Here is a 56,086-nt window from a genome sequence, read left to right as displayed (position 1 = left end):
CGGCCGTCGTTTTGGCTGGGAATGGGATTCTGATGAAAAGCTGACCCCGGTAAGCGCCTCGGTGGTGAATGAAGAGCGGGTAGCTGTGGTCAACGAATCCGGGGAGCGAGACTGGTGGATGCACGACACACCGATGCCTCCCTCCATCAAGGAGTACCCGACGATCATGGAAGCTCTGGCTGCTGAGCCGCAAGGTGCCTTGGTCGTCACTCATCGCCTGCTGACGCCTGAGGAACAGCCGATCCTCCAGAACGGCGTGGTTTATCGCCCCAAGGTTATCGTGCTCGGAATGGGCTGCAACAGAGGAACATCAGCCGAAGAGATCGAAGCCGTGATCAAGGAAACCTTGGGCGAGCTGCAATTCTCGATCAAAAGTGTGAAGGCACTGGCGACGATTGCTCTGAAAAAGGATGAGGCCGGACTGATCGCTGTCTGCGAAAAATACGGCTGGCCGTTCGTCTGGTATTCCCCAGAGGAGCTGAATCAGGTGGAAATCAGTGACCCTTCTGACACGGTCTTCAAATTTACCGGAGCTTATGGCGTCAGTGAACCGGCTGCCAAACTGTATGCCGGGATCGACAAGCTGGTCCTGACCAAGAAAAAATCGGGCAATACCACAATTTCGGTAGGGCTTATGCCGTATCACGAGGAGGGGCGCTCATGAGTGCAGGTCGCCGTCTGGTCATCGCAGGTACGGGAAGCGGGGCGGGCAAGACAACCGTAACCATCGGTCTGATGGCTGCTCTGAAGCAAAAGGGCTACGCTGTCCAAGGCTTCAAATGCGGCCCCGACTACATCGATCCGACCTATCATACTGCTGTGACGGGCAGACCTTCGCGCAATCTGGATAGCTACATGCTCACCCATGACGTAGTAAAGGAGATTTTTGTCCGTGGAAGTAAGGACGCGGATATCTCCATCATCGAGGGTGTCATGGGCATGTATGACGGCAAGGAAGCAACCAGCGACAAAGGGAGTACGGCAGAGATCAGCATCCTTACTGAATCGCCGGTGCTGCTCGTGGTCAATTGCCAAAGTATGGCGCGCAGTGCGGCTGCCATCGTCAAAGGCTTTCAGCTGCTCAATCCTGCTGTGCGGATCGTCGGTGTCATTGCCAACAAGGTAGGCAGCGAGGGGCATCACAAGATCGTCAAGGCAGCGATCGAGCAGGAGTGCGGGATTCCGGTAGTGGGTTACCTCAAGCGAGAGGGCGATGTAGAAATACCAGAGCGCCATCTGGGCTTGATTCCTTCCGTAGAACGCGGTGAGCTGGATGCTTTGTTCGGTCGGTTGGCAGAGATGATCACGCAAACCGTGGATCTGGATCTGATCTGGGAGCTGGCAAAGGCAGGATCGCTTGACGCCACGCCAACCCTGTTTGCCCGCAAGTCAGCATCAGAACGCGTCACCATTGCGGTTGCCAAAGACCAGGCGTTTCACTTTTACTATCCAGAAAATCTGGAGCTGTTGGAAGCATACGGTGCCAGGCTTCTGTTTTTCTCCCCACTGGCTGGAGAGGGCGTGCCGGAAGAAGCGGAAGGCTTGTACATCGGCGGCGGCTTCCCCGAGGAATTTGCCGCAGAGCTTTCGCAAAATAAAGAAGTGCAGGAATCGTTTCGACAGGCCATTCATGCAGGCGCAGGCATCCCGACTCTAGCAGAATGCGGCGGCTATATGTATTTGACCGAAGCGATTGTGGCGACAGATGGGACGAGCTATCCGATGGTTGGGATCATTCCAGGCAAGGTGACGATGCAAAGGAAGCTGGCAGCGCTCGGCTATCGGGAGGTGCGGGGCACAGCTACCAACTATCTGATCGGAGCCGCGGAACAGGCAAAAGGGCATGAGTTCCATTACTCCACCTATGCCACCGATTCAGATGTGGAGCTGGCACACGCTTATGAAACCAAGGGCTTGCGCGGAACAAAGCAGGAGGGCTTCGCACAGGGAAATCTGGTCGCTGGCTATACGCATTTGCATTTCGGCTCCGATCCGGATCTCGTAGAGCGCTGGATCACGCGCTGCCTGGAGGTGGCCGGACGTGACTAGAGCGCTTCCGCTGATGATTCAGGGAACGAGTTCGGATGCGGGGAAGAGTGCCATCGCGACAGCATTTTGCCGGATTTTTGCTCAGGATGGCTACAAGACAGCCCCGTTCAAGTCGCAAAACATGGCGCTCAATTCCTACGTGACTCTCGATGGCAAAGAGATTGGCCGAGCGCAGGGGGTTCAGGCAGAGGCGGCAGGGATCATCGCGACGACAGACATGAATCCGATCCTGATCAAGCCGACGCGGGATGCCGAGTCGCAGATCGTGGTAAACGGCGAGCCGTACGGCAATATGAAGGCGATGGCCTACCGGACGGATTTTTATGACGAAGGCTTGCGGATCATTCAGGAATCCTTCGATAGACTGGCAACATCCTGCGAGCGGATCGTCATTGAAGGAGCTGGCAGTCCTGCCGAGGTGAATCTGAATGATCGTGAGCTGGTTAACATGCGGGTCGCGCGCCTCGCGAATGCACCAGTCATCCTGGTCGCAGATATCGAGAGAGGTGGGGTCTTTGCCAGTCTCGTCGGTACCCTGCAGCTGCTGGAGCCGCAGGATCGGAAGCGGGTCATCGGGGTGATCATCAACCGTTTCCGCGGCGATCTCAGCCTGCTTCAGCCGGGGCTGGAATGGTTCGAGTCGTATACAGGGGTTCCGGTACTAGGGGTGGTGCCGTTCATTCCTGATCTGTGGATCGATGCGGAGGATTCGCTGATTCTGCATCGCTATCAGGGACAGCGGGAGACTCCTCGGGATTTGGATATCGCGGTCATTCGCTATCCACGCATCTCCAATTTTACGGACGTGGACCCGTTCTTTGTCGAGCCGGATTGCCGCGTGCGCTTTGTGTCGCGGGAGGAAGAGCTGGGCGAGCCGGATTTGATTGTTCTTCCAGGTAGTAAAAACACAATAGAAGACATGCAATTTATACGTGAGACAGGGCTTGCAGCTTGTATCGAGCGCGTTCATCGCGAGCGGGGCTGTACCCTCATCGGAATCTGTGGCGGCTATCAAATGCTCGGTGAGTGGATCCACGACCCCGCAGGCGTGGAGTCGCCGCTGCAATCGATGAAAGGCTTGGGCCTGATCCCGATGGTGACGACGATGGAACAGCGAAAGACAACCGCCCTATCTAAAGGCATAGCCCGCTTTGCAGGTCAAGAGATCGAGCTGGAAGGCTATGAAATCCATATGGGTCAATCCGTCTTTGATCAAAACGACGCAGCTTTTATCCAGTTGCGAAACGGCATGGACGGCTACTGCCAGGAGGAGCAAAAGCGGATCGGAACCTATTTTCACGGGCTGTTTCACAATGATGGTTTCCGAACTTTGCTGTTGAACAAGCTTCGAGCGGACAAAGGACTGGCTCCGCTTGACGAACGCCCGTCTTTTGTAGCGCTGCGCGAACAGGGATACGACTTGCTTGCCGACACGGTCAGACGCCATGTCCGGCTCGATGTGATCGAGGAAAGAATGAAGGAATTCGAGCAAAACGAGGTGCGTAAACGATGATAAAACTACAAGAGCTCTTACATACAATCGAAGCTCGCAACCACGAAGCAGCGGAACAGACAAGACTGCACGTAGATCAACTGACGAAGCCACTCGGCAGTCTGGGACGCTTGGAGGAGCTGGCTGTAGAACTGGCGGCGATCACAGGTGAAAGCTCTCCAGTCGTTACGCCCCCAGGTGTGATCGTGTTTGCCGCTGATCACGGCATAGCCGTCGAGGGTGTATCTGCTTATCCGCAGGAAGTAACGGTGCAGATGGTAGCGAACATGGCGAATGGGGGAGCGGGAATCAACGTATTTGCACGCCAGATCGGCGCTTTGCAGCGTATTGTGGATGTCGGAGTGGCGACGGAAGTGGATGCTCCTGGCGTCATCAATCGCCGCATCAAGGCCGGTACGGGCAATATGCTGCGCGAGCCTGCGATGACCCATGACGAAGCAGAGTGCTCGATCCAGATCGGTATCGATTCCGCGTGGGAAATCTTCGATGCAGGTGCCAAGGTGCTGATCGTCGGTGAGGTCGGGATTGCCAACACGACCGCAAGCAGTGCGATTCTGGCTGCACTGACCGGAGCTGATCCGGATGAGATCGTCGGGCGCGGTACAGGTCTGGACGATGCTGGCTGGGAGCGGAAAAAGGAAGCTGTCCGACAAGCGATTTCCATGCATCGACCTGAAGCAGCACAGCCGATTGACGTATTGGGCAAGGTAGGCGGCTTGGAGATCGGGGCGATGGCAGGTGCCATCATCGGCGCAGCCGCAAGACGCGTTCCTGTCTTGCTGGATGGCTTCATCGCTACTGTAGCAGCACTATTGGCGGTACGCCTCTGCCCGAAAGTGGCTGATTTTCTGATCGCAGGCCATCGTTCACAGGAGCCTGGACATGCTTACGTTCTGAAAGCGCTTGGCAAGGAGCCACTGCTGGATTTGCAGCTGCGACTGGGTGAAGGAACTGGCGCTGCAGTCGCCTATCCTGTTTTGGAGGCAGCGAGCCGGATGGTGAACGAGATGGCCACCTTCGCGTCGGCTGGCGTGAGCGATAAATGAGCCAAAAAGGAAAGGTATACCTGGTTGGTGCAGGGCCCGGCGACCCGAAGCTCATCACGGTCAAAGGGATGGAATGCCTGCAGAAGGCAGATGTCGTCGTCTATGACCGTCTGGCGAATCCGGCACTGCTGGAATATGCGCCGCCGCAGGCGGAACGGATCTACTGCGGAAAGCTTCCCGACCATCATACGATGAAGCAGGAAGCCATCAATCAACTATTGGCGGAAAAGGCGCTGGAAGGTCATACGGTCGTACGGCTCAAAGGCGGCGATCCCAGTGTATTCGGTCGAGTCGGAGAGGAAGCGGAGCACCTGGTCGACTGCGGGATCGAATATGAGATCGTTCCTGGCGTGACAGCAGGCATCGCTGCTCCTGCCTATGCCGGAATTCCTGTCACACATCGGGATTACGGCTCTTCCTTTGCGGTGGTGACCGGACATCTGCGCGAGGAGAAGCCGGAGCTGGCGGTGGAGAAGTGGCGCGCACTGGCGCAAGGAATCGATACGGTGGCTTTTTACATGGGCATCGGCAATCTGCCGATGATTCGCGCGCAGCTGATCGCGCACGGGAAAGATCGCCATACCCCTGTAGCGGTAATCGCGTGGGGAACACTCCCTGATCAAGCGACAGTAACGGGAACGCTTGCGGACATCGAACAGCGCTTGGCCGAGAATCCGCACATTACCAATCCGGCGATCATTCTGGTTGGCGATGTGGTACGCTTGCGTGAAAAGATCAAATGGTTTGAATCCACACAGGTAAAAGCGTAAATCGTTATGAATCAGAGCGTATCCAGTACATGCAAGGAGCGAGGAGGGCATCAGGGATGAGCTATTATCCCATGTTCGTCAATCTAGCGGGCAAAGCTTGCCTCGTCGTGGGCGCAGGCAAGGTGGCGGAACGGAAAATCGCCAGCTTGCTTGCCGCAGGGGCCAGGGTCACGGTAGTCGGCCAGACGGCAACAGCGGACATTCAAAAGTGGTGTCAGGAGGAAAAAGTGACCCTCTATCTGCGCGCGTTTCGCCCGGAGGATGTACTGGAAATGACGATCATCATCGCGGCTGCCAGTGATCCTGCGGTCAATTTGGCCGTGTATCACGCGTGTCAGCCGCATCAGTGGGTCAATATTGTCGATCGTCCTGATCTGTGCAGCTTCTTCGTTCCGGCAATGGTAGAGCGCGGTGATCTGCAAGTCGCCATCTCAACGGGCGGGGCCAATCCCGGTCTGGCGAAAAAAATGCGCCGCCAGGTAGAGGAGTGGATCGGACCGGAATACGAGTCTTACACGCATTTTCTCAAGGAGATGAGACAGCGGGTCCTGTCCCTTGGGTTGCCGCATGCAGACAAGCAGGTCATTCTGCGTGAATTGCTGAATGACCGTTTTTTTTCCTGGACGCAGATGGGAGAAATCGAACGAAGGGATCGGGAGGCGTCAGAGCTGGTGCAGCGGTACATTCGTGAACAACCTCTCTGATCAGAAGCTCGGTCATCCAAGATTTCGGATGAGAATCCAGACAGACAGGATCAGGCAGATGCTTGCGGGAATGGCCATGACAATGGGCTGATCAGCGCGAAACAGATGGGCGTGTATGGCGCCGAGCATCAAGAAGACAAACAAGAACGCCGATCCTGCAGCCAGATGACGATTCCATAATCCTGCGATCATGGCGATGGCTCCGATCATTTCCAAGGCACCTGTCACAGACATGAACCACAGTGGATAGTCGTATCGCTGTTGCTTGTTCGGGAAGTGCTCCGATCCTCCAGCCAATTCAACAAATCTGCGAGAAAGGCCGAATTTCCTTCCTCGTCAAAAGGGCGATGACGCATGTGTTCATAAGCAATTTGCTGTTTGTCCCTGGAGCCGATTCTAGCAAAGAACTCGCGAAGCTGCTCTGGCGGTGTCACCCTGTCTGCTGTGCCGTACTGTAATAAAAAAGGTACCTGGATGGAAGACGAGTGCTTTTGGAGCGAGCTCAGGGCTGTGATCATTCCACGCCCCAAGCCAGGAGTGACGATTTGATGACGCAGTGAATCGCCATGATTCCAGCTGTTTCGATCAGACCCCCGTGCACTGCGTGAATGAACAGGCTTTTCCACCGTATAATCCGGCTTTATGCAGCTCATCAAGAGGATGAGCCATTTTTCCATTGGTTTGAAGGTGTAGGAAAGTGCGGGTGCGATGGCAGCAAGGCCTGCAATACCTGTGTCCTCATGCAGGCAGTAGTCGAGGCAAATCAATCCGCCAAGGCTGTGCGCCACCAGAAAGAGGGGCAGATCAGCATGCAGCTCTTGAACAATCTGGTGAAAAGCATGCAGATCCCTGCGATAATCCTCCCACCTGCTGACATAGCCCCGCGTCCCTGGACTTTTGCCATGACCACGCAGATCAAAGGAGTAAGTCGCATAATGGTGTTCGCACAAGTATTTGCTGATCGCTTGCATGCCCCCACTGTGATCCCCCAATCCGTGCAAGATGATGACCGCGGCTTTCGGGGATGTCACAGGCACCAGACTGCGATAAAAAAGCTCCGCACCATGTGTCCCAGCAAAGGTTCCTTCTGAGCTAAGCAAAGTTACGCCTCCTTGCCAGGCAGCTTGCTTTTCTCCAGGATGGCATGAACGCCACGCACACCATTGACGAGCTGCGTAATCCGCAAGTCGACGAGCAGACTGGACAAGGTCAGGGCTTCCTTGCGTTCGAATCCGTATAGCTCCTGCATCCAGTCCAGCATGCCTTCCAGGGCGATCATGGCAGCTTCGTGGACATCTTCATGAAAGCCAAAGGCAATCCAGGAGGTAGGGGTCTCTGCTCGCGGAAAAGCAAGCTTTAGATCCAACACGTGAAAGGTCAGGTCCACCAGCTCCATCGGGCATTCCAGGGCAGGACTGGCTACTTCGCCGTCACCTTGTGCTGCGTGACCATCCCCACAGGAAAAAAGACCGCCCTCGACCGGTATGGGCAGATAAAGGGTGCTCCCTGGAACTAAATCCTTGCAGTCTATGTTTCCTCCACAAAAGCGTGGTGGATGTGTGGAGTGGTAGCCTTCTTCGTCTGGCGGCATGCCGAGCAGACCCAGGAATGGATTCAAGGGGATTTTATGCCCAAGATGGCTGGTTCCAGTAAGAGTCGCGCGATCCAGTGTCCAGACGAGCTCAAACTCTGGCCCTTCGTGAAGTCCCAACCGCTTATTGATTACACTTTCAAAACCGCCTGCGCTGCTCCAGCCCCAAGTACCGATCTGCAAGTCATTGATCTGAATGGCTAAGGTTTTTCCGGGACGAGCTCCTTCGATGAAGATCGGGCCGATCATGGCGTGACCTCGATCGAGGGGCAGCTCTCTTTCGCAAAATTTTTCTCTCGGCATGCCTGGTTGAAAAGGACCTGCGTTCCAACCGGCATCGAGCGTTTCATACTGAACGGTATCCCCAGATTGAATCGTGAGGATCGGTGCGTATTCCTTGGAGAACGAGCCGTGCAGGGTAGACCGTTCCGGACGTAGCGAGTAACGAGCCATAAATTAACCTCCTAGCAGGATGATCATTTGGTTTAAAAAATCTCTCCAACATAAACAGGAGAGGAAGCAGGTAAAGACATACTCGAGATCAGGGTGCGAAGCTCTTGCGGAAACAACGGTTCAGCAGCGAGATTATCGAGTGGAAGCCACTCGATACCTACCTGTTCCTCGTCCAAATTCAACTGAGCGGCAGGATCGGGAACCGAGCTTCCAGTTAAGCTGCATGTAAAAATCATCTCTACGCGGTGAACATCTTTTTTCAAGAAACATTCCCGCAGATATCGCAATTCGTGAGGGATCACCCGCAAGCCCGTCTCTTCCCAGCATTCTCGCACGACGGTATCGAGAAGCTTTTCACCAGGTTCCTGCCCACCTCCAGGCAGGAGGTAATAGACGCCTTCCTCGTGATTGTAACACTTGATGACGAGTAGCTTCCCTTGATGAATCACCAGGGCTTTGGCGGAATTTCTAATATTCAGATCACTCACCTCGTCGAGAAAAAATCCTGATTCTTTCGCCCGAAAAAGAGGAAGAAGCAAGAGAAAGTATAGCATAAGATGACGGGCGAAACCATCTGATAGAGTCCGTCATGGAATAAACGCAGCGGCAATCTGGGACGTAGGGTGCGTTCCAAACTACCGCTGCGTTTATTGAGGTCAAAATCCCCGCGATTCCCGTCATTCAGGAATTATTGAGAGTGGGTTTCCTGTTCTGGCAAAGGAGCTTTTACTTTGGGCTTTCGCTCTAGTGGAATGACGGCGTTCATCCATTGGAAGATACGCTTCGATTCCTTGGTCAGCAGTGGTCCCAAAATAGCCAGGATCAGGACGTACAGAGCTGAGAAGGGCTGGAGGATATCCATAAGTCCACCGGATTTCCCCAGGTTCGCCATGATAATCGAGAATTCACCGCGAGAGACGATCGTCAAACCGATATTCGTAGAAGCTTTTGCAGACAAGCCCGCTTGACGTCCAGCCAACAAGCCGGCAGCCACGTTACCGATCAGTGTGATGATGACAGCACCCAAAGACAGCCAAATGGCACCGCCGAGGGACATCGGGTCAATCGTCAAACCGAAACTGAAAAAGAACATCGCTCCAAAGAAATCGCGGAACGGCAAGATCATGTGTTCAATCCGCTTCATATGCTCTGTTTCAGCCAGGATCAGCCCTACGAGGAGAGCACCGATCGCTTCAGCTACGTGAATGGTTTCGGAAAAACCAGCAATGATGAACAATCCGGCAAAGACCGTGATCATAAACACTTCATTTGATTTGATATTGAGCGCGCGGTTCAGGAAAGGAACCGCTTTGCGGCCGATGACGATGAGCAAGAGCATGTAGCCAAGCGCTACCAGAGCGGATGTGAGGACATCTCCAAGCGATGTGGCACCGCTGAGAACAAGCCCGGATACGATCGAAATGTACACGGCCAGAAATATATCTTCGAACATGATGATGCCGAGAATCATCTCTGTTTCGCGATTTGCAGTACGTTTGAGATCGACCAGTACCTTGGCCACGATGGCGCTGGAGGAAATTGTGGTGATACCAGCGATGATGAGTGTTTCTTTCAAGGGAAAGCCTGCAACCCATCCAAACATCAGGCCCAGGGTAAAGTTGATGGCGATGTAAATCGTCCCGCCGACGGCAATGGATTTCCCAGCTTTAATCAAGCGTCCGACGGAAAATTCCAATCCGAGATAAAAGAGGAGAAACAAGACGCCAACCCTGCCTAAAAATTCAATAAGGGGGGCACTTTCAATAAAGCGGAGGTCAAACAGTCCAAAGTGGGGTGCGTGGGGGCCAACAGCCATACCAATCAAAATGTAGAAGGGGACAATCGAGAATTTTAGTTTTAGTGAAATGAAGCCGGCAACTGCGATGAGGGCAAGAGCCAAACCGACTTCAAAGACGATGTGCTCCAATTTCATTCACCTCCTGTACTTAGCTTGGCTTTGAGCATCTTCACCTGCTTTCGTTCTCCCGCGACTACAAGTGTCGCGCCTGAAGTCAAGACCTGATCAGGACCGGGATTGATCGTTTGCTTTTGATCCTTTTCAATGATCGCAATAATACTGGTCCCTGTTTGTTGGCGAATGCTCAATTCACCGATCGTCTTGCCGATACATACGAAGCCGGAGTCGATTTTGAACCATTCGATCACCAGTTTGTCCAAGGCCACTTCTACGGTTTCCAATGCAGATGGTTTGTACGTCATACCACCAACGATGGCCGAGATTTGACGAGCCTCGTCATCATCCAACGTTACCATGGAGATCGTCTCTTCCACGTCGTCATGATTAAAGTGATAGAGTTCTCTTCGTCCGTCATCGTGAATGACAACGACAAGTTTGTCGCCACTCTTTGTTTCGATTTGGTATTTTTTACCAATTCCAGGCAAGTCTGATTCCTTGATTGAGAACATGCAACAGCCTCCTTCATAGTGGTTTTCCTTGTACAAACATCAGTGTTTGCACATATTATTATACATGAATTTGTATCGAAAATACGCATAATTTCAAATGAAACTGTAAAAAGAGGGCATTTTTGTACGCTAGGCATCCAAAAGCTAATTCGCCTGTTCTTCATCTTCTCCAATCTTACCTGTAAGCGTATTTTTAATTAATTTCGCATTGTAAGGTTTGGCAGGATGTATTAGAATAATATGGTCAAACTGGTTGTTTTCGTCTTTTTGGTCTTGCGATACAAAATAGAAGATTGTGGATTTGACATCATCTCGACATGTTCTCTATGTAATCTAATAGATGTACATAGAAACACGTATAGGAAAACACATCCGGAGAATGGAGGAGTTTTTATGTTTAAGAAACACTACCTGGCTACGGCAGCTGCTGGTTTGCTTTTGGCAACGGCTGTGATTCCATCTGGCGCGAGCGCAGAAGTAGCAACCAAAAACCTGCAAGCAAAATACAACAACATCAAAGTTTTGTATAACGGCTATCAAGTTTCCACTCCTGTCGAGCCTTTCATTGTGAATGGAACCACGTACATTCCACTGCGCATGATGGCAGGAGTATTCAACAAAGACATCACTTGGGATGGCACCAACTACACCATCAACGTTCTGGACAAACCAGATACAGGTGCCCAAGCGCAGCTTGCTGTTAAAGACGCTGAAATCACTCGTCTGAAAAACCAGATCGCAGCCTTGAATGAAGAGATTCAAGATCTGGAAGATGAGCTGGATGACGACGACGATGACGATTTCGATGATGAATTAGCTGACCTTGAGGAAGAGCTAAACGACGACTGGGGCGATTTTGAAGAGCTTGAGTGGGAAATTACCCTCGACGGTGACGATGAAGACGACATCGAAGTAGAGATTGAGATCGACCTGTCCGATTGGGCTGATGAGTTCGACGATCTGTCTGAGAGCAGAAAAGAAAAATTGGTTCAAAATATCATCGATGACATCTGGGATGTATTCGAAGCAGATATCACCGGTTATATCATCGATAGCGATGAAGATGAAGAACTGTACGAATTCGAAGCAGATTACGATGATGACCTCTATTTCGAGGAGTATTAATAAAGTTTTATAATCGCGACACAAAGCCTTGCATGCTCCCTATCTGGGAAAAGCAAGGCTTTTTTCCTATTTCCAAAATGAAGGAATCCCAATATAAAGAGAAAAGAGGTAGACTGGAAGAAGCGAAAGAAGAAACCATCTCTTTGAATCAGGAGCGGCATTCATGAAACAGATATTACTGGTGGAAGATGAAATCGTCATTTCCCGTGTCTTAAAAGCCTATTTGCAAAAAGAGGAATATCAGGTATGGCAAGCAGATGACGGTGTCGATGCGATTCGTATTTTTGATGAGCAAAAGCCGGATCTTGTTCTGCTGGACGTCATGCTGCCCGAAATGAGTGGCTGGGATGTCCTGCAGTATATCCGGGAGAAAAGCTCCTGTCCGGTGATCATGCTGACGGCACTGGGACAGACCGATCAAAAGCTGAAGGGATTCAACCAGGGAGCAGATGACTATATCACCAAGCCGTTTGTGGCAGAGGAAGTTGTAGCCCGGGTCAACGCGGTTATGCGTCGTTCCGTGATTCTGGACAAGGATCAGGAAACCCGACTGTTTGGTAATCTCAAGATCAATTTCAAATCACATAGCGTCACTTTGCATGGCATCGATCTGCAATTCCATCCAAAGGACTTGTCCTTGCTGCTTTTCCTGGCCCAGAATCCCAACCGTACATATTCGCGCGAGCAGCTGATCGAGCATTTGTGGGGGATGGACTACGAGGGAAGCGACCGGGCAGTAGATCTGGCGATTAAAAGAATTCGGAAAACCTTGCAGAATTGGCCCGCCTCCGAAGGGGAGATCAAAACGCTAAGAGGGGTGGGTTATCAGTTCAGTGTATTTACAAAGCAATAAACCCATCTCTCTGCTTAGGTACTGGACGACCCGCTATCTGTTGACACTGTGCGTGGGGCTGCTGATCATCGGAATTGTATCGTCCATCTGGATCAAGGACGCAGCAACCGAAAAGCAGCTGGATGTAACCCGCTTGTTCGCGGAAGAGGTAGCGGATCGCGTCGTGGACGATGAAGGAAAGCTCTATGTGGGGGAGACCCTGCATCAAATATTGGAGAGCAGGCGCCGTTTTATGGGAGTAGACCGCAACCTGCTGCTGTTCATCAAGGACGAGCATGACCAGATCATCTATAAAAAGTCGGGATTGCCCTCGTCCTTTGAAGAAGATCTGGATCGTGTGCTGGAGATTGCAGAAAAGGCGGATAAGGTCAAGTCCCGTCACGGAGACACGCTGTTTGTCGTCAAAAAAGACCTGGACAATGACCTGCAAAAGCTGGGGACCATTATTTTGCTGTTCCCGGAAACAGACATCCGCGTAAACAAGGAGCAGCTGCAATATTTGGTCATCATGCTGGGAAGTCTCGGTGTCCTCGGCTGGGCTGTCATCTACTTTCACTCGAAAAAGCTGTCCAAACCGATCGAGGACGTGGTGGAAGCAGCCAAGCAAATCGTAGAAGGCAATTATGATGTGACAATTACGAAAAACATCAAGGAACGAGAGATTCACGAGCTGGTTCACACCTTCAAAGAGATGGCGGATCGACTGCGGCAGCTGGAACGCACGCGCACGGAGCTTTTGGCAGGCGTCACCCATGAGCTGAAAACACCTGTCACCTCAATCAGTGGCTTGATTCAGGCGATCAATGACAAGGTCGTCTCAGGTGACGAGGAAAGAGAATTTCTGGAGATTTGTCTCAATGAAACCAAACGGCTGGAAAAAATGGTAGAAGATTTGCTCGATTTTAACTCGTTTGCGGTTGGCGAGATCACTGTTCAGCCAGAAGCGCAGAATTTGAACAAGCTGATTCACGAGATTGCCTCCCAGTGGCAGATCGGACAGGATGTCGAGACGATCACTCTAACCACGCGCATGCCGGATCAGGAATGGACGATTCTGGTAGACCCTGGACGCGTGCAGCAAATCTTGATCAATCTGCTGAACAATGCCAGACAAGCAGTTACAGACGATGGCGTTATTGAATTGCATCTCTATGAAAAAGAGTCGGAGCTTCGCATCGATGTTACGGATAACGGCAAGGGGATACGGGAAGAAGAGCAGTCGCTGGTGTTTGAACGCTTTTTCAGAGGGAGCAACAAAAAGGAAAAGGTCAGGGGCCTCGGACTGGGGCTGTCTTTTTCCAGGATGATGGCACGAGCATTGGGAGGCGATCTCATCCTGACCAAAAGCGATGCCAATGGCTCTACGTTTACGTTGATCCTGCCAAAAATATCGGGATGAAAGAAAAGCTTCACCGAGCCTGGTGAAGCTTTTCGATTTCTTGCATCAATTCCGGGCATTTCCCTTGAAGGAGTGAGCGGATGAATCTGGAATGTATACGAGTAGTGGTAATCGAAGACGACTCAGTCATTTACGGGGGCGTTGGAAGACCGACTAATCGATACGTCCTGGTTCAGAAGAAGTAGATCCAATTCAATCTTAAATTGGATCAATTCCGTTCTGAATAGACCGCTACGGTTTGAATAGATGCAATTTTTAGATAGTATAATTCGAGGTTGAATAGAAGAGGAGAGGAAGAGGCACTCTTTTAGACTGGCATGCTTATTGCTGATTAAGGTCAATAAGGAGAGAGTGATCTCACATGAAAAAGCGGATTGCTTCATATGGGAGTATCCTGCTCGTAGCAGGAAGCTTGTTATCTGCCTGTAGCGGAGGGGGGAGTGCTCCTGCTACCCAGCCTGCTCCGTCAACTGCCGAAGCACCGGCTTCGGAAGCGACAAAGCAAGGGCCACAGGTCATGCGATTGAACATGGAGGAGCCAGCCACGCTTGATCCGATTTTTGCAGAGGATACCGTCTCAGGATCTGTCATCCGCCAGATTTACGACAGCCTGACTCGCCTCGACGAGAATGGCAATCCGGTCAACTCGCTTGCATCCGGCATGAAGCTGTCAGCGGACAAGCTGACCTATACCTTCACTTTGCGCGACGCTTTGTGGTCCAATGGCGATCCGGTCACCGCGCATGATTTCGAGTACACCTGGAAGAGTGCACTCGATCCGAAAACAGGCTCTCCAGCCTCCTACAACTACTATAGCATCAAGAACGGGCAAGCCTTTACGGCTGGACAAGCCAAGATCGAGGACGTAGGCGTGAAGGCGATGGATGACAAGACGCTGCAGGTCACGTTGGAAAATCCTACTCCCTTCTTCCCGACATTGGTCTCATTCCTGCCAGCGGTGAATAAAAAGGTAGCGGAGTCCAATCCCAAATGGGCGAACGATCCGAAGACCATCGTCACCAATGGCCCTTTCAAGCTGGAGGAGTGGCGGCATAAAAACAAGATTGTGCTGGTAAAGAACGAGACGTACTGGGAAGCTGATGTCGTCAAGCTGGACAAGATCGAGTTCTCGATGATCTCGGATGCCAATACGGAGCTGTCCATGTTTGACAACGATGATCTGGACTGGGCTGGGAATCCGATCAGCGGTCTTCCCATCGATGCGATTGCTCCGCTCATGCAGGATGGCAAGCTGCAAACGCAGCCCAAGGCTACGTCGTACTACATTCGCTTCAATGCCGAGCGGGAGCCGTTTACCAACGTCAAGGTACGCAAGGCATTCGCCTACGCGATCAATCGAAAGGAAATCGCCGACAACATCGGGCAGGCTGGACAGACGCCTTTGATGGGAATCACGCCTATTACGGCCAGCTTGAAGCCGGATGGATTCTTTGCTGACAATCAGCCGGAGGAAGCGCAAAAGCTGCTGGAAGAAGGCATGAGGGAGCTGGGCATTACGAAGCTGCCGGAAATTACGTACCTGTACAACACCTCTGACCGCAACAAAGCGATCGCGGAAACGCTGCAAGCCACCTGGAAAAACGTTCTCGGTGTTGATGTAAAGCTTTTGAACAAGGAAACCAAGGTCTATCTGGATGATCAGGAGCAAGGCAAGTTTGAGATTACCCGTTCCAGTTGGACGGCGGACTACAATGATCCTATCAACTTCTTGCAGAAATTCATCGAGAAGTACAGCTCGTCCAATATTACACGCTGGCACAACCCTGCTTATTCCGAGCTGATCCAGAAATCGTACGTGGAGACGGACGAAGAAAAACGGAAGCAAATTCTATTGGAAGCCGAGACCTTGCTGATGGAGGAAATGCCTTTGACCGGGATCTTCAGTGATGTGAATGCCTGGGTACAAAGCGACAAGGTCAAAGGAGTAAGGATTGATCCGCTCAGCAAGATCGACTTAAAATGGGCTTATCTCGAATAAAAAAGAGGAGAAATGAGAGATGAACAAAGGAAGAGCATGGCAAGCAGGGGATACCATTGGCATTGTAGCGCCCTCTAGCCCGGGAGACCTGGAGCTGCTGCCAAAAGCGATTGCGAAAGTCGAGGAACTGGGCTTCAAGGTGAAGGTTGGGGAAACGTGCAGACAAACCTACGGAGGCTATCTGGCAGGAACACCACAGCTTCGTGCGGCTGAGCTGAACGCCATGTTCGCGGACGATCAGGTGGACGGCATCCTTTGTTTGCGGGGCGGTTACGGTGCCCCGCAAATCCTGCCCCTGCTGGATTACGACTGCATCGCACAAAATCCCAAGCTGTTCGTCGGGTATAGCGACATCACGGCACTACATACGGTTTTTGGTCAAGACGCCAACCTGGCAACACTGCACGGTCCGATGGCTTCGTCTTGTCTGGCTCGCGGATTGGATGACTGGTCCATGTCCTATTTGTTGCGTGCGCTGACAGAACCTGAACCGTTGGGCGAAATGATCAACCCGCCGGAGGAAGAGGTCATCTGCATGGTGGATGGCCAGGCGAGCGGTCCTATTGTGGGAGGAAATCTGGCTCTTGTCGCTGCTTTGATGGGAACCCCATATGAGCTGGATACCAGAGGCAAGCTGCTGTTCCTGGAGGATATTGACGAGGAACCGTATCGTATCGACCGGATGCTGACACAGCTGGCATTGGGTGGACTATTTGATGATTGCGCCGGGGTGATTCTCGGTACCTGGACCAACTGTGAACCAAAAAAACGGGAGGGCTTATCGGTTTGGGACGTGTTCCAGAACATCGTCGTGCCTTATCAAAAGCCGATGATTTGGAACATTCAGATCGGTCATGGAGCGATCAACATGGCTTTGCCTTTCGGCGTCCATGCGACATTGGATGCGACGAGTGGCGTATTAACTATTGAGGAGAGTGTGACAGTATGAGCAGCGTGAAAAAAGAACAGGTTTGGCAGCAGGCACAGGAGATATTGCCTTGGTTGACAGAGGTTCGTCGTGATTTTCACCAGTATCCGGAAATTGGACTCGAAGAATTCCGCACCCAGGAGCAAATCATGCGCTATCTGGATGAAATGGGGATTCCTTACACTAAATCAGCGGGAACTGGGATTGTAGGTCTGATCGAAGGCGCACGCCCTGGTGCGACTGTTGCTCTGCGCGGTGACATGGATGCGTTGCCGATATTGGAAGCGGAGGACCGCGAATATCGCTCGAAAATTCCTGGGAAAATGCATGCCTGCGGTCACGATGCCCATATGACCTGCCTGCTTGGAGCAGCGCGGATCCTCAATGCCTACAAGAACGAGCTGGCGGGCAATGTAAAGCTGTTCTTCCAGCCAGCCGAGGAGACAGTAGGCGGCGCATTGCCGATGATTCAGGAAGGCGTGCTGGAAAATCCCAAGGTGGATGCGGTATTTGGCCTGCATGTCTCCAGCGATATTCCAGCTGGACAAATCGGAGTCAAATACGGTCAAATGAACGCTTCCTCCGATGACTTGAGCATTATCGTGCGCGGTGAAAACGGACACGGCGCTTATCCGCACATGGGACGAGATGCCATTGTCATTGCTGCTCATGTCATTACGGCATTGCAGACGATTGTCAGCCGCAACGTAGATCCGCGCCGATCGGCAGTTATTACGATCGGCATCATCTCCGGGGGGACAGCCAACAACATCCTGGCTCAGGAGGTCAAATTGACCGGAACGATCCGTACGCTGGAAAGAAGTGTACGCGAGCAGGTCAAGGAGAGAATTCGCGAGGTGGCCGAATGGACGGCTCGCAGTCTGGGTGGAGAGGCTGAAGTGGAGTATGAGGAAGGCTACACCTCGCTCATCAACAATGATGAGCTGGTCGATCTGGTGAAACGCAACGGGGAAGAGATGCTGGGAGAACAAAAAGTGCGTGTCAATGAGCTGCCCAACATGGGGGTAGAAGACTTCGCGTATTTCGCAGAGCATGTTCCAGGTGCCTTTTTCCATTTAGGCGTGCGCAATGAAGAGATGGGGTGCGTCTATCCTGTTCACCATCCGCGATTTGATTTGGATGAGAGCAGCTTGGCAGTGGGTGCTGCCATGCAGGCATTGAATACACTGGTTTATTTGCAGGAGAAGGAGCAGCGCTAGCAGGCGTATAGGATACGGCTTGAGGCGGGAACACTACAGACGCCAATAAGATTTTCCATGAAAGGAAGAGAGCCGTATCATGAGCATCACGATGAGCCGTCCTGTCACTGAAGTGCTGAACAAGCAGGTTGCCAACTGGTCTGTGCTCTTTATAAAGCTGCATCATTTTCACTGGTATGTGACTGGACCCAACTTTTTTACGCTGCATAGCAAATTTGAAGAGCTGTACAACGAGGCTGCATCCTATGTAGATGAGCTGGCAGAACGATTGCTTGCGAAAAACGGCAAGCCTGTCTCCACGATGAAAGCCTGTATGCAGCAAGCTTCCATCCAGGAGGCTTCCGGTGGAGAAACCGCAGAACAAATGGTGCAGGCGGTTGTAAACGACTTTAATACCCTGATCAACGAGTTGAAGGAAGGAATTGCAGCAGCCGAGGCAGCGGATGACGATGCGACTGCTGACATGTTCGTGGGCATGAGCAACAGCCTCGAAAAGCATGTTTGGATGCTGCAAGCCTATTTGGGGAAATAAGCAAAAGGAAAGAGCTGGAACCAGACCACTGGCTTCAGCTCTTTTTATTCCTAGTCCGCTATAGCCTGATAAACGGATGTCCAAAAATCGCGAAAGTGCAGAGGAGGATCAGGAGAATCCATGAGCCGCTGCGTCATCAGGATGCCGATCAGCCCTTCCTTGGGATCGGCATAGGCAGAGGTGCCGATACCTCCATCCCATCCGAAGCGTCCCGTGACCATATACAGATCATCGCGTCGGGTGTTGACGGCGACTCCGAAGCCCCATCCGCTGTTGTCATAGAAAAAGGGGTAAGCGGCTGCTTTTTGTTCGGGGGTCAAATGATCCGTTGTCATCAGTTCGATGGATGGTCGTGACAGGATGCGTCTGTTTTTGAAAACTCCTTTGTTCAGCATCATCTGGTAAAAGCTCAGATAGTCGTCAGCAGTCGAGACCAGTCCGCCTCCGCCTGATGGAAAGACGGGAGGGCGCGCCCAACGACCGTCACGAGATTTGTCGTGAATCACGAACTCTCCCGTTTTTTTCTGGAACAAGTAGCTTGGCGGGAGTCTGTCCCATTTTGCTTCGGGTACATAAAATCCGGTATCGAGCATGCCCAACGGCTCGAAAATCCGGTCGTAAAAGAAATCCTCCAGCGACTGCCCACATGTGCGGGCAATCAGGATGCCCAAGACGTCGTAGCCTGTATGATACATCCACATTTCGCCTGGCTGATGGATCAGTGGTAATTGACCGAGTTTTTCCAACCACAGGTCAGGAGAGATGGTAGGTGGATCAGCTGACGGGGCGAGTCCTGCTTCTGCAATCGCGCTTTGGATGGGGTACTGACCCGGTGGAGCCATGACAGCTCCGATCCCCAGTCGAAAGGTAAGCAGATCGCGCAACGTAATGGAGCGGTTGGCTGGTACGGTGTCATCGAGCGGACTGTCGATTTGTCTCAGAACACGGCGGTTGGCCAGCTCAGGCAAAAGGGAATCTACCGGATCATCCAGTCGGAGCTTGCATTCCTCAACCAGGATCATCGCTGCCACCGCCGTAATCGGCTTGGTCATGGAAGCAATCCGAAAAATGGTATCACGCTGTATTGGGTTGCCTCCCCCGTTGGCTTTCTTCCCTACAGCATCGACATGGACCTCACCGTGTTTGCTGACCAGCGTAACCAGCCCAGGGAGCTCCCCACGCTCGACGTAGCCGCGCATGATCGTGTGCATGTGGTCCAAACGACTTTTTGAAAGATTGCTCATCGTGCACCTCTCCTCTCATCCACTTTTGATTATTTATTGTAGACCAGACGATGCTGTGCCGTTTCTTCTGGATTGCTCGATTGTATCGCAATAGATTTACTTCCACTTGCTCATGACAAAGGCTGTTAAAAATGAGATTTGGATAGAGATGACGCATGCAATAGCAAAGAGCGCGCCATCACTGCCCCTGCCGACTCCGAGAGCACCCATGATGAAAAAGAGCAGAATCGAGATTAGGATGGAGAGCAAAAATATCCCTGTAATTGGCCTTTTTTTAGCATGCATAACCTCACCTCATAGATAAGTAGTAGCTAGCAGGTACCAATAAAAGTTGGTACTTTTCGTTTTTCGAAGAACCCCCTTTAATAGGTGTAGAACAATTGGGGGTATTTCTCGTGAGCAGAAATTGGATCGTATTCCTATTGCACCTGGTTCCCTTTACATATACAGGAATGGCTTGGGATGCCTATGATCATCGTCTGTACGGCTATTTTATTGCCTTTATTCTGTTTTGCCTGCTTGCTTACCTTCAAAAGTCCATCCTGCTTCTGTTCATGGGCAATCTTCTCTCGACGGGCTTCAGTTATGTACTGGCAGCGAGGTATTTGCTTGAATATCAGCATTTCTTCAAGCCATGTGGCGTCATCGGGACGTTGATCGTAGAATCCGTGATCTGGTTCTTTCTCCAATTGCTTATTTTTTGTTTGGCACGCTTTCGGCAGGAATAACGAACAAAAGGCTGTCCCTATTGTCTGATTGACAGGGGGGACAGCCTTTTTGGATCCGCAGGAATTTAAGGCAGGATGGCAAAAGAACGCACAGGGAATCCGGATGCTTTTTCCGGTTTCGGGACAATATTGACAATGACAGCTCCCTTTGCGGGGACCTTGTCCAGATTGGTCAGCAGCTCGATTTGATACGTATCTTGTTCAAGCACGTAATACTCGCCAAGCAGAGCGCCGTTTTTCTGGTAGTCAATGCTTGCATCTGTATCAAAGGTTTCGTGGCCAACTGCTTTAATCTTTCTTTCTTCAAATAAAAATTTCAGCGCTGCGAGAGACCATCCAGGTGCATGGTTATGGCCATCTGCATCTTTGTTGTTAAAGGCGTCCCAATCCGGCCAACGCTTGCTCCAGTCCGTGCGCAGGGCAACGAACGACCCTTCTTCAATCTGTCCATGCTCTGCTTCAAACTGCACAATATCCTCAACACTCAGGGAATAATCGTTATTTTCGGAAGCTTCTTTGGATTTATCGATGACAACGAGCGGCAAGACAAGCTCCTTCAGCTCGATTTGATCCAGAAATCTCGTGTTTCGCACAAAATGAATCGGTGCGTCAATGTGAGTTCCGTACTGACCAGGGAAAGTAAATCTTTGTGCAAAAAAACCGTCGTCATGTGTAAATAAAGTAGTAAAATCAGCTGGTTCGAAAGCTGAAAAATGAGGAGACTCTGGACCAAATGTATGCGTCAGGTCCACCCATTCTTTCTCTTTCAGCCATTTTAATGCTTGAATCAAATCGTTTGCCATCCGCTCACCTCATTCATCCGTTTTTAATCTTATTAATTACGGAATACTTTAAACTGTTCAATTCCGAGTGTCAATATAGAGTTAGTAAGGTTATTGGTTTATATTGGATTTTCCTATTCTTCGTGTAGCCGTTCATCATTCAAAAAAACCCTGTGTTATTCCCAAGAGAGTGCGAACTGGTGTAAACTAGCTGTGTAATAAATGAAGTAAGCACTTTCATGATGGAAAGGATGTACATGATGGCATCACCATACGTAACCTTTAATCGCGAGCAGTGGAAGCAGTTGCGAGCTTCTACGCGGTTGACCATATCGGATGAAGAGCTTGCCTGTTTGCAGGGTGTCAATGAAAATATCTCGATCGACGAAGTATCGGATGTGTATTTGCCACTCTCGAGGCTGTTGAATTTGCATGTAGGAGCAACACAAGAGCTGCACCAGGCTTCGCATACGTTTTTGGGGATTGAGGATGCCAAGGTTCCTTTCATCATTGGAATTGCGGGCAGTGTCGCCGTAGGGAAAAGCACGACAGCCAGGATTTTGCAAACGCTCTTGTCTCGCTGGCCCAATCACCCCAAGGTAGAGCTGGTTACGACTGACGGGTTTCTGTATCCCAACCGTGTGCTGGAAGAGCGGGGGATCATGAAGCGCAAAGGATTTCCGGAAAGCTACGATCTGCGTCGCTTCATCCGGTTTTTGACAGAGATCAAATCAGGGGTGACCGAAGTATCGGCACCTGTGTACTCCCACCTGGTGTATGACATTGTTCCCGATCAGTGGCAAACGGTTCGCCAGCCAGACATTTTGATCGTAGAAGGACTGAACGTCCTGCAGCCGCCAAAAGACGAGAGCATCTCCGAGCTGATTGTATCGGATTTCTTCGATTTCTCGATCTATGTGGATGCCAAGGAGCAGGATATTTTGCAATGGTACGTAGATCGTTTCAAAGTTTTGCGGCAGACTGCCTTCTCCAACCCTGCTTCGTATTTCCGGCGTTACGCCAGTCTGTCCGACGACGAAGCTGTTGAAGTCGCGACAGGAATCTGGTCGGAGATCAATGGACTGAATTTGCGTGAAAATATATTGCCGACCCGCGTGAGGGCACGTCTGATTTTGGAAAAGGGACAAAATCATATGGTGCAGCGCGTGAAGCTGCGCAGACTATAGAGGCAAGTGCTTGACAAAGAGTATCCGGTTTTGCCCGGGACCCGCGTAATCGGTTGCCAGAGACGAGCTAAAGCCCATTTGTGTATGGAACCTCACAGAGCCTTCGTTAACGGGTGAGGTAATGCAGCGAACGGTAGCACACCCTTTTTCGCGGACATTCTGGAAGAATCGATTATACAGTTCCCGTGCAAACCCATGCTTCCGATAATCGGGATGAACCCCGATGAAATGAATGTAGGCTTCATTGGCGTGTGTTTGAGACTGAAAGCCGATCAAAAAGGCAACCAGCATCTCGTCTTTCTCTATGACGAAGCTCGTTGTGTTGACGGCAGCCTTGTTCCAGCGTAACGGCATTGCGGTACAGTCAGAAAAAGACCTGTAAATCAGATGCAAACTGCCCCCCTGTTTTTGTGCAAAATTGCCCCTAGCCAAAAGGTCTGCACATGCTAGGATGAGAAGAAACGAGAGGGGGCTTTTTCATGTATATTCCACCCTATTTTGCCGTTACGGATCAGGATGAGTTGGTCACTTTCATGCAGCGCCATCCGTTTGCCCTGTTGATCACGACAGAGGATGGGATTCCCACTGTGACGCATCTCCCTCTTGAAGTGGAAGTAAGGGGAGAAGAGCTGTATCTGACCGGTCATCTCGCTCGAAGCAATCCGCAGGGAGAAGCGCTGGAAAAGGAGCCGGATTCGGTGCTTGCAGTCTTTCAGGGACCTCACGCTTACATCTCATCCTCCTGGTACGCGAAGCCGAGTGTGCCGACCTGGAATTATATGGCCGTACATGCTTATGGAAAGGCAAAGCTCATCTCTTCGCCTGAGGAGATCGAATACAGGATGCGCGATCTGCTTGCCAAATACGAGCAGTCCCAGGAGCAGCCTGTCACCTGGGTGACTGTGCCTGCACAGATGATGAGTGGCCTTCTTGCAGGAATCCTCTGTTTTGAAATCAAGCTGGAGCGGGTGGAAGGCAAGTACAAGCTGAGCCAGAATCGGAGCAGCGAGGATCGGGCAGCTATCATCGCCAAGCTTGAAGCTGGAGGAGAACAGGAGCAGTCTGTGGCTGCTGCCATGCGAATCCTGGAGGAATCCAGAGCCAATCAGGTGTTTACGAAAACATCTCGATAAACCGTTTGGCTGCCTTGGACAGATGGCGTCCAGACTGCCAGACCACAGCAGCAGCCGAGTGAATCGTTGTTCCTTCGATCTGGACCCTCTGGATGTGCTCGCTGCGATGTGTCTCCCAGGCGGAGAGGGGGACAATGGAGGCACCGACTTGTGCGCCTACCATGTTGACGATGAGGGATATATCCGGACATTCGCAGATCACGTGAGGGGAGACACCCAGTCTGGCGAATTCCTTGACGATCAAGTCGTAGATGCCCAGACCGGGAATACTCGGCATAATCAGCGGGAGGTCTGCGATTTCACGCATGTGAATTTGTTTTTTGGTCGCAAAGGCTGAACCGGAGGGGACGATCAGGACGAAGGGCTCCTCCTCCAAAGGGATCGTCATACAATTATGCAAGGAATGAGGGAGCCTGACGATAGCCACTTCAATGGCACGGCGCTCCAGCCACTGGTTCAGCAGCTGGGTGTCTCCCTTCCAAACCGTATAGGTGATCAGCGGATATTTTTGCTGAAACAGCCGAATTTGCTCAGGCAGGCGATAGGCGGACAAGGCACTTACTCCGATGGAGAGGGTGCCACGGAAGCCATCGCCTGTTTCTTTGACCTCCGCGATGGCTTCCTCCATCTGATGTACAATGTTGACGGCTTGCTTGTACAAGGAATGACCGGCTTCCGTCAGCTCGATCCGCTTTCCAAAGCGCTCGACGAGACTTGTTCCGAGTTCATCCTCCATCTGCTTTAACTGCTGACTGAGCGGGGGCTGGGCCATATTCAGTCTTTTTGCTGCTGCAGTGATCTGGCCTTCCTCTGCGATGGCGATAAAGTAACGCAATTGGCGAATATCCAAGAGCTGAATGCCCCTTTCTGCAGTCTTCCATATGAAAAAGATATGAAAAGTAGATTTACTCGATATTTTCCATATCGATAGGGCTATGATAGCATATGTTTCGTAGCTTTCTTAAGGAAAAGACAGAAAGAAGGGAAAACCTGTGCGTACGTGGTTAGAAAAGAAATTTCACATGCGCGCTTGCGACACGACGATTCGACGGGAACTGATGGCCGGGTTAATCGGCTTTATCACCATAGTCTATATTGTAGCCGTAAACGCATCGATTTTGGAGGACACCGGAATTCCACTTGCGGCAGGTATCCTCGCGACCGTATTGACATCTTTCATTGGCGCGATTCTGATGGCCTTCTGGGCAAACGCACCCATTATTCTGGTGCCAGGCATGGGGATTAATGCGCTGTTTACCTATACGCTTTGTCAATCGATGGGACTGAGCTGGCAAGAAGCGCTGGCAGCCGTATTTGTCTCCGGCTTGATTTTTACCGTGATCGCTTTTACCCGAGTAGCGCAGCATATTTCCAATGCGATTCCAGCTTCGCTCAAGGAAGCGATTACGGTCGGCATCGGCTTGTTCCTGACCTTTATCGGACTGCAGAAAGGCGGCTTGATCGTGACCAACCCGGCTACCTTTGTGGCCTTGGGGGATTTGTCCAGTCCTCCTGTCATCGTCACGATAGTTAGCCTGATCATCACGCTGATCCTGTTTGTCCGCAACGTACCAGGCAACTTTTTGATCGGAATGGCAGTTGGTACAGGGCTGGGGCTATGGCTTGGGGTCGTGGAGCCGGGAGAGGGAGGCTCCTTTTCCCTGGCTGAGTATGGTCAAGTATTCGCCGGGCTCTCTTTTAGCGGAATGTGGGAGCTGCCGTTTTGGATCGCGACCTTTTCGCTGGCGATGGTCATCGTTTTTGAAAATATCGGCTTGATTTACGGGCATACCGCGATGATCGGGCAGCCGCAGAAATTCCGTCGTGCACTCCAAGCCAATGCTTTGTCCACAGCGATATCGGGTGTGATGGGTACCAGTCCGACGGTCGCAACGGTGGAGACTGCTGCGGGGATTGCGGCTGGGGGGAGAACCGGCTTGACCGCATTAGTGACAGGAACACTTTTCCTGATCTCACTCGGACTTTTACCCCTCGTCAAAATGATTCCGGATGGGGCGATAGCGCCTGTCTTGATCATCATCGGTGCCTTGATGCTGCAAAATGTTCAGAATATCAACCTGAAGGATTTCACCGAGGGCTTTCCGGCATTTTTGATCATTGCTATCATCCCGCTGTCTTACAGTATCGTAGACGGAATCGCCTTTGGTTTTGTGGCTTATCCGCTGCTGAAGCTGGCTTTGGGCAAAAGACGTGAAGTGCCTGCCCTGTTGTACGTGATTTCCGGACTGTTTTTGCTGAATCTGGTGTTGCCGATGTTGACGTAAAGAAAGCCCCTGACTTCGGTCGGGGGCTTTACTAGTAGGAAAAGCACAGATGCTTGGGGAATCTAGGATAGATACACAAATCGAAAAAGGGTTCTCAGGGAGGCAAGCGATGATCTACGAAATGACGGTTCAGATACGAGTGTCTGATTTTGAAAAGGGACGCAGCTGGTACCAGACGTTGTTGAAACGGGAACCAGACTTTGTGCCGCATGAGGGGTTTGCAGAGTGGGAGCTGATACCCGGCTGCTGGCTACAGGTGGCTGAGGGAGAGCCTGCGGCAAAAAGTGGCCCGTTGAGACTGGGCGTCACGAATCTCGATCGGGAGCGGGAGCGGATGATCAAGGAGCTCGGCGTTGAGCCATTTGAAATCTACGAGAGAGAAGAAGTGCCGGTCAGGTGGGGTACAATTGCTGATCCTTGGGGCAATCAGATCGGACTTTTCCAATACAAGGACCCGCATGAAATGGGCGAGCGAATCAACGCGATATTAGGAATAGAAGCGCAATAAAAAGTACCGCCTGTACAGAAGGCGATCATTCTCGACTTCTTGCACAGGCTGGTATCTGTCTGTTGTTGGGCACCAACCTATTGCGGATTGGTGGTTTTTGATGGAGGAATAGGCTTTTTCCACCTCGCTTCGAATGGCCACATCTGCAGTGGCGTAGACGGCTTTCACAGGATAATCGTTCGAGATGGATCCTGCCAGTTGTTCCAAATCCGCAGCTGAGCGGGCGACCAAGCCGACATGCACACCTTCCTTTGCCAAGGCAAGCGCAATGGACCGCCCGATTCCTTTGCCAGCTCCAGTGATGAGCGCTTTCTTCTCCTTTAATTCCAACATTCTTCCCCCGTTCATAGCTAGACTACAATCATAGTGCTGTTCGCTAGATAGGTTATCCAGAATTCCATCTGCCATTCCTCGAAAGCAGGATGGTTCTACCATGTGAAAAGGCGAATTAAACAATATTTGTGCTTGGGAAAAGCTCTTTTCGTGAACGGGGCGAATACCCTGATTGGGAAAAAGCTGGGAGGAGCGAGCAAAATGATGGGAATGAATGGATACTGGTATCCGCCATACGCCTACGCAACTTACGACCCGTATACGTTTCCAGGTGAAGAAATGCTGCTGCCTGTCGCAACCCCTCGGTACGACAATCAGACGCAAATTGCCTTGAGGCTGATCCAGGAGGCAATCGGTGACGAGCGCCACGACGAGCTGTTTTACGACTATCTGATCAGCGTGGCACCGACGGAGCAGGAAAAACAGGTGATTGCGGGCATCCGAGATGACGAGCGAAAGCATCGCCGCTGGTTTCGTCAGATCTACACCGAGCTGACTGGTCAACAGCCCCCTGCGATGGAGGAGCGAGAGACATTTCAAAAGCCGGAGAGCTATTTGGACGGGATCGAAAAGGCCTTGATGGGAGAATTGAAGGCCTTTGAAAAGTATCGCGTGATCTACCAGAACATCCCCGCCCGATATCGCGATGCGATTTTTGAGATCATGACGGATGAAATGAAGCATGCCAGCTACTACAATTGGCTGTATGCGAAAAATAAGTAGCGGATGGACAGAGAAGAATACAACCCGTTTTCAAGTGGTGGAACGGGTTCTTTTGCATGGTTGCTGGCAATGTGGCTCATGGTGCGAAGAGATGGGAAGATTATTGCCAAAGCGGGTGAAAAAACGTAGAATGACAGAATGTCCATCACAGGGCCGCGGTTCGGAAAACTCCCGCGTTACCAAAACTAGGAGGCACTTATCATGTTTAATTTTTCCTTGGGAGTGGGGTTTGCTCTCGTAAACTTCTGTCTCTTTCTGCTCTGTTACCGCCTGTTTGGCAGAATGGGTCTCTACGCATGGGTGGGAGTGGCTACCGTGCTCGCAAATATCCAGGTTCTGAAAACGATTGAGATGTTTGGAATCGTCATGACACTGGGAAACACCATTTATGCATCCATCTATTTGACGAGCGACCTGTTGAATGAAAAATACGGCGAGAGGGCAGCCAAAAAAGCGGTTTGGTTCGGCTTCTTCAGCCTGATTGCCACCACCATCATCATGCAGCTGGTCCTTCTCTTTGAGCCGACCGAGACGGACTTTGCCCAGCCTCATCTGCAAGCGTTGTTCGAATTGATGCCGCAGCTGGTGGTCGGCAGCCTGTCCGCGTATTTCATCAGTCAGTTCGTGGACGTGAAAATCTATAGCTGGCTAAAAGTAAAATGTCCGCGTCCCAATCAGCTATGGATTCGCAACAACGGAAGCTCTTTGATCAGCCAACTGCTCGATTCCCTGACGTTTTGCACCATCGCTTTTTGGGGATTGTATTCCTTTGACGTCTGGCTGCAAATTCTGCTAACCACCTACCTGATCAAATTCGTCGTATCAGCAGCATCGACGCCAGTGCTCTATATTGCACGCAATATGAAGGTTCCGGAGGATTAAGAAAGAGGGTGTACCCCAGTAGTATCAGACTACTTGTGGTACATCCTCTTGTTTGATGAAGTGTATGGTTATAGACTGATAAAACAAACGAGTAGCTTTTATTTAAAATAGTTCATACTCATTGCCTCACGTATCTCTTGCATGGTTTCTTTTGCTACAAGGCGTGCTTTTTCTGTACCCAACATAAGAATTTCATCGACCTTTTTGGGAGCGTTTTGATACACGATTCTCCGTTCCCTCATAGGTTCTAGTAAATCGTTAATACTTTGCGTCATTTTTCGTTTGCATTCCATACATCCAATTTGCCCCTTTTTACAACTCTCATAAATCTCAGCGGAGCCCTCTTTACGAAATACTTGATGATAAGCATAGACTGGACAAATTTCAGGATGGCCGCTATCCGTTTTGTGGATGCGTGCAGGATCAGTCGTCGCTTTTTTTATCTTCTCACTAACCTCTTCTGGGGTAGAGTCCAAATCGATGGCATTTCCAAGACTTTTGCTCATTTTATTATTTCCGTCTAATCCGACAAGACGTGGAACATCACCAACGAGTGGTTTTGGTTCCACGAACACAGGTTTATACAGTTGGTTGAAGCGACGGACAATTTTCCTTGTTTGCTCGATATGAGGAACCTGGTCTTCTCCTACGGGAACCAACGTCGCCTTGCAAAAAGTAATATCAGCCGCCTGACTTACGGGGTATCCAAGGAACCCGTAATACATATCTTGAAACCCACGTTCCGCGGCTTCCGCTTTTATTGTAGGATTGTGCCGTAGAGAATTGACCGTAACAAACATGGAAAAATAAGTAGTTAACTCAGCAATCTCGGGGATCAAAGACTGAATAAATATGGTTGCATGATCAGGGTTAATACCTGCTGATAAATAATCCAACGCCACATTACGTAAGTTTTGTTTAATCAACTCTGGTTTTTCAAAATGAGTAGTTAGAGCTTGGACGTCAGCCAAGATTAAGTAAGTATCGTATTGGGTTTGCAACTCCACTCGATTTTTTAAGCTACCAACGTAATGTCCAAGGTGAAGTTTTCCCGTAATCCGATCGCCTGTTAAAATACGTTCTTTCACTAATGATCCTCCTCATGATTTTATTTCTGTCAGGTAAACCTGAGATCCACCAACCATCATCCATGGACATCCCCCCTTTCAAGGAATACAAAAAACCCCGCCCAATAAAGGACGAGGTTATCGTGGTACCACCTTTTTTAATCGCAAAAAGCGATTCACTCGAAAGTACGGTAAGATGTGGAACATCATCATTACGATACTCCTCTCTTGATAACGGGGAGAGAATCCCGGCAGCGCCTACTTTTGTTCAGCGGAGCGATTCAGAAGCCCATTCGGCATCAGGTGAGGATCGGTTCACAGCAACCACCGACTCTCTGAACCTCATTATCTGATACGTACTTGCTCTTCATCAACATCGTTAATCATGTAAAGGCAGTGGTAGTCTAGGACTTCATTTTCACGTTGAAACGTACCTCTACCTTTTTGTATTTTGATCAGTCTAGAACGATCCAGTGGGTTACACTCGCGCCATCCCCATCACCTGTTCTACTTTATGCAGCATCCGGTTGGCTGCCTCGTTTGCTTTTCTGGCTCCGTCGGAGAGAATGTCATCCAGCTCCGAAGAATGGAAAAGCTGCTCGTAGCGCTCTTGAATCGGGCGAAGCGTCTCGACCACGACTTCAGCCAGCTCCGATTTGAAAGCGCCGTAGCCTTTGCCTTCATACATCGCTTCAATCTCTTCCAGTGTTTTGCCTGCGCACAGCGAGTAAATGGTCATCAGGTTGGATACAGCAGGCTTTGCCTCTTTATCGAAGCGTACGCTGCTGTCGGAGTCGGTTTGTGCACGCTTGATTTTTTTCGTAATCGTGTCGGCATCGTCCAGCATGGAGATAAAGCCGCCCTGGTTGGAATCGGATTTGCTCATTTTTTTGGTGCCTTCCTGCAGTGACATGATGCGCGCACCTGTTTCCGGCAAGCGAATCTCCGGAATCTTGAAGACTTCGCCATAGCGGCTGTTGAAGCGGTTGGCCAGATCGCGGGTCAATTCCAGATGCTGCTTCTGATCCTCACCGACAGGTACGAAGTCGGTATCATACAGCAGAATGTCGGCTGCCATCAACGGAGGGTATGCGAGCAGTCCGCCAGGGATGGATTCGCCGCGACCGTCCGATTTGTCCTTGAACTGGGTCATGCGCTCAAGCTCACCGAGGTAAGACGTACAAAGCATGATCCAGCCCAGCTTGGAATGAGCGGGCACCTCGGATTGGATAAACAGGGTCACTTTGTTCGGGTCTAGTCCGACTGCCAGATAGAGCGCCGCCAAACGACGGATGTTCTGTTTCAGGACGGCTGGATCTTGGGGAACGGTAATCGCGTGCTGATCGACGATACAGTAGTAACAGTTGAATTCCTCTTGCAGGGGGACAAAATGCTTCATGGCGCCCAGGTAATTGCCTAGTGTCAGGATGCCGCTTGGCTGAATGCCGGAAAAAATGGTTTTCATGGTGAAAAGCTCCTTTCATTTTTCAAAATCATATCGCGAAATGAACGCAAAAAAGGTCCATCCGCCCTAGACAGGGACGAATGAACCGTGGTGCCACCCTTGTTATCTTGCACATGACGAACAGTCGCGCGCAAAATCACTTTGCTCCGTACCCAAAATCGATACGGTGTCCATGATAACGTACGGACGTCACGCCAAAGCCTACGCACCGCAAATATGCGGGTTCGGTCTGGAGCTCGGAAGCCCATTCAACATTCACTCGACGCTGATTCTCACCAACCATCAGCTCTCTGAAGTCTCATCAAATGCCTACTCTTCTTCCTCATCGCTGTGCAATCTTCCTTTGAGGCATTATTCTACCGAGTCAACAGAAAAAAAGCAAGAGCCTCTTGCGGAAAAAGTCCAAAAGCTGGTAAACTAACTTTGTAGTTATATAACTGATTAGTTAGTTTTGGGGTGAAACAATGAACAAAACCAGGACAGAAAAAGGGGAAATGAGCCGAAAGCGCCTGTTGGAAGCAGCAGCAGAGGAGTTTGCAGGGAAAGGCTACCACCTTACCCGGGTTAGTGATATTGTCAAACGAGCCGGATTGACTCAGGCGGCGTTTTATCTTTATTTTCCCAGCAAGGAAGCCATGTATCAGGAGCTGCGTGACGAATTTTTCAATAAGCTCTGGGAGCTGGCGGATGCAGGAAAAAAGGTGACGCCTCTGTCAAAGGAATGGACGGTTCCGAAATTAAAAGAAAATCTGTTGGAGCTGTTCCAATTTTTTGTGAGTGTGCCAAAGCTGACGCAGGTATTTCTGCAAGCATCCGATGAAGAAAAAAATCTGCATCATCGGCTTGCACAGATGGTTGAATCCAATCTGCGGCGCAATCAGGAGGCTGGACATTTACGGGAGGAATTCAGCCCCGAGGTCGCAGCAGAAGCCATGGTGGCGATTTTGTATCGGCTCACGGAGCGATATTTGCTAAACGGAGAAAAGACGGCGGAGGAGCTGGCTGATCAGGCGGTAACGCTGATTGCGCACGGCATCGTCCGACCTCATCCATGAAAAGGCGGGGATAAGCATGGATTTGGTGAATGTGATCTGGATGTTTTTGGTCGTCTTTATGCTGCATGATCTGGAGGAGATTATTGTCGTGGAAAACTGGCTGACTCGCCACCGCAAGCAGCTGATTCGCAAATTGCCTGTCGCATTGGAAAAGCATTTCAAACCGCTGCTTTTCATGACGACTGCGCAATTTGCAGTAGCCGTGACGGGGATATTTATCATCCTGTCGGCAGCCGTTCTACTTACCGCTGCGACATGGTCAAAAGGAACCTATCTTCCTTTTTTTCTCGTCTGCTTGCACGTCATGTTCCTCCATGTTTTTACACATATCGGACAGACGATTCTGCTGCGCGCCTATACACCAGGTGTCGTAACAGCCGTCGCACTGATCCTCCCCTATGGGCTTTACACGTACGCACGGCTTTTGGAGGAAGGAGTGATCACCTGGTCTTTAATGGTGAGCACGCTCCCTTTCGTGCTGCTGATCGTTCCAGTCTTGCATCTTGTACTCTCGCTTGGACAGAAGGCGAGTAAACCGATAAAATTGTAATGACATGATGTGTGGCGATTATCGATCTTTTCGAAATTGACAGATTATTCTACAATGGAAAGGATGAGACAAGCACCATGAAGCAAAATGAAAATGCAGATACAAGAGGTGGCTCAACCGTGATCAATGCGAATCGTCTGTGGGAACGCTTGATGCAGCTAGGTGCCATTGGAAGGCAGGAAGCGGGTGGTGTGACACGACTTTCCTTTACACCCGAAGAACGCGCGGCGAAGGATTTGGTAAAGGGCTTTATGCTGGAGGCAGGCTTGGCGGTACGGGAAGACGAGGCGGGCAACCTGATTGGACGCAAGGACGGTACGAACTCGCAGGCACCTGTCGTACTGGTCGGCTCGCATATCGATTCTGTACCTAATGGAGGTGATTTCGACGGACCTCTGGGCGTTTTGGCAGGTGTAGAAATCCTGCAGGCCATGAACGAGAGAGGTGTGGAAACGGAGCATCCCATCGAAGTGATCGCTTTTACGGACGAGGAGGGGACGCGTTTTGGCTACGGCATGATCGGCAGTCGCTCTCTCGGTGGACGATTGCAGGTAGAGGAGCTGTCTGCGCGTGACAAGGACGGCGTCTCGATTGCGGAAGCCATGCGCCAAAGCGGTCTTGAGCCAGAACGGATCGTATCCGCAAAGCGCGAGCCGGGAAGTGTCAAGGCGTACGTGGAGCTGCATATCGAGCAAGGCAAGGTACTCGAAAGCAAAGGCTTGGCAGTGGGTGTCGTCAGTGGAATTGCCGGTCCGATCTGGGTCAAATTCGTCCTGGAAGGGGAGGCTGGGCACGCAGGAACGACACCGATGACGTTGCGCAGAGACCCGCTGGCTGCTGCTTCCGAAATTATGCTGTCGATCGAGCGTGAAGCAGCGAAGACAGGTAGTTCGGTTGGAACGGTCGGCAAGCTGGAGGCTTTTCCGGGAGGAGTCAATGTCATCCCCGGTCGCGTCGAATTTACGCTCGACCTGCGCGATGTGGATGAAGCGATTCGCGACCAGGTGGAAGAAAAGATCCTGCAGGATGCCAACGAGATTTGCGGACGGCGTGGTGTCACTCTGCAGGTGGAAAACATGCAGCGCGTAGCCCCAGTCATTTGCTCTAGGGAAGTACAGGCAGCGGCCCTGGCAGCTTGCGAAGCAGAAGGCCTGGAGACGATGCTGTTGCCGAGCGGTGCTGGTCACGATGGCATGCAGCTGGTAGACCTGTGCCCTGTAGGAATGATTTTTGCCCGTTCCCGTGATGGCATAAGCCACAATCCTGCGGAATATACGACAAAAGAGGATTGTGCACACAGTACGGCGGTTTTGTATCGCACGGTTTACTCACTGGCTCAACCGAATCATGAATAGATGAGGCCGAAATCAATTCCTTTCACCAATCCAGAGGAGGAGAACGTCTATGACAACAGCAGTTGCAACGTTAAACCAGGCAGTAGAGGAGATTCGGGAGCAGGTAATCGCATGGAGGAGGCACCTGCATCAGCATCCAGAGCTATCTTTTCACGAAGAAAACACGGCGCAGTTTGTCTATGATACCTTGCAATCCTTTGGAAACCTGGAGATCACCCGTCCGACCAAAACCAGTGTCATGGCTCGCCTGATCGGACCAGCCCCGGGAACTGTTCTCGCCATGCGTGCGGATATGGATGCCCTGCCGATCACGGAAGAGAACACCTTCGAGTTCGCTTCGCAAAATCCGGGCGTGATGCACGCTTGCGGCCACGATGGACATACAGCGATGCTTTTGGGTGCAGCCAAGCTGTTATCGGGCATGCAAGAACAAATAAAGGGCGAAATCCGCTTTTTGTTTCAGCATGCGGAAGAGCTGTTTCCTGGTGGAGCCGAGGAGATGGTACAAGCAGGCGTCATGGACGGCGTAGATATGGTGATCGGGACGCATCTGTGGTCCTCAATGGAATTCGGTAGTGTCGGCATTTGCACTGGACCGATGATGGCTGCACCGGACACTTTCTGGATTACGGTGAACGGTAAGGGAGGGCATGCCGCCCTGCCGCACCAGACGATTGACAGCATTGCCGTTGCGGCTCAGGTCGTGACCAATCTGCAGCATATTGTGTCGCGCAATACCGATCCGTTGGATAATTTGGTCGTCTCCGTGACGCAATTTATTGGCGGAACTACGCATAATGTCATTCCTGGCACGGTGGAAATTTGCGGTACCGTGCGCAGCTTCGATCCGAATCTGCGGGCAAGCGTCCCGGGACTGATGGAGCGCGTCATCAAAGGAATTACGGAAGCGCACGGGGCAACCTATCAGTTTAAATACGAGAACGGCTACCGCCCTGTGATCAATGACGCAACGGTAACCAGTCTGATGGAAGAAGTCGTGGTAGAGTCGCTTGGCGAAGAATGGGTAGCCCGTCCTCGTCCGACGATGGGCGGAGAAGACTTTTCTGCCTTCCAGCAAAAAGCACCTGGCTGCTTCTTTTACATCGCGGCTGGCAATCAGTCAAAAGGCATTACCTACCCGCATCACCATGCTCGCTTTACCATTGACGAGGATGCGCTGGAAATCGGCGTGAAGATGTTTGTCAATGCGGCAAGAAAAATCCTCATGGAACGCGCAGAGTAAAGTTCATTCAAACGAATCATCCATTGAAAAACCTCCTCATCAGCAGGAGGTTTTTTTGTACTATCGGAAAGTGCTTGAATGCTTAGCGATATTTTGATGCGAAAGAGACTTTATTTTTGTTAATATTCCATTAATTCCATTTTTAGTTAATTGTGCTATCATTATGCTTTTAACAAGACTACAATTCTTTTTTGCAAGAATTAATAGGGGGTAGTCATGCCGTACATCGCGGAAACAAAAGAGATGGAGCGTGTTTTCGGAAGTGGTGTCACAGCGGTTCGCGCACTTCAGGGGGTCAATATACGTGTGGAAAAAGGGAGGCTCCTCATCTTGAGAGGAAGGTCAGGTTCGGGGAAAACAACCCTGCTCAATCTGCTAGGTGGATTGGATCGCCCAACAAGAGGAGAGGTATTCTTTCAGGGAAAAGAGATAGGCAGTCTGCCAGACCGAACACGCACGAAGATCAGGAGAGAAGGGATGGGATTTATATTCCAATCATTCGGACTATTCCCACTTATGTCCGCAGCTGAAAACGTAGAGTTTGGACTACGGCTCTCCAGAATTCCTGCAAGGGAGTGGAAGGGGAGGGTGAGTGAATCACTGGAGCTCGTCGGTTTGACAAAGCGCGCCAACCACCGTCCCTACGAGCTGTCAGGCGGAGAGCAGCAACGCTGCGCGATTGCCAGAGCCGTTGCACATCGCCCGGAGCTGCTTTTGGCTGACGAACCGACTGCAGAGCTGGACAGCAGGATGGGGAAACAAATCAGCGGCGTCTTTCGCAGACTGGTGGATGAAGCAGGAATGAGCATTGTCATGACGACGCATGATCCGAGTGTGATGGAGGTGGCAGATGTTGTATACGAGCTGGAAGACGGTTCAATTATCAAAAGCTAGTATCCCTCGTGTAACGAAGAGCCTGGTTGCTATAGCCTGCATGAGCGTGCTGCTCACGGGCTGTTCCCTGTTTCCCAAGGAGGAGCCGATGCTGGCCCCGCCATTGGTAGAGCCTGTGCAAGTCACCTATGAAGTCGCCGAGGTGACGAAAGGAACGATTACGAAAAGCATCAAGGGATCGAGTACCTTTACCACAGTGGACAAGAAAGAGCTCTCTTTTCCCGAGACAAAGGGGTTGCGTCTGATGTCGTTCGCGGTCAGCAACGGCGAACTGGTCAAAAAAGGACAGGTGCTTGCTGAGCTTGATGCAACCGAGCTGGAAAGAAGCATCGAGATGGCTCGCTATGAGGTGGAAAAAGCCAAGCTGGAACTGCAGGAAGCCCAGCAGGATAACAAGTACGAGGTGGAGGAAGCCCGCTTGAACGTCGTCAAGGCTGAGATGAATGCCAAGGTCAGCGAGACCAAGCTTGCCCAGATCGAGCTGGATCAAGCCAGGCTGAAGCTGGCGGAGCTGCAGGACCCCAAAAGGCGTGAATTTCAGGTTGAGCGTGCCAAGCTGAATGTCAAGCAGCGTGAGATGGACTTGTCCAGTCTGCAAAAGAGATTGGCGGATACCAAGCTGGTCGCTCCGATGGATGGAGTGGTCCTCTTTGTCAGCAATGAGCAGGTGGGAGATGAGGTAGATGCGTATCAGCCCCTCGTGACCATCGGAGATCCGAACAAGCTGTTTATCATCTATACAGCTCCTGAACGCGAGGCGCTGAAGGATGTGAAGGATGGGGTCAAGGCGACCATCAAGCTGCCGGATGGAACAATGGAAGAAGGCGTTGTTGTACAGACTCCGTTGAATGTACCTGATCAATTACCAGAGGATCTAAAGCGCCTGTATCAGCGCAGCATCCTCATTGCGCCAGCCAAGCCGATAAAGGGGATGGAGGTCGGCAGCTCCGTCGTCTTCGAAATCGTCATCGATCAACAGGAGGATGCCGTCATCATTCCGATCAAAGCACTGCGCGGGTTCAACGAGAGAATGTACGTGCAGGTTTTGGACGAGAACGTGAAAAAGGAAGTAGACGTCACCGTGGGTATTAAGACAGCGACAGAAGTTGAAATCATTAACGGGCTACAACCGGGCCAGCTGGTCATTCTGGATTAGGGGGGAACACAGCATGGCTATGCTGCAGATGATTCTGCGAAAAATGCTGAACAACCGCTGGCTCGTCGGGAGCCTGCTGCTCGGGCTGGTTGTCGCAGTCGGATTGATGTCGAGCATCCCTGCATTTACGAATGGCGTGCTGCAGCGTTTATTCGTCAAAGACATGGAAGAGTATCAGCAGGTAGTAAAAAGTTTTCCTGGTGGCCTCCTGGTTTCAATCAACCAGGATTTTGGTGCCCAGGACGGAGCCATAGTGCTTGCCCACTTGAAGAACGTGATGGAAAACGAAATCATTCCTTCGCTTTCAACACCCTTGCTCGATCAGGTGACCGTATTGAGGTCGCTTCCCTTCCAGTCGGTATTGCAGGATCAAATAACGAGTTCACCGGAAACAGCGATTCTCTATTCGTTCACGAATCTGGATCAGCACATCACCTTGATCGATGGGCATTTGCCCGCAGCTGAACCTGTGGATGGAGTGTTAGAAGCCCTCGTAACAGAAAAAGGGTTAATGGAACGCAAGATGGTGCTGGGCAACATCTACGAGTTGACGACAACTCACGCAGATGTTGCGGCAATACGCATCAAGCCGGTAGGAGTTTTCAAGGAAAAAGAAGGCAACGATCCCTATTGGTTTGCCAGATCTGCGGAATACAACAAAGGGTTCATTTTGCATGAAGAGCTGTTTCGGAAGACGTTTTTGGAAGAGAACAATCTCGTTCTCGCAATCCGCTATTACCTGGCTTTCCAATATCAAGAGTTTCAGTTTATCGACAAGGAAAAATTAATGTCCGTCGTGCCTGAGCTGGAAGAAAATCTGGTTCAGTTCGGTCTGAAAAAGTCAGATCTCAGCATTCAATTTCCCGTCAGTTCCATCACCCAAAAATACGATGAGCAAAACCAGCATTTTCGGAACATTCTCTGGTCTTTGTACGTTCCCATCATTATCATGCTGGCGATCTATCTCGTGATGGTCTCAGGCTTGATCGTCGAACGTCAGCGCACAGAGATCGCCGTTCTCGGCAGTCGCGGGGCAGGGCGGGGACAGATTTTTGGCATCTATTTTGTGGAAATTATCATTTTGGGCTTACTCGCCTTGCTGATTGGACCATTTGTCGGCATCCAGCTCAGCAAGATTTTGGGGATCTCCAACGGATTTTTGCAATTCGTTGATCGGACGGGGATCGAGGCACAGATGAATGGCGAGGTCCTGATCTATGCCGCATGGACCGTACTTGGCTGCATGTCCCTGTTGCTCATCTCGATCTTTTTCGCGACGCGGCAAAATATTGTGACACATAAGCAGAACGCAGCCAGAGTCACGGGTCAGGCGATGTGGCACCGACTTTTTCTGGATGTCATACTCTTACTGATTTCGTGGTATGGCTGGTATTCCTATCAGAATATGATCGAGAACGCAGAAAAAGCGGCAGAAGACTCCGTACCGATGTCGGTGGATGTGCTGTTGTTTTTTATCCCGGTCCTGTTCTCCCTAGGGCTTGGTCTCCTTTGCCTGCGAATCTACCCTTGGCTGCTGCATGGAATCTATTGGCTGGGCCGCAGGTTCTGGCCGATCTCCGTGCATACCACCCTGGTTCAGGTAGGGCGGGCTTCCCGGCAGTATCAATTTCTCATGCTGTTTGTGACCATCACGGTCGCGATCGGTATGTTCAGTGCGAGTACAGCCAGAACCATCAATCTGAATGCGGAAGAGCAGATCTTTTACCAGAACGGCACTGACATTCGCCTCATGGTGGACTGGATCAATGACAAGCCGGTGGTGTTCCTCCATCGCAATCCGGCGATGCAAGAGGGATCACCAGGACCTGAGTCTCCCAAGCCGCCCATTCAGTATGTAGAGCCTGATTTCTTGCCCTTTCAACAGCTTCCTGGCGTGGAGCATGCAACGAGAGTGTTTGTTCACCAGATGGCGGAGGCAAGCGAGGGGAGGCAGAGCGTCAAGGAAGTCACGCTGATGGGAATCGATCCCAAGGAATTCGGACAAACGATTTGGTGGAAGCAGGGACTATTGCCGCATCACATTCACGATTATCTCAATTTGTTGGGCAAAGAACCCAAGGCTTTATTGATTTCCCGCACCCTTGCAGACAAGCTGAAGGTAAAAGAGGGGGATACCATCATGGTCGGGTGGAAGAACATTCGTCCCGTGGAGATGATCGTATACGCCATCGTCGATTACTGGCCAGGCTGGAGTCCGGTCGGGAAAGACTCCATTTATTCCTCGAAGCAGAAGGAGAAGTACCTGATGGTAGCCAATCTGCCATACATCCAGAGCAAATTGCATATGGAGCCTTATCAGGTCTGGCTAAACCTGCAGGCAGAAGCTTCCTCGGAAGCACTCTATGAGGGGCTGATTCAAAACGATACGAGACCTACTTTTTTGAGCAATGCGCGACAGCTGTTGATCGAAACCAAGAACAGTGCCTTCTATCTGGGGGTAAACGGTTCGTTGACACTCGGCTTTTTGTTGTCGATGCTGATTACGTTCATTGGCTACGTGATGTACTGGGTGCTTACGCTTGGGGCACGCAAATTGCAGTATGGGGTTTTTCGGGCAATGGGGATGTCTTTTGGCAGCCTCGTTCGCATCATCGCATGGGAGCAGTTCTTTACCTTTGGCGTTGCTTTTGTGATGGGAGTGGCGGCAGGCAAGCTTGCGAACATGCTGTTTTTGCCGGCGCTGAAGCTGTATCTGCATGCTGAAAAACAAATTCCTCCCTTTACGATCACGTCTTCCGCACAGGATGAGTGGCTGATCTATTCCTTTGTGGCCATTACCCTTGTGGTCGGGATCGCGATAGTCGGAGTCATCCTTTCTCGCATGCAAATTCATCAAGCTGTGAAGCTCGGGGAGGATTAGACACATGATCGTCTGTGAAAATTTGGTAAAGATCTACAAGGCAGCTGACTTGGAGGTTGTGGCCTTGCAGGGCTTGGACCTTACCGTGGAAGACGGCGAGCTGATGGGGATCATCGGAAATAGCGGAAGTGGAAAATCGACGCTATTAAACATGCTGGGTGGGCTGGATCGGCCTTCAGCAGGCAAGCTGTTCGTGGCAGGGAAAAACCTGTTTCGCTTATCGCAGGCTGAATTGATCCAGTATCGACTCCGTACGGTTGGCTTTGTCTGGCAGAACAATGCGCGCAATCTGATCCCTTACCTGTCTGCGCAGCAAAACGTGGAGCTGCCCATGCTGATCGCAGGACAGCGAAAACGCGATCGTGCAGGCGAGCTGCTGGAGATTGTCGGCTTGGGGCATCGAAAAAAGAACAAGCTGAATGAACTGTCCGGCGGGGAACAACAGCGCGTAGCCATTGCGATCGCCCTGGCCAACCAACCGAAGCTGCTTCTCGCTGACGAGCCGACCGGAAGTGTGGACAGCCGCACAGCAGCGATGATTCTGGATCTTTTTCAGGAATTGAACAGGTCGATGGGGCTTACAGTGGTGATCGTGACGCATGATCTGGAGATCGCCAGAAAGGTGGACAGAGTCGTGGCGATTCGCGATGGAAAGACCTCGAGTGAAATCCTGCGTCGGAGCAGTGCCGGTGAAGAGGGGGAAGAGACGGGGCGAAGCGATATCGAAGTGGAAACCCATGAGGAATGGGCTGTGCTGGATCAGGCTGGGCGCATTCAGATACCTCAGGAGTACCTGCAGGAAATCGGAGCAGATGGAAAGATGAAAATCGAACTGGAGGAAGGTCGAATCGTCCTTTATCCACCTCCCCCCAAACATGCATCAGTGCAAGCGAAATAGTCGATGCCACAACGAGCTTTTTTGCCGCTCCTGCTGCATTCTGGCTAACTGCACCTTGGCGTCGAGGATGTCGTTCATCGCTTTAGTCAAACGGCGATCCCGCTCCTTCAGACTGGAACGAATATATGCTTCTTGCTTCTCCATGCGCTCCAGCAAGGCGTGATGGGCGATATCCTGCTGTTGGACGTGGCTGGCTAAAGTCTGAAGCTTTGCTTCCCATTGCTCTGTGTTTGGCGCGTATACCGGCATGGGTATTGAGGCCGGAGCTGGAGCAGGTACAGGTGCAGGTGCCAACGTGGCAGCGCTTTCCTTTCTCGTCGCATCAGGGGACTGGTGACTGACAATCATGTGGGCGGCTTCCTCCTGTGGAAAAAGCTGATCCTTGGTCAACCGGTAAAACCGCTGGAGTGCGGCTACGTCGATCTGGCGGTATTCCCGACGGTTTTGACTATCCCGCAAAAACCAGTATCCATGCTGCTCCAAAAGCATGCTCCATTTGCGCAAGGTGCTTGCTCCGATTCCCAGCATACTGGCTACCTCTTTGCCGGTGTATGTCCTTTCTCTGGCTACCAACTCAATGACGTTTCCCATCTACCATCCCTCCTGACTCGTCCGCTTCTACTTAAGCTTCTTTCGTTGAGAGGGCTGGTTTTCCTGTTTGAGATCGTGCGACAAATTCCTGCAGTCTTCGGTCCTGACAGCTTTTTTCTTGTTGCAGTTTTGCCTATATCAGGGTGATATGTCGATTGGAGGGAAAGTGTGTTGTTTTGAAGAATAAGGGGACCACACTGTCTAATACGGAGGGATCAATATGGATTCTGTCGTTGACTATTACACCGGTTTTGGGGCCTATTTTTTCAATTTGGAAGACATCGAACCCTTTATGGAATCGATCGGATTTGAAACCCTGGATTTGATTGGCTCCACCAACATCGGGACACTTCTGACAGCGGACCAGAGCCATCCGTTATGGGGGTCTCTTCACACCTGCTCTATATGGGTCGGAAAAAATGTTGAGAATGGACGTGCCCCTGTCTTGATGATGTGACGAATAACCAGCGGATACACGTACATTTTCGGTCAATCTCCGCATTTGCTCTAGGAGGGCTATGCCAAACGTACATAAGATGCAGAAGAAGGAGGGATTGACATGGCATTTAAAGACCAGGTGAAAAAATTTGAAGGTAAAAACGTCAGAGTAGAGACTGTGGATGGGACCTTTACAGGTAAACTGGTGGAAGTTAAATCTTCCACGATTATCTTGCGTCAAAACGACAATCGTAGGACCATTATTCGTGATTCCAAGATTGTTGCTGTAACGGAGCACGACGATTGCTAGGAAGGTTTGCATTGTCTTTGTTCCTCAGGCTGTCGAGAGATCGGCAGCCTGTCTGTTTTGGATTATTTGTACCTATGCAGGTACGAGCAAGAAGGATGTCAGGAGGGGTATCTTCGTGGTAACATAGAAATGTTGAGACAAGATACCAGGAAAGCAGGGGATACCATGTTGGACATCAGATATCACGGACATTCTACCGTGCAGCTGTCGATCGAAGGACATTCGATCATCATTGACCCGTTTATCACCGGTAATGCGCTTGCAACAACAAAACTGGCCGACATCCAGGTTGAATACATACTATTGACACATGGCCATGGGGATCACATCCTGGACGCTGTAGAACTGGCGAAGCAAAATGACGCCACGATCATTGCGACCCATGAGTTGGCCACTTACATGGGCTGGCAGGGAGTAAAGGCAATCGGAGTGAACCTGGGCGGATCGCTCAAGCTGCCTTTTGGCAAAGTGAAAATGACGCATGCCTTCCACAGCTCCGGCGTCGTTCTGGATGACAAGCAGCAAATCATCTATATGGGAATGCCGGGTGGCTTCATCATCGAGCTGGGAGGAAAAACCGTATACCATGCGGGCGATACCGGATTGTTCGGCGATATGAAAATGCTTGGCGACCGTCATGATATCGATCTGGCCTTCTTGCCCATCGGCGATCATTTCACGATGGGACCAGAGGATGCAGTGGTCGCAGCGGAGTGGGTAAAAGCGGATTACGTCGTGCCGATTCATTACAACACATTCCCACCCATTCAGCAGGACGGAGATGCTTATGTAGCGGAGCTTGCAGAAATGGACATCAGAGGCAAAGCTTTGAAGCCAGGAGAAGCGCTTCGCTTGCCGTAAATACGCCGATAGCATGTCAAAGAGCCGTCTCTAGCAGAGAAGCGGCTCTTTTTTACCAATCCTTACAGTCCCTCCACCAATCTCGCCGCACGCATCGTTGCTTCCCTGCGCAGCTCTTCCCAGGAGATGTGTGTAAATTGGCGATTCTTCATCAGGATTTCTCCGTTGACGATGGTCGTATCCACATCGGCTCCTGTCGCGCTGTAGGCGATTAAGGCGTGGAGGTCGTGTACAGGCTGCATGTGAGGTTTATTCAGATTGATCAGGATCAAATCAGCTTTCTTTCCTGCCTCGAGAGTACCAACCTCATGATCAATCTGAAGCAGCTTGGCGCTTTCGATCGTAGCCATGCGCAATACCTGCTCTGCAGGCAAAAGTGTCGGGTCGCCGTGCTGGAGCTTTTGCAGCCAGGTAGCAGCCTTGATTTCAGCAAACATATCCAGTGTAGTCGCGCTGCCAGCCCCATCGGTTCCGAGCCCTACAGTGATGCCCTGCTCCAGCATGTCGCGCACGGGTGCGATACCGCAGCCCAGCTTCAGGTTGCTGACCGGATTGTGAGAGACTCCTCCACGCATTCTGCGAAGCAGGCGAACATCCTCGGTAGACAGATGAACAGCATGAGCTAGCAGGACGTGGTTGTCCGTGAACATGCCGAGCTCGTACAGGTACTGCGTCGGTGTCTGGTTGTAGCGATTTCTGATTTTTTCCACTTCCTCCACCGTTTCAGCAAGATGGATGTGAATCGGAATCTGCCGGCTTCGTGCCAGGTCAATGATTTCGCTCAAGGGCTGGGGTGGGCAGGTATAAGGTGCATGGGGACCCAGCATGGTGGAGATTCTACCATTTGCTGCTCCACTCCAGGTGTCGATCAGATGGAGAGCCTCCGTCATACGCTTGCCTCCGTCATCTTCGAGAAAGACAACTCCACGTGTCAGCGACGCGCGCATTCCGCTGTCTTGCACAGCCTGTGCCACCTGATTCATGTGCACGTACATGTCGGCAAAGCTCGTCGTACCGGAAGCGATCATTTCGGCGGCTCCGAGCATCGTTCCCCAGTAGACATCCTCTGGAGTCATGCGTCCTTCAGCTGGTAGCATTTTTTTATCCAGCCAATCCATCAGCTTGAGGTCGTCCGAAAAAGCGCGCAAGAGCGACATGCTTGCGTGGTTGTGAGCATTGATCAGCCCCGGCATCGCGACCATTCCCACTCCAGTGATCACTTCATCTACAGGCTGCTTCGGCTCGATAGCAGGCCCTATCTCGGCAATTCGTTCCCCTTCGATGAGCAGATCTCCGACAAAAGGGAGTTCACCCTCGCGCATGGTAAGAATCGAGCAGCCTTTGATCAACGTTCTTTTCATTTTCTTCCCTCCAGTTTTGTGGTTTAGCTGCTTCCAACGGTAAAGCTTGACGTGGCGGGAAGGTCAAGAGGCGACATTCGTGAAATATTGTTTAGTAAAATGCGATTGACGAAAGAAATAATACTTCCTACAATAAGAATTAAGATTGGCTGAAAGTGACGGTGGCGGAATGTTAAACGGAGGTTTAGTCAGTTTACAAACGATATTGGACGAATTGAAGCCGTCGGAGCAGAAAGTGGCCCAATACATACTGGCTCATCCGGAAGAGGTCGTAAAGCTCTCGGTGCAAAAGCTAGCTGAGCTGAGCGGTGTATCGGAGGCGACAATCATTCGTCTGGCCCGTTCACTGAACATGAAGGGTTATCAGGAGCTAAAGCTGCGCATTGCAGGAGATCTGAATAAGCAAAGCAATGTGGGCAGCTACCAGGAGATCATGATGGAGGGCTCGGTCGATTCGATCATGCAGGCCGTCAGCTGGAACAACATCCAGTCTATCCAAGACACGCTGTCCGTGCTTTCCAGTGACGAAGTAAAGAGGGCGGCAGATGCCGTGACCCAAGCACGAAAAATTGACGTATACGGAGTAGGCGCTTCTGCCGTGATCGCGGCGGATATCAAGCAGAAATTTTCGCGAATTGATCTCTGGTGTGAAGCCTATGCGGATTTTCATGCCCAGCTCACCTCTGCCGTGACATTATCAGAGAAAGACGTCGTGATCGGAATCTCATACTCCGGTCAGACAGAAGATATCATTCAATCTCTCACAGAAGCCAGACAGCAAGGAGCTACGATCATTACCTTGACCAAATTCGGTCCCTCTCCCGTCGCTGATCTGGCTGATATACGTTTGTTTACCAGCTCTGTGGAAAAAAGCATTCGGAGCGGTGCGATGGCATCTCGTATCGCCCAATTGAATGTCATCGATATACTGTTCATCACGATGGTGAGCAGACAGCAGGAGGAAGTGATTCCACTGCTGGAAAAAACGCGTGTGGCAGTCAGCAGGACCAAGCGAACATCCGGTTAAAGGATGGTGAAAGGGTATGGACAAGGTAAAAAAGCTTTTACAGGATTGGGTCGATGAGGGGCTGTTGCCAGGAGCTGCATTGCGCGTCATACGCGATGGCCGTGTCTGGTACGCCTGTGAAGTAGGTACGACTAGCATCACAAAAGAGCAGACCGTGACGCCTGATACCTTGTTTGATCTGGCGTCGTTGACCAAGGTTACCGCAACGCTACCAGCAGCATTGCTGCTGATGCAGGAAGCTCAAATGGCTCCAGATGATCCGATAGGTCGTTTTTTCCCAGACTGTCCGTCAGATAAAGGTTCAATTACGATTGCGCAGCTGCTCACACATACGTCAGGGCTCCCAGCCGATTTGGCACAGCGCAGGAGAGATGATATTCTTTCTTTGCCATCTCTGATCTACCAACAGTCTTTAATACATAAACCTGGTACAAGAGTCGTTTACAGTGATCTGGGCATGATCTGGCTGGGGTTATTGATTGAAAAGCTGACTGGGGAACGATTGGATGCTTACGTGGAGCGGCGTATATTCCGTCCATTACAGATGCATCATACCTTTTATCGTCCGAATAAAAACCTTTTTCAAAATATTTCGTCTACCGAATTTTCGTCGCTGCTTGGCGGGTATATCGTCGGGGAGGTTCATGACGAGAAGGCTTGTGCAATGGGCGGAATCGCAGGGCATGCAGGATTGTTTTCTACTGCTGACGACCTGGCCAAATACGCCATCAGCTGGCTGTATGATGATCAAAAGGTCGTGAGCACCGCATGGAAAAGAAGAGCGATCCAATGTCATACGTCAGGGCTGGGAGGCAGTCGCGGATACGGCTGGGATTTGAGGGGCGCAGATACAGCGAGCAGCTGCGGTCAAGGATTTCACCCCGACAGCTATGGACATACAGGATTTACCGGCACCAGCATGTGGATCGACCCCGTTCAGGAATGGGCTGTCATTTTCCTGACTAACGCTGTTCATCTCGGACGAGATCACCAGCTGCGCCGCTTGCGGCCGATCCTTCACAACGCTGTCACGGCTCATCTTCAAAAGAGTCTGACTTGATACATTTGCCTGCCCGACTGGGTGAGCAGAAAGAAACCAGCTTTATCATAATGGGGGAGGGTTTAGCATGAAGCAATTCCGTTCTCGCACAGCAGCTTCCATCGTATTGGCGGCTGTGATGACACTGGTTGGATGTAGTGGAGGAGGCGGCAGCGGCACTGCCACACCTGGTGGAGAACCCACAGCCAATCCGGGTGGCAGTCAGGCTGGAAGTCAGGGAGGGGGCGAACAGGTCACGGTATCCATGCACAGCTGGCGTGTAGAAGACACAGAAGGCTACGCCAAGCTGATCAAGGCGTTCGAAGCAGAAAACCCTGGCATCAAGATCGACTTCAAGCCATTCAAGGCGACAGAGTACAATACGATTCTCAATACAGCCCTGCAAAGCGACAGTGGTCCCGATATCCTGCAGCTGCGTCCTTATGCTCCAGGGATTTCGCTGGCAGAGGCTGGCTACTTGGAGCCTCTCGACAATCTTCCAGGTATGAACAATTTTCCCAAAGACGTTCTGGCAGCAGCCACAGGCAAGGATGGCAAAGTGTATGGCGTGCCGTTGTCACTCAACTCCACCCAGTTTTTCTACAATAAGAAAATTTTTGCGGACAATGGTTTGACGGAGCCCAAGAGCTGGAACGAATTACTCGCGACTGCCCAAGCTTTGAAGGATAAAGGCATTGTACCCATTTCCTTCGGAGCCAAAGAAGGCTGGCTGCTCTCTCTCAGTCACGGTGTGATCGCCCCTGGCACCTACAATGGCAATCCATTTGTAGAAAAGCTGATAAAAGGGGAGGCAGACCTGAAAAGTCCTGAATTCCTTCAATCGATTCAACGCATGAAAGAGCTGGTTCCTTATTTCCCGGAAAATTATGTGGGCCTTGAATTGAATGACATGCGGACGTTGTTTGCGACAGAAAAGGCAGCCATGTTCATCAATGGCAGCTTCGAGCTGGAAGGCATCCAGAAGCTGAATCCTGATCTGCAGCTCGACTTCTTCCCCATGCCGACAGAGGATGGAAAGGCCGTTCTGACGACTTGGGTGGATGGCTCCTATGCTGTCAATGCCAAGGCGAAGCACAAGCCCGAAGCACTCAAGTTCCTAGAATTTATGGCAACGAAGCAATTTGGCGAGCTTTTTGCAAATGAGTTCAAGCGGATTAGCGCTGTGCCAGGTGTGACGACCGATAATCCGATTGTGAACAAGATGGCAGAATTGTCACAATCCAGCTCGACCCCCTATTTGATGGTTGTTCATTTTGCAGAAGGGCAGCCGACGACCAAGCAGACGTTGGAAAATGCCCTGCAAGGCATGTACCTTGACAAGATGACCCCAGAGCAGGTGGTAGACGAAGTGCAGAAGTCAGCCGCCAGCTGGTTTGAGCCATTCAAGAAATAAGCGCAGGTAAAGGGCGGGGGCGAGGAAGTCATTCCGTTCGTCCCCGAAAATGATCGAGGAGGTGGAGAAGATCGGTACTTCCGGGAGGTCAACGATCAAACCAAAGGGTCGTTTGCGATGGCTCGTCCATTTGTTTCCCTTGCCTGCACTCGTGATCTATACGCTGTTTGTCGTCTATCCCATCTTCTCTGCATTTACGTATAGCTTGTACGAGTGGAATGGCATCAAAAGAGGCATCTTCATTGGATTGCAGAATTTTCTGACGTTGTTTCAGGTGGAACCCTTTAACACGATGTTCTGGAACGCCTTTGGACACAATGTAATTTACTTCATCGTGGAGATGATTGTGCAAAATGGTATCGCGTTTGCACTCGCTTTTTTTATCTACCGGAAAATCCGCGGCTCCGGCTTTTTAAAGATCGCTTACTTCATGCCGAGACTGCTCTCTGTGATTGTGGTTGGTTTTTTGTGGAAATTGATTCTGAACCCGAATTACGGGGCGCTCAATACATTCCTGGCAAAGGTGGGGCTGGAATCGTGGGCAAAGCCCTGGCTGGGTGATCCAGATACAGCCTTGCTCGCCATTATTTTGGTGAATTGCTGGTTTGGGATCGGGTTTGCCATGCTGATTTTTTTGGCAGGCCTGCAATCCATACCGGAAGAGCTGATCGAAGCAGCCAGGCTGGATGGGGCCAAGGGTCTTCATATGCTGGTGAAAATCATTCTGCCGCTTTGCATGCCAGCGATTACGATCATGACGATCTTTACCTTCATCCAGGCGTTCGAAGCCTTTGAGCTGGTCTATGCGATGCAGGGGTCGATGGGCGAGCCATTCCGTTCCACCGACACGCTGGCTGTTTACTTTTACCGTTTGGCCTTTAGCAGTACGGGAGGCTCAGGAGATGTGGCGATCGGTCTGGGTTCGGCTCTTGCAGTTGTGTTGTTTGCGATCGTCGCCTCGGTGTCCGCCATTTCTCTGTATCTGATGCGAAAAAGAGAAGTCCAGCACTGAGGAAAAAGGTACCGTGATGAAGGGGGGATCAGAACTGAAAACGAGCCCGAGTGCCCGAGCGATGCAGTATGTGTTTGCCTATGTGTTCATGCTGGTGGCGATCTATCCCATCGTGCTGATGATCGCCTCCTCCTTCAAAACAAACATGGAGATTTTTTCAAACCCGCTGTCTCTTCCCCAGTCGTTTAGCCTGGATACGTACAAAAAATTGTGGGAAGCCGTACCCTTTGGTGACTTTCTGCTGAACAGTGTGATCGTCAGTGTGACCTCAGTTGTGCTGATTGCTGTTTTTTCGGCGATGGCCGCATTTTACGTGTCCCGTTTTTCCTATCGGTGGACAGGATTGCTTTACTTTTATTTTCTGGTAGGACTGATGATTCCAATCAAGCTGGGGATTGTCCCTTTGTTTTTGCTGATGAAAAACCTTGAATTGCTCAATACACTCTGGTCCCTCATCCTGATCTATACAGCAAGCGGCATCCCGATCTCCGTGTTTATTTTGACGGGATTTTTCCGGACGCTGCCTGTCGAACTGGAGGAAGCGGCGCGAATCGATGGCTGCAACCATTTCCAGGTCTTTTGGCGAGTCCTGCTGCCTTTGATACGTCCGGCTCTGGGGACCGTGGTCATTATTAATTTTATCAGTGCCTGGAACGACTTTTTCTTTCCGCTGATCTTTATTCAGGAGGAAGCGCTCAAGACCATACCGGTTGGCATGATGGTGCTGTTCGGGGAGTATGAGACAGACTGGAGTCTGCTTTTTGCCGGGCTTACGCTGTCTGCACTGCCCATGATCGGTGTGTTCCTGATGGCGTCCAGGCAATTTATGGAAGGGCTGACGGCAGGTGCAGTTAAGTAAACAAGAGCAAGGATGGATTATCGGAATCGACGGGGGCGGGACGAAGACGAAAGCGGCGATTTGCGACCGTTCAGGCAGGGTGGCTGCAATCGTCACAGGAGATGCCTCCAATCCACTGTCCAGACCTTGGTCCGAGGTAGAAATCACGATTCGCCACTTGATCGAGGAATTGGTCAGGCGAGCAGCTATTCGAGCATCGTGTGTGGATGCGATCTATATGGGCTTGGCAGGTGCGGATCGTCCTGCCGTGTCCGCTCAGATCGAAGCTTCGTTTGGACCGGAATGGCAAGGTCGTCTTTTTATCGATAATGATGCCGTGCCAGCTCTCTATTCCGGCACGTGGGGCGAGCCAGGCGTGGTTTTGATCGCGGGTACGGGCTCGATCGCCTATGCCGTCCATCGCAGCAACCGTCGATACAGGGTCGGGGGCTGGGGGTATCTGTTAGGCGATGAAGGCAGCGGCTTTGATGTGGGCAGGCAGGGAGCGGTCGCTGTGCTGAGAGCTTTTGACGGACGTGGGGAAGCAACGACACTGACCCAACTGATGCTCGATCATTACGGATTAAAAGCACCAGATGAGCTGATCGCCTACATATACGGAAGCGATAATCCGCGCAAGCAGCTGGGAGATTGCAGCCGACTGGTGGAGGAAGCTGCCAATCAAGGAGATGAGGTGGCGTTGCGCATTATTCATCAGGCTGCACGCTCGCTGGTGGAGCTCGTCGGTGCTTGCCACGCGAAGCTGGGAGAGGAGCTTCCGGTTGTCCTGGCAGGGGGATTGTTGACAGCTGAGACAAGAGTGAGGCGGGAATTGATGGAAATGGCGTCGTTTGCGATCTGTACACCAACTGTGCCACCTGTCATCGGAGCGCTGGTGGCGGGAATGCAAAGGCTGGGCCGTCAGCTGGATCCAGACGGAATCAGGCAGCTTCAAATGCTACAGGGCGATGGGGAAGGGAGCAATGTTGATGAAGGATAACCTGCACGAGCTTCAGACCGAAATGCGCAATACGGCGAGCGAACAACTGGACCAGATGACAGCGCTGGAAGTGGTCACCTTGATGAATGAGGAGGATCAGAAGGTTTCACTTGCTGTGAAGCACGCCCTGACAGAAGTCGCAGCTGCTGTGGAGGTGATCGTTCAGGCAATGGAGCAGGGCGGACGGCTGCTCTATTTCGGCGCAGGGACCAGTGGTCGGCTCGGTGTATTGGATGCTTCAGAATGCCCGCCTACCTTTGGTACGGACCCTTCGCTGGTGCGTGGGATCATTGCGGGAGGCTCTGCCGCCCTGGTCGAGGTGATTGAGGGAGCAGAAGATTCGCTGGAGCTAGGACGCGAGGATGTGGAGCGTGCCGGAGTTACAGCCAAGGATGTCGTAGTAGGGATTGCCGCTAGCGGTCGGACACCGTATGTGCGTGGAGTCCTGGAAGGAGCAAAGGAGAAGCAGGCGAAAACAATCTCTCTTTCCTGCAATCCCGACCCGGATATTAGTCATGGTGTCGATGTTTCGATCAACGTCATGGTGGGTCCTGAGGTTGTCACGGGGTCGACGCGGCTCAAGGCGGGAACAGCGACGAAGATGATTCTGAACATGCTGACCACCGCGAGCATGGTCCAGCTCGGGAAGGTTTACGGCAATCTGATGGTAAATCTGCAGGCTACCAACCGAAAGCTGCGGGAGCGTGCCAAGCATATTGTTATGCAGGTGACCAATCTGGGCTACGAAGAAGCAGAGCAGCTGATCACAGCAGCCTCTGGAGATCTCCGCGTTGCGATTGTGATGCAAAAGGCCGCCTTGACGAAGGAGCAGGCAGAAGAGCGATTGCGTATAGCGGGAGGAAAAGTGCATCAGGCGATCGCAGCATCCAGCTGAACGAAAAAGAGACCTTTTCTCTTATGAAGGTCTCTTTCTTCCTTTCTGCACATTTCAAGCAAGGAAAGGGATGGAAACAGATAGAATTATAAGGTAATATTAAATGTGAACAATATGTGTTGACGTCTTAGGCTATTTCTGCAATCAGGGGTAGCCGTTTTCTCGTCTCAGACGAGGGGACGAACGATGTGTACATGCATCGTCTTTGTCTGCCATACTCTTACCCTACATTCAATAGGGTTTTGTGAAATGAAATGGAGAAGCGTTATTGGGGGGCACGTAGCGGATGGAGGGATGGGCACAGAAGAATACGGTATTAACGGCTGGTTTTGCTCAGATTCCAAAAGGGACAACCTTGTATGAAGTCTCTACCATAGTAGGTTGTGTATTAATCATTGATGCAGATCATGATTTGATATGTGATGCCAGTTTTACATTCGTAATGGAGAAGACGAGCGAGTTTCTGGTAGCTTTGCTGGTGGGAAAATCGATTGCGAACGGAATGAAAGAGATCACGCCGGTCGTACAAGAGCGCTTTTTGGGTCCAGGTCAGGGGGCCGTTCTTCAGGCGATCCGCGCTGCAGTCGATCGTTACCACGAAAAAAAAAACTTGAGCTAGCCAATTGCCGGAGGGTTGTACATGCATGAAGGTTTTTCAGACAATGAGGTGTATGCACGACAATTGTTGGAAAGATATACTCACTGGTTGAGCCGGATCGAGCTGGTGGACCGGACAGAGCTGGAAGCAACCTCGCGCGAGATCAAGACAGAGCTGTCGGGGATCGACAGCGACCTGCACGGACGGCTGTTGCAAGAAATTGGAGCACTGCAGGAAAAAGTTTCTGAGATGTTATGGATGTCAGAACATATGAAAATTTTGCACGATTTAAGCCACACCTTTGCGAAAACCTTCGACGAGAGGCAGATCACGTGGAAGGCGTTTGAGCTGGTTTCGCGCGTCATGCGTGCAGATGCGTTTTTTATCGCTTTCTATGAGGAAGGGGATACCGAAATCCAGATTCCGATCAGTGTGGATAGCGGCATCAACTACGGCCCGTTGATGATTCCCTACGGTCAGGGGATGATCTCCAAAGTGATTGAAAACGGAGAAACGATTCATATTCGCACCATGCGCGATGAGCCGAGTGAACCGGAGATGATTCGCTGGGGAAGTCCGGAAATCGATACGAATACTTGTATTTTTGTTCCTCTGATGGTCGGCAAGCAGGTGATGGGGGTTATTTCCGCTCAATCCTATCGGGAGTTTGCCTACAAGAAGGAGCATGAAGAGCTGTTAAAAATTATTGGATTCCAGGTCGCGAGCGCGATCGAGAATGCGCGGTTGTATGAAAGAATGTATCAAATGTCTTTTCAGGACGAGATGACTGGACTGTCCAATTATCGGGCTTTTCACCGTGATCTGGACAAGCTGTTGGCCAAAAACAATCCAGTCGCTTTGATCATGCTGGACTCCGATAGCCTGAAATCAGTCAATGATCACTATGGGCATCATCTGGGAGATGAACTGATCAAGCGTATTGCGGAGGCGATGCAGGCGGTGGCCACAGATGAGGACACCACTTATCGCTATGCCGGAGATGAGTTCATGCTCCTGGCACCTGAAGCGACGCTGGAGGAGGCGACCGAAAAGGCAAGTGCAATTCGGGAATATTTGCGCATGCATCCTCTGGTGCAGGACAATTGTTGCATACCTGTCACGGTCAGTGTGGGCATCGCGTGTTATCCTTATGATGCGGCCACTGGAGACAGCCTGAAGCGGGCAGCAGACGCAGCGTTGTACAGCTCCAAGCGAAAAGGAAAAAATTGCACAACCGTCTACGCAGTTGGATAATCAAGCGAGGGGCTGTCCCAATCGATCACGAGGGATGCCTCTTTTCTTTCTCTCTGCTGTACCTGTGAATACAGATCAGTGCCAACGCTTTAAGCTACAGGGGGTGAAAAGGATGAATCAGGTCACATGATTGGAACTTGTCATATTGCAATGGAATGGGATTGCCGTACCCATTCGCAGCGAAAAGCCAAATTTTCGATGCCTGAAGCCATTTCGTTGCTTTATTGCATGGACATTCAGCTGGTCGAAGATTGAAGGCTACATAGGGGAGCGACTGAATTTGCATAGACATGAGCATGCGTGGTCCGACGAAGGCGGTGCTGAGACATCGACGTGAACATGTGGTTTACTTTAACGGTGGTTGTACTTGGACTCGGTGCCGTGATCTCCATCGTCTGGACGAGCTGGAGAAACGGAATTTCGCCAATGCCCGCTTCCGCTCTCGTTCGTCAGGCAGTAGCGAATGAAGTGAATCGTCTTCAGGGGACAGGAACCCTCGTAGAAGCAGGATCGGGCTGGGGGACGCTGGGAATACATCTGGCAAGGCACTGCCAGGGGTGGCGAGTGGTCGGCGTCGAGAACTCGCCGGTTCCATTACGAGCTTCACAGCTATTAGTGCGTCTTCACTTCGGAGTGGATGCGAAGGCCTGGGCTGCTTTTCGAAGAGGAAACATCTATTCCTGGTCCTATACGGATGCGTCTGTCGTCGTATGCTATCTATACCCAGGTGCGATGCAACGGCTGAGTCCCATTCTCTCCCGTCAATTGATGCCAGGAGCCCTGGTGATCAGCGTATGCTTCGCGTTGCCTGGTTGGACGCCAGAGAGAGTCGTGACGTGCAGGGATCTTTATCGGACAAAAGTTTACGTATACCACGTAAAATAGCTAGCCAGTTCCCATGATGGTGAGGGAAGCTGGCTAGCTATTTTGTGTATACCTTGTCTCAAGCAAAAAAATACTTACATCCGATCATATAAATAATGTAAATGATGACGGCAACGATTACAGCATCTGAAGGCTTAAACCATTTGGTCAATAGATAAATGCTGCTAATAAAAATCACGGCCCCAAAAGCCCCAAAAATAGCATTTTTTTGTGTGATTCGAAAATCGACAAAGCTCATGTTTTTCATTTGTAAGCTAACATTGATCAAGGTCATGATAGGGAGTAAAGTAATAATGCCTGACAAAAATAAGTATTTGGATTTACTTAGAAGCGATGCGCAGACCAAAATGGTTCCGCCTATAAAAAACTGTAAAATATAACCCACGATGTTTCCCACCTGACTGATGACGATCTCTAGATGTAAAATCCCATCTTTTTTATAGTATAATTGAACTTTTGTGTAAAGAGCCTTTATTTGATAGTTCGATAAACAAAGCCAGCCAAACACATTTTTCGTGTAATGACTGGCTTTTTGTTACGGTGAGAGCGGTTTAGCGATACTGCCGGGAAACCAGCCATTCCGTCAGTGGCAGGATAATAATCGACAAGGAGAAGACGAGTAAAAGGGTCGTGTTTTCCCGACCAAACAGCCACTTGTCGACAGCTAGAGCCAGCAGCAACAGAATGACCAGGACAAAGTAGCTGATCTTTGCACTTTTCATGGTGATATGGCGCCCCAGCTCCTCGTCCTGTCTGGGTCCGTTCGGATCGTCAGGTGTACCCCATGTAATGGCAGACAGAAATGCACTCAAAACGATTGCGCACGAAATGATTTCATTAAAGCCAACCGTTTGGCCGGTCAGCCACATGTAAAAGGTGTAACCGATGATAATGGCGCTTGTCACCCCAAAGATCGTGCCGCCCCATTTTCTTGTTGAATATCGCATTTACCGCTCCTCCTCGTAATGAAACAACTCGTCGACTGTGATGGCTAGCTGCAGTGCCAGCTGAAAAGCCAGCTTGAGGCTGGGATCGTATTTGTTGTTTTCGATCGCGTTGATCGTCTGACGGGAAACGCCGCATGCCTTGGCTAATTCATCCTGTGAAATGCCCTGCTGTTTGCGCAGCTCCCTGATCTTGTTTTCCATAGGATCAAAGGCTCCTGTATGTAAAAGATATTTTACATTTTCAGTGTAAAAGAGGACATTCCGAATGTCAAATATGTTTTGAGAAATGTTCCTACTTGAAAAATTATAATTTGGAGGAGAGAAAGGGGAGCCATCATGTACGATGTCATCATCATCGTGTGCAGCACCTTATATATAGAAGAAATTCGTGGATGGCGCATGAGATGCGTCATTTTTTTATATCAGAAGCGGGGGTGGATATGGTAGCAACCTACCATTTTTCAGCGGGATTAGGAAAAAATAGGTTGGAACAGTGGTACCTGTACGCAAGGGAGAGTGGGGCAATAGACAGGGAGGGTTGCAGGACTTCTTGCCAAAAAAACTAGGACAATATAAGTAATTACTATTGAATATTAAATTTCGATTACAAATGTTAATTACTCAACTTTCGCAGCTCA

General features: G+C 50.9%; 60 protein-coding genes, 2 pseudogenes and 2 other annotated features (1 of these 64 cut by a window edge). Of the genes and pseudogenes, 43 read left to right on the top strand and 19 right to left on the bottom strand.

Translation table 11 applies throughout. The features are described from left to right. The 6 genes in view from EDM52_RS20400 to EDM52_RS20375 are tightly spaced (at most 56 nt apart) and all read left to right on the top strand, a layout consistent with a single transcriptional unit that may run on beyond the window. Window positions 1-664: the 3' portion of a cobalt-precorrin 5A hydrolase gene (locus EDM52_RS20400; protein WP_122910784.1), read on the top strand. The gene continues 479 nt to the left of window position 1, outside the view; 664 of the gene's 1,143 nt are visible here — the last part of the coding sequence; its start codon lies beyond the left edge, outside the window; its stop codon occupies window positions 662-664. Then, window positions 661-2,049 carry a cobyrinic acid a,c-diamide synthase CobB gene (locus EDM52_RS20395; RefSeq protein ID WP_122910783.1) on the top strand — a complete coding sequence of 463 codons (1,389 nt, stop codon included), beginning with the start codon at window positions 661-663 and terminating at the stop codon, window positions 2,047-2,049. The genes EDM52_RS20400 and EDM52_RS20395 overlap by 4 nt, the downstream gene beginning before the upstream one ends. Continuing rightward, a complete protein-coding gene (locus EDM52_RS20390; RefSeq protein ID WP_122910782.1) occupies window positions 2,042-3,562 on the top strand; it encodes a cobyric acid synthase in 1,521 nt (506 codons plus the stop codon). Before EDM52_RS20395 ends, EDM52_RS20390 begins: the two co-directional genes overlap by 8 nt. Further along, window positions 3,559-4,608 carry a nicotinate-nucleotide--dimethylbenzimidazole phosphoribosyltransferase gene (gene cobT, locus EDM52_RS20385; protein ID WP_122910781.1) on the top strand — a complete coding sequence of 350 codons (1,050 nt, stop codon included), beginning with the start codon at window positions 3,559-3,561 and terminating at the stop codon, window positions 4,606-4,608. The genes EDM52_RS20390 and cobT overlap by 4 nt, the downstream gene beginning before the upstream one ends. Then, complete coding sequence (cobA, locus tag EDM52_RS20380) at window positions 4,605-5,378, top strand: uroporphyrinogen-III C-methyltransferase (RefSeq protein ID WP_122910780.1); 774 nt, start codon at window positions 4,605-4,607, stop codon at window positions 5,376-5,378. The genes cobT and cobA overlap by 4 nt, the downstream gene beginning before the upstream one ends. A 56-nt stretch (window positions 5,379-5,434) precedes the next feature. After that, on the top strand, window positions 5,435-6,082 hold the full coding sequence (locus EDM52_RS20375; protein WP_122910779.1) for a precorrin-2 dehydrogenase/sirohydrochlorin ferrochelatase family protein: 648 nt from the start codon (window positions 5,435-5,437) through the stop codon (window positions 6,080-6,082). A 12-nt stretch (window positions 6,083-6,094) separates the two neighbouring features. Here the strand turns inward: EDM52_RS20375 and EDM52_RS20370 are convergent. From EDM52_RS20370 to EDM52_RS20345, 6 genes and pseudogenes are all read right to left on the bottom strand, one after another. Further along, window positions 6,095-6,343, bottom strand: a pseudogene (locus EDM52_RS20370) (DoxX family protein); the annotation flags it as partial. Beyond that, the gene (locus tag EDM52_RS20365; protein ID WP_276330135.1) at window positions 6,307-7,113 is read right to left on the bottom strand and encodes an alpha/beta hydrolase; all 807 of its coding nucleotides are present in this window, start codon (window positions 7,111-7,113) and stop codon (window positions 6,307-6,309) included. The gene EDM52_RS20365 and the pseudogene EDM52_RS20370, both read right to left, overlap by 37 nt. 71 nt (window positions 7,114-7,184) lie before the next feature. Beyond that, the gene (locus tag EDM52_RS20360; RefSeq protein WP_122910776.1) at window positions 7,185-8,126 is read right to left on the bottom strand and encodes an acetamidase/formamidase family protein; all 942 of its coding nucleotides are present in this window, start codon (window positions 8,124-8,126) and stop codon (window positions 7,185-7,187) included. Window positions 8,127-8,158: 32 nt separating this feature from the next. After that, complete coding sequence (locus tag EDM52_RS20355; protein WP_245997187.1) at window positions 8,159-8,680, bottom strand: NUDIX domain-containing protein; 522 nt, start codon at window positions 8,678-8,680, stop codon at window positions 8,159-8,161. A 134-nt stretch (window positions 8,681-8,814) separates the two neighbouring features. After that, entirely contained in the window at window positions 8,815-10,053 is a 1,239-nt protein-coding gene (locus EDM52_RS20350) for a cation:proton antiporter (protein ID WP_122910841.1), read from the bottom strand. Window positions 10,054-10,055: 2 nt separating this feature from the next. Next, window positions 10,056-10,553: a cation:proton antiporter regulatory subunit gene (locus EDM52_RS20345; RefSeq protein WP_122910775.1), complete on the bottom strand. Its 498-nt coding sequence runs from the start codon at window positions 10,551-10,553 to the stop codon at window positions 10,056-10,058. 393 nt (window positions 10,554-10,946) lie between these two features. Here EDM52_RS20345 and EDM52_RS20340 point away from each other — a divergent pair, with 393 nt between their 5' ends. The 7 genes from EDM52_RS20340 (at window position 10,947) to EDM52_RS20310 (ending at window position 18,609) form a co-directional block, all read left to right on the top strand. After that, window positions 10,947-11,678 carry a stalk domain-containing protein gene (locus tag EDM52_RS20340; RefSeq protein ID WP_122910774.1) on the top strand — a complete coding sequence of 244 codons (732 nt, stop codon included), beginning with the start codon at window positions 10,947-10,949 and terminating at the stop codon, window positions 11,676-11,678. Between the two features lie 163 nt (window positions 11,679-11,841). Further along, the gene (locus EDM52_RS20335; RefSeq protein WP_122910773.1) at window positions 11,842-12,531 is read left to right on the top strand and encodes a response regulator transcription factor; all 690 of its coding nucleotides are present in this window, start codon (window positions 11,842-11,844) and stop codon (window positions 12,529-12,531) included. Beyond that, window positions 12,512-13,930: a sensor histidine kinase gene (locus EDM52_RS20330; RefSeq protein WP_122910772.1), complete on the top strand. Its 1,419-nt coding sequence runs from the start codon at window positions 12,512-12,514 to the stop codon at window positions 13,928-13,930. The genes EDM52_RS20335 and EDM52_RS20330 overlap by 20 nt, the downstream gene beginning before the upstream one ends. Window positions 13,931-14,291: 361 nt before the next feature. Continuing rightward, window positions 14,292-15,929, top strand: a complete 1,638-nt coding sequence (locus tag EDM52_RS20325) for a peptide ABC transporter substrate-binding protein (protein WP_122910771.1) — start codon at window positions 14,292-14,294, stop codon at window positions 15,927-15,929. Window positions 15,930-15,948: 19 nt separating this feature from the next. Continuing rightward, on the top strand, window positions 15,949-16,878 hold the full coding sequence (locus EDM52_RS20320) for a S66 peptidase family protein (RefSeq protein ID WP_122910770.1): 930 nt from the start codon (window positions 15,949-15,951) through the stop codon (window positions 16,876-16,878). Beyond that, window positions 16,875-18,077 carry a M20 metallopeptidase family protein gene (locus tag EDM52_RS20315; RefSeq protein ID WP_122910769.1) on the top strand — a complete coding sequence of 401 codons (1,203 nt, stop codon included), beginning with the start codon at window positions 16,875-16,877 and terminating at the stop codon, window positions 18,075-18,077. The genes EDM52_RS20320 and EDM52_RS20315 overlap by 4 nt, the downstream gene beginning before the upstream one ends. A 79-nt stretch (window positions 18,078-18,156) precedes the next feature. Next, window positions 18,157-18,609, top strand: coding sequence for a Dps family protein (locus EDM52_RS20310; RefSeq protein ID WP_122910768.1), 453 nt, complete (start codon window positions 18,157-18,159; stop codon window positions 18,607-18,609). Between the two features lie 50 nt (window positions 18,610-18,659). Here EDM52_RS20310 and EDM52_RS20305 read toward each other — a convergent pair whose 3' ends face one another. Continuing rightward, window positions 18,660-19,853: a serine hydrolase domain-containing protein gene (locus EDM52_RS20305; RefSeq protein WP_122910767.1), complete on the bottom strand. Its 1,194-nt coding sequence runs from the start codon at window positions 19,851-19,853 to the stop codon at window positions 18,660-18,662. A gap of 96 nt (window positions 19,854-19,949) precedes the next feature. After that, window positions 19,950-20,138 carry a hypothetical protein gene (locus EDM52_RS20300; RefSeq protein ID WP_122910766.1) on the bottom strand — a complete coding sequence of 63 codons (189 nt, stop codon included), beginning with the start codon at window positions 20,136-20,138 and terminating at the stop codon, window positions 19,950-19,952. A gap of 110 nt (window positions 20,139-20,248) precedes the next feature. Here EDM52_RS20300 and EDM52_RS20295 point away from each other — a divergent pair, with 110 nt between their 5' ends. Then, on the top strand, window positions 20,249-20,581 hold the full coding sequence (locus EDM52_RS20295; protein WP_122910765.1) for a hypothetical protein: 333 nt from the start codon (window positions 20,249-20,251) through the stop codon (window positions 20,579-20,581). A gap of 65 nt (window positions 20,582-20,646) precedes the next feature. On the opposite strand, the gene EDM52_RS20290 is transcribed toward EDM52_RS20295, so the two are convergent. Then, window positions 20,647-21,384 (bottom strand): cyclase family protein, encoded by a 738-nt coding sequence (locus EDM52_RS20290; protein WP_122910764.1) that lies wholly within the window; start codon window positions 21,382-21,384, stop codon window positions 20,647-20,649. A gap of 239 nt (window positions 21,385-21,623) precedes the next feature. Here EDM52_RS20290 and coaA point away from each other — a divergent pair, with 239 nt between their 5' ends. Further along, window positions 21,624-22,550, top strand: a complete 927-nt coding sequence (gene coaA / locus EDM52_RS20285) for a type I pantothenate kinase (RefSeq protein WP_122910763.1) — start codon at window positions 21,624-21,626, stop codon at window positions 22,548-22,550. On the opposite strand, the gene EDM52_RS20280 is transcribed toward coaA, so the two are convergent. Next, window positions 22,545-22,904 carry a GNAT family N-acetyltransferase gene (locus tag EDM52_RS20280; RefSeq protein WP_122910840.1) on the bottom strand — a complete coding sequence of 120 codons (360 nt, stop codon included), beginning with the start codon at window positions 22,902-22,904 and terminating at the stop codon, window positions 22,545-22,547. The genes coaA and EDM52_RS20280 overlap by 6 nt on opposite strands. 125 nt (window positions 22,905-23,029) lie before the next feature. On the opposite strand from EDM52_RS20280, the gene EDM52_RS20275 reads away from it, so the two are divergent. Then, entirely contained in the window at window positions 23,030-23,683 is a 654-nt protein-coding gene (locus EDM52_RS20275) for an FMN-binding negative transcriptional regulator (protein WP_122910762.1), read from the top strand. On the opposite strand, the gene EDM52_RS20270 is transcribed toward EDM52_RS20275, so the two are convergent. After that, on the bottom strand, window positions 23,664-24,533 hold the full coding sequence (locus EDM52_RS20270; protein ID WP_122910761.1) for a LysR family transcriptional regulator: 870 nt from the start codon (window positions 24,531-24,533) through the stop codon (window positions 23,664-23,666). The genes EDM52_RS20275 and EDM52_RS20270 overlap by 20 nt on opposite strands. Window positions 24,534-24,675: 142 nt before the next feature. Here EDM52_RS20270 and EDM52_RS20265 point away from each other — a divergent pair, with 142 nt between their 5' ends. Both EDM52_RS20265 and EDM52_RS20260 read left to right on the top strand, forming a co-directional pair. Next, window positions 24,676-25,968 carry an NCS2 family permease gene (locus EDM52_RS20265; protein ID WP_122910760.1) on the top strand — a complete coding sequence of 431 codons (1,293 nt, stop codon included), beginning with the start codon at window positions 24,676-24,678 and terminating at the stop codon, window positions 25,966-25,968. 109 nt (window positions 25,969-26,077) lie between these two features. Continuing rightward, window positions 26,078-26,476: a VOC family protein gene (locus tag EDM52_RS20260; RefSeq protein WP_122910759.1), complete on the top strand. Its 399-nt coding sequence runs from the start codon at window positions 26,078-26,080 to the stop codon at window positions 26,474-26,476. Here EDM52_RS20260 and EDM52_RS20255 read toward each other — a convergent pair. Further along, the gene (locus EDM52_RS20255) at window positions 26,456-26,884 is read right to left on the bottom strand and encodes an SDR family NAD(P)-dependent oxidoreductase (protein WP_245997185.1); all 429 of its coding nucleotides are present in this window, start codon (window positions 26,882-26,884) and stop codon (window positions 26,456-26,458) included. The two genes, EDM52_RS20260 and EDM52_RS20255, sit on opposite strands and share 21 nt — an antisense overlap. Before the next feature lie 75 nt (window positions 26,885-26,959). Between EDM52_RS20255 and EDM52_RS20250 the strand changes: the two genes are divergently transcribed. The 3 genes from EDM52_RS20250 (at window position 26,960) to EDM52_RS20245 (ending at window position 28,414) form a co-directional block, all read left to right on the top strand. Further along, window positions 26,960-27,532 carry a ferritin family protein gene (locus EDM52_RS20250; protein ID WP_245997182.1) on the top strand — a complete coding sequence of 191 codons (573 nt, stop codon included), beginning with the start codon at window positions 26,960-26,962 and terminating at the stop codon, window positions 27,530-27,532. A gap of 3 nt (window positions 27,533-27,535) precedes the next feature. Next, window positions 27,536-27,661, top strand: coding sequence for a hypothetical protein (locus EDM52_RS25500; RefSeq protein WP_276330134.1), 126 nt, complete (start codon window positions 27,536-27,538; stop codon window positions 27,659-27,661). Between the two features lie 72 nt (window positions 27,662-27,733). After that, window positions 27,734-28,414, top strand: coding sequence for a queuosine precursor transporter (locus tag EDM52_RS20245; RefSeq protein WP_122910758.1), 681 nt, complete (start codon window positions 27,734-27,736; stop codon window positions 28,412-28,414). A 98-nt stretch (window positions 28,415-28,512) separates the two neighbouring features. Here the strand turns inward: EDM52_RS20245 and trpS (EDM52_RS20240) are convergent, their stop codons facing one another. Both trpS (EDM52_RS20240) and trpS (EDM52_RS20235) read right to left on the bottom strand, forming a co-directional pair. Continuing rightward, window positions 28,513-29,502 (bottom strand): tryptophan--tRNA ligase, encoded by a 990-nt coding sequence (gene trpS / locus EDM52_RS20240; RefSeq protein WP_122910757.1) that lies wholly within the window; start codon window positions 29,500-29,502, stop codon window positions 28,513-28,515. Between the two features lie 104 nt (window positions 29,503-29,606). Next, window positions 29,607-29,864: a binding site (T-box leader), on the bottom strand. A 95-nt stretch (window positions 29,865-29,959) separates the two neighbouring features. Further along, window positions 29,960-30,946 (bottom strand): tryptophan--tRNA ligase, encoded by a 987-nt coding sequence (gene trpS, locus EDM52_RS20235; protein WP_122910756.1) that lies wholly within the window; start codon window positions 30,944-30,946, stop codon window positions 29,960-29,962. Window positions 30,947-31,015: 69 nt separating this feature from the next. Continuing rightward, window positions 31,016-31,281: a binding site (T-box leader), on the bottom strand. Window positions 31,282-31,410: 129 nt separating this feature from the next. Here trpS (EDM52_RS20235) and EDM52_RS20230 point away from each other — a divergent pair. The 8 genes from EDM52_RS20230 (at window position 31,411) to EDM52_RS20195 (ending at window position 40,978) form a co-directional block, all read left to right on the top strand. Further along, window positions 31,411-32,001, top strand: coding sequence for a TetR/AcrR family transcriptional regulator (locus EDM52_RS20230; protein ID WP_122910755.1), 591 nt, complete (start codon window positions 31,411-31,413; stop codon window positions 31,999-32,001). 16 nt (window positions 32,002-32,017) lie between these two features. Next, window positions 32,018-32,551 (top strand): HXXEE domain-containing protein, encoded by a 534-nt coding sequence (locus EDM52_RS20225; protein WP_122910754.1) that lies wholly within the window; start codon window positions 32,018-32,020, stop codon window positions 32,549-32,551. A gap of 119 nt (window positions 32,552-32,670) precedes the next feature. Next, complete coding sequence (locus EDM52_RS20220) at window positions 32,671-33,906, top strand: Zn-dependent hydrolase (RefSeq protein ID WP_122910837.1); 1,236 nt, start codon at window positions 32,671-32,673, stop codon at window positions 33,904-33,906. A gap of 49 nt (window positions 33,907-33,955) precedes the next feature. After that, window positions 33,956-35,149, top strand: coding sequence for a M20 family metallopeptidase (locus tag EDM52_RS20215; RefSeq protein WP_122910753.1), 1,194 nt, complete (start codon window positions 33,956-33,958; stop codon window positions 35,147-35,149). A 216-nt stretch (window positions 35,150-35,365) separates the two neighbouring features. Continuing rightward, window positions 35,366-36,043, top strand: a complete 678-nt coding sequence (locus EDM52_RS20210; RefSeq protein WP_122910752.1) for an ABC transporter ATP-binding protein — start codon at window positions 35,366-35,368, stop codon at window positions 36,041-36,043. Further along, the gene (locus EDM52_RS20205) at window positions 36,000-37,199 is read left to right on the top strand and encodes an efflux RND transporter periplasmic adaptor subunit (RefSeq protein WP_245997180.1); all 1,200 of its coding nucleotides are present in this window, start codon (window positions 36,000-36,002) and stop codon (window positions 37,197-37,199) included. Before EDM52_RS20210 ends, EDM52_RS20205 begins: the two co-directional genes overlap by 44 nt. 13 nt (window positions 37,200-37,212) lie before the next feature. Then, complete coding sequence (locus tag EDM52_RS20200; protein WP_122910751.1) at window positions 37,213-40,080, top strand: ABC transporter permease; 2,868 nt, start codon at window positions 37,213-37,215, stop codon at window positions 40,078-40,080. A 4-nt stretch (window positions 40,081-40,084) separates the two neighbouring features. Continuing rightward, the gene (locus EDM52_RS20195) at window positions 40,085-40,978 is read left to right on the top strand and encodes an ABC transporter ATP-binding protein (protein ID WP_122910750.1); all 894 of its coding nucleotides are present in this window, start codon (window positions 40,085-40,087) and stop codon (window positions 40,976-40,978) included. Here EDM52_RS20195 and EDM52_RS20190 read toward each other — a convergent pair. Next, entirely contained in the window at window positions 40,961-41,569 is a 609-nt protein-coding gene (locus EDM52_RS20190; RefSeq protein WP_122910749.1) for a MerR family transcriptional regulator, read from the bottom strand. The two genes, EDM52_RS20195 and EDM52_RS20190, sit on opposite strands and share 18 nt — an antisense overlap. 220 nt (window positions 41,570-41,789) lie before the next feature. On the opposite strand from EDM52_RS20190, the gene EDM52_RS20185 reads away from it, so the two are divergent. The 3 genes from EDM52_RS20185 (at window position 41,790) to EDM52_RS20175 (ending at window position 43,178) form a co-directional block, all read left to right on the top strand. Next, entirely contained in the window at window positions 41,790-42,026 is a 237-nt protein-coding gene (locus EDM52_RS20185) for a hypothetical protein (protein ID WP_183185230.1), read from the top strand. 102 nt (window positions 42,027-42,128) lie between these two features. After that, window positions 42,129-42,317: a DUF2642 domain-containing protein gene (locus EDM52_RS20180; RefSeq protein ID WP_122910748.1), complete on the top strand. Its 189-nt coding sequence runs from the start codon at window positions 42,129-42,131 to the stop codon at window positions 42,315-42,317. A 165-nt stretch (window positions 42,318-42,482) separates the two neighbouring features. Next, the gene (locus EDM52_RS20175) at window positions 42,483-43,178 is read left to right on the top strand and encodes a metal-dependent hydrolase (protein ID WP_122910835.1); all 696 of its coding nucleotides are present in this window, start codon (window positions 42,483-42,485) and stop codon (window positions 43,176-43,178) included. Between the two features lie 62 nt (window positions 43,179-43,240). On the opposite strand, the gene EDM52_RS20170 is transcribed toward EDM52_RS20175, so the two are convergent. Continuing rightward, window positions 43,241-44,539, bottom strand: coding sequence for an amidohydrolase (locus EDM52_RS20170; RefSeq protein ID WP_122910747.1), 1,299 nt, complete (start codon window positions 44,537-44,539; stop codon window positions 43,241-43,243). A gap of 169 nt (window positions 44,540-44,708) precedes the next feature. On the opposite strand from EDM52_RS20170, the gene EDM52_RS20165 reads away from it, so the two are divergent. The 11 genes and pseudogenes from EDM52_RS20165 (at window position 44,709) to EDM52_RS20120 (ending at window position 54,501) form a co-directional block, all read left to right on the top strand. Further along, entirely contained in the window at window positions 44,709-45,566 is an 858-nt protein-coding gene (locus EDM52_RS20165; protein ID WP_122910746.1) for a MurR/RpiR family transcriptional regulator, read from the top strand. Between the two features lie 16 nt (window positions 45,567-45,582). Then, window positions 45,583-46,626, top strand: a complete 1,044-nt coding sequence (locus EDM52_RS20160) for a serine hydrolase domain-containing protein (RefSeq protein ID WP_122910745.1) — start codon at window positions 45,583-45,585, stop codon at window positions 46,624-46,626. A 67-nt stretch (window positions 46,627-46,693) separates the two neighbouring features. Beyond that, window positions 46,694-48,019: an ABC transporter substrate-binding protein gene (locus EDM52_RS20155; RefSeq protein ID WP_122910744.1), complete on the top strand. Its 1,326-nt coding sequence runs from the start codon at window positions 46,694-46,696 to the stop codon at window positions 48,017-48,019. Window positions 48,020-48,068: 49 nt separating this feature from the next. Continuing rightward, a complete protein-coding gene (locus tag EDM52_RS20150) occupies window positions 48,069-49,031 on the top strand; it encodes a carbohydrate ABC transporter permease (protein ID WP_122910743.1) in 963 nt (320 codons plus the stop codon). Window positions 49,032-49,047: 16 nt separating this feature from the next. Continuing rightward, the gene (locus tag EDM52_RS20145) at window positions 49,048-49,890 is read left to right on the top strand and encodes a carbohydrate ABC transporter permease (RefSeq protein ID WP_122910742.1); all 843 of its coding nucleotides are present in this window, start codon (window positions 49,048-49,050) and stop codon (window positions 49,888-49,890) included. Continuing rightward, a pseudogene (locus tag EDM52_RS20140) lies at window positions 49,877-50,755 on the top strand (N-acetylglucosamine kinase); the annotation flags it as partial. The gene EDM52_RS20145 and the pseudogene EDM52_RS20140, both read left to right, overlap by 14 nt. Further along, window positions 50,701-50,859, top strand: coding sequence for a c-type cytochrome (locus EDM52_RS25760; protein WP_415783079.1), 159 nt, complete (start codon window positions 50,701-50,703; stop codon window positions 50,857-50,859). The pseudogene EDM52_RS20140 and the gene EDM52_RS25760, both read left to right, overlap by 55 nt. Further along, the gene (gene murQ / locus EDM52_RS20135) at window positions 50,859-51,764 is read left to right on the top strand and encodes an N-acetylmuramic acid 6-phosphate etherase (RefSeq protein WP_122910834.1); all 906 of its coding nucleotides are present in this window, start codon (window positions 50,859-50,861) and stop codon (window positions 51,762-51,764) included. Before EDM52_RS25760 ends, murQ begins: the two co-directional genes overlap by 1 nt. Before the next feature lie 286 nt (window positions 51,765-52,050). After that, the gene (locus EDM52_RS20130) at window positions 52,051-52,383 is read left to right on the top strand and encodes a DUF3870 domain-containing protein (RefSeq protein WP_122910740.1); all 333 of its coding nucleotides are present in this window, start codon (window positions 52,051-52,053) and stop codon (window positions 52,381-52,383) included. 21 nt (window positions 52,384-52,404) lie between these two features. Next, window positions 52,405-53,616: a sensor domain-containing diguanylate cyclase gene (locus EDM52_RS20125; RefSeq protein ID WP_122910739.1), complete on the top strand. Its 1,212-nt coding sequence runs from the start codon at window positions 52,405-52,407 to the stop codon at window positions 53,614-53,616. A 339-nt stretch (window positions 53,617-53,955) separates the two neighbouring features. Further along, on the top strand, window positions 53,956-54,501 hold the full coding sequence (locus EDM52_RS20120) for a class I SAM-dependent methyltransferase (protein ID WP_122910833.1): 546 nt from the start codon (window positions 53,956-53,958) through the stop codon (window positions 54,499-54,501). A gap of 58 nt (window positions 54,502-54,559) precedes the next feature. Here EDM52_RS20120 and EDM52_RS20115 read toward each other — a convergent pair whose 3' ends face one another. The 3 genes from EDM52_RS20115 to EDM52_RS20105 form a co-directional block, all read right to left on the bottom strand. Then, window positions 54,560-54,886: a GlpM family protein gene (locus tag EDM52_RS20115; RefSeq protein ID WP_122910738.1), complete on the bottom strand. Its 327-nt coding sequence runs from the start codon at window positions 54,884-54,886 to the stop codon at window positions 54,560-54,562. A 166-nt stretch (window positions 54,887-55,052) separates the two neighbouring features. Beyond that, complete coding sequence (locus EDM52_RS20110) at window positions 55,053-55,448, bottom strand: accessory gene regulator B family protein (protein ID WP_122910737.1); 396 nt, start codon at window positions 55,446-55,448, stop codon at window positions 55,053-55,055. Beyond that, a complete protein-coding gene (locus EDM52_RS20105) occupies window positions 55,449-55,649 on the bottom strand; it encodes a helix-turn-helix transcriptional regulator (protein ID WP_122910736.1) in 201 nt (66 codons plus the stop codon). Window positions 55,650-56,086: the final 437 nt, after the last annotated feature.

The sequence above is a fragment of the Brevibacillus invocatus genome, assembly GCF_003710915.1.
Taxonomy (GTDB): domain Bacteria; phylum Bacillota; class Bacilli; order Brevibacillales; family Brevibacillaceae; genus Brevibacillus; species Brevibacillus invocatus.
This window is presented reverse-complemented; position numbering and strand designations above follow the sequence as displayed.

Bases quoted from the DNA above. Each gene is read 5' to 3' on its own strand.
- EDM52_RS20395 (WP_122910783.1), top strand. From the start codon at position 661: ATGAGTGCAGGTCGCCGTCTGGTCATCGCAGGTACGGGAAGCGGGGCG.
- cobT (WP_122910781.1), top strand. From the start codon at position 3,559: ATGATAAAACTACAAGAGCTCTTACATACAATCGAAGCTCGCAACCAC.
- cobA (WP_122910780.1), top strand. From the start codon at position 4,605: ATGAGCCAAAAAGGAAAGGTATACCTGGTTGGTGCAGGGCCCGGCGAC.
- EDM52_RS20375 (WP_122910779.1), top strand. From the start codon at position 5,435: ATGAGCTATTATCCCATGTTCGTCAATCTAGCGGGCAAAGCTTGCCTC.
- EDM52_RS20360 (WP_122910776.1), bottom strand. From the start codon at position 8,126: ATGGCTCGTTACTCGCTACGTCCGGAACGGTCTACCCTGCACGGCTCG.
- EDM52_RS20355 (WP_245997187.1), bottom strand. From the start codon at position 8,680: ATGCTATACTTTCTCTTGCTTCTTCCTCTTTTTCGGGCGAAAGAATCA.
- EDM52_RS20345 (WP_122910775.1), bottom strand. From the start codon at position 10,553: ATGTTCTCAATCAAGGAATCAGACTTGCCTGGAATTGGTAAAAAATAC.
- EDM52_RS20340 (WP_122910774.1), top strand. From the start codon at position 10,947: ATGTTTAAGAAACACTACCTGGCTACGGCAGCTGCTGGTTTGCTTTTG.
- EDM52_RS20335 (WP_122910773.1), top strand. From the start codon at position 11,842: ATGAAACAGATATTACTGGTGGAAGATGAAATCGTCATTTCCCGTGTC.
- EDM52_RS20325 (WP_122910771.1), top strand. From the start codon at position 14,292: ATGAAAAAGCGGATTGCTTCATATGGGAGTATCCTGCTCGTAGCAGGA.
- EDM52_RS20320 (WP_122910770.1), top strand. From the start codon at position 15,949: ATGAACAAAGGAAGAGCATGGCAAGCAGGGGATACCATTGGCATTGTA.
- EDM52_RS20315 (WP_122910769.1), top strand. From the start codon at position 16,875: ATGAGCAGCGTGAAAAAAGAACAGGTTTGGCAGCAGGCACAGGAGATA.
- EDM52_RS20310 (WP_122910768.1), top strand. From the start codon at position 18,157: ATGAGCATCACGATGAGCCGTCCTGTCACTGAAGTGCTGAACAAGCAG.
- EDM52_RS20305 (WP_122910767.1), bottom strand. From the start codon at position 19,853: ATGAGCAATCTTTCAAAAAGTCGTTTGGACCACATGCACACGATCATG.
- EDM52_RS20300 (WP_122910766.1), bottom strand. From the start codon at position 20,138: ATGCATGCTAAAAAAAGGCCAATTACAGGGATATTTTTGCTCTCCATC.
- EDM52_RS20290 (WP_122910764.1), bottom strand. From the start codon at position 21,384: ATGGCAAACGATTTGATTCAAGCATTAAAATGGCTGAAAGAGAAAGAA.
- coaA (WP_122910763.1), top strand. From the start codon at position 21,624: ATGGCATCACCATACGTAACCTTTAATCGCGAGCAGTGGAAGCAGTTG.
- EDM52_RS20280 (WP_122910840.1), bottom strand. From the start codon at position 22,904: ATGCCGTTACGCTGGAACAAGGCTGCCGTCAACACAACGAGCTTCGTC.
- EDM52_RS20275 (WP_122910762.1), top strand. From the start codon at position 23,030: ATGTATATTCCACCCTATTTTGCCGTTACGGATCAGGATGAGTTGGTC.
- EDM52_RS20260 (WP_122910759.1), top strand. From the start codon at position 26,078: ATGATCTACGAAATGACGGTTCAGATACGAGTGTCTGATTTTGAAAAG.
- EDM52_RS20255 (WP_245997185.1), bottom strand. From the start codon at position 26,884: ATGGCAGATGGAATTCTGGATAACCTATCTAGCGAACAGCACTATGAT.
- EDM52_RS25500 (WP_276330134.1), top strand. From the start codon at position 27,536: ATGGACAGAGAAGAATACAACCCGTTTTCAAGTGGTGGAACGGGTTCT.
- EDM52_RS20245 (WP_122910758.1), top strand. From the start codon at position 27,734: ATGTTTAATTTTTCCTTGGGAGTGGGGTTTGCTCTCGTAAACTTCTGT.
- trpS (WP_122910756.1), bottom strand. From the start codon at position 30,946: ATGAAAACCATTTTTTCCGGCATTCAGCCAAGCGGCATCCTGACACTA.
- EDM52_RS20230 (WP_122910755.1), top strand. From the start codon at position 31,411: ATGAACAAAACCAGGACAGAAAAAGGGGAAATGAGCCGAAAGCGCCTG.
- EDM52_RS20225 (WP_122910754.1), top strand. From the start codon at position 32,018: ATGGATTTGGTGAATGTGATCTGGATGTTTTTGGTCGTCTTTATGCTG.
- EDM52_RS20215 (WP_122910753.1), top strand. From the start codon at position 33,956: ATGACAACAGCAGTTGCAACGTTAAACCAGGCAGTAGAGGAGATTCGG.
- EDM52_RS20210 (WP_122910752.1), top strand. From the start codon at position 35,366: ATGCCGTACATCGCGGAAACAAAAGAGATGGAGCGTGTTTTCGGAAGT.
- EDM52_RS20205 (WP_245997180.1), top strand. From the start codon at position 36,000: ATGTTGTATACGAGCTGGAAGACGGTTCAATTATCAAAAGCTAGTATC.
- EDM52_RS20200 (WP_122910751.1), top strand. From the start codon at position 37,213: ATGGCTATGCTGCAGATGATTCTGCGAAAAATGCTGAACAACCGCTGG.
- EDM52_RS20195 (WP_122910750.1), top strand. From the start codon at position 40,085: ATGATCGTCTGTGAAAATTTGGTAAAGATCTACAAGGCAGCTGACTTG.
- EDM52_RS20190 (WP_122910749.1), bottom strand. From the start codon at position 41,569: ATGGGAAACGTCATTGAGTTGGTAGCCAGAGAAAGGACATACACCGGC.
- EDM52_RS20185 (WP_183185230.1), top strand. From the start codon at position 41,790: ATGGATTCTGTCGTTGACTATTACACCGGTTTTGGGGCCTATTTTTTC.
- EDM52_RS20180 (WP_122910748.1), top strand. From the start codon at position 42,129: ATGGCATTTAAAGACCAGGTGAAAAAATTTGAAGGTAAAAACGTCAGA.
- EDM52_RS20175 (WP_122910835.1), top strand. From the start codon at position 42,483: ATGTTGGACATCAGATATCACGGACATTCTACCGTGCAGCTGTCGATC.
- EDM52_RS20170 (WP_122910747.1), bottom strand. From the start codon at position 44,539: ATGAAAAGAACGTTGATCAAAGGCTGCTCGATTCTTACCATGCGCGAG.
- EDM52_RS20165 (WP_122910746.1), top strand. From the start codon at position 44,709: ATGTTAAACGGAGGTTTAGTCAGTTTACAAACGATATTGGACGAATTG.
- EDM52_RS20160 (WP_122910745.1), top strand. From the start codon at position 45,583: ATGGACAAGGTAAAAAAGCTTTTACAGGATTGGGTCGATGAGGGGCTG.
- EDM52_RS20155 (WP_122910744.1), top strand. From the start codon at position 46,694: ATGAAGCAATTCCGTTCTCGCACAGCAGCTTCCATCGTATTGGCGGCT.
- EDM52_RS20150 (WP_122910743.1), top strand. From the start codon at position 48,069: ATGATCGAGGAGGTGGAGAAGATCGGTACTTCCGGGAGGTCAACGATC.
- EDM52_RS20145 (WP_122910742.1), top strand. From the start codon at position 49,048: ATGAAGGGGGGATCAGAACTGAAAACGAGCCCGAGTGCCCGAGCGATG.
- murQ (WP_122910834.1), top strand. From the start codon at position 50,859: ATGAAGGATAACCTGCACGAGCTTCAGACCGAAATGCGCAATACGGCG.
- EDM52_RS20130 (WP_122910740.1), top strand. From the start codon at position 52,051: ATGGAGGGATGGGCACAGAAGAATACGGTATTAACGGCTGGTTTTGCT.
- EDM52_RS20125 (WP_122910739.1), top strand. From the start codon at position 52,405: ATGCATGAAGGTTTTTCAGACAATGAGGTGTATGCACGACAATTGTTG.
- EDM52_RS20120 (WP_122910833.1), top strand. From the start codon at position 53,956: ATGTGGTTTACTTTAACGGTGGTTGTACTTGGACTCGGTGCCGTGATC.
- EDM52_RS20110 (WP_122910737.1), bottom strand. From the start codon at position 55,448: ATGCGATATTCAACAAGAAAATGGGGCGGCACGATCTTTGGGGTGACA.
- EDM52_RS20105 (WP_122910736.1), bottom strand. From the start codon at position 55,649: ATGGAAAACAAGATCAGGGAGCTGCGCAAACAGCAGGGCATTTCACAG.